Source organism: Shewanella sp. SM21 (assembly GCF_025654335.1).
Taxonomy (GTDB): Bacteria; Pseudomonadota; Gammaproteobacteria; order Enterobacterales; family Shewanellaceae; genus Shewanella; species Shewanella oncorhynchi.
Genome location: NZ_JAKKRL010000010.1, coordinates 1 through 57,671, shown reverse-complemented (window position 1 = coordinate 57,671; position 57,671 = coordinate 1). Strand labels below are relative to the sequence as shown.

The window sequence follows — 57,671 nt, the reverse complement described above, 5'->3', positions numbered from 1 at the left end:
ATTCGTGGCAAGACCGCTACCGCCCATGGCTTTTGGATAGGCTAAAGCGACATCCAGTAAACCATCATCAGTGCTGACTTGACCTTGACGACCCGCTTTTGCTGTGGCACGTGTTTCATAAAGTGTTTTCATAGTATTAGACCTTTTAAGATTAAGGATTAAGTAAATTGACTTAAATTGTGCGCAATTCAATTGCGATAAACTATAATTCGATCTTTGGCGTGAATGCAAGTATATTGTGCGCAATATATTTAATTTGTCGGATCTTCCTATGGCAACAACTCAACCCAACACCCGTGTTAATACTGTCGATATGGCCGAAAATACCAGCACAGAGAATACCTTATGTCTTGAGAATCAAGTGTGCTTCTCACTTTATAGTGCTGCAAATGCTATGGTGCGTGCCTATCGCCCTTTGTTGGACAAATTAGATCTAACCTACCCGCAGTACTTAGTCATGCTAGTGCTATGGGAAGAGCAGGGGATTAGTGTCAAAACCTTAGGTGATAAACTTTTCCTCGATTCAGGCACGTTAACGCCATTGCTGAAGCGGCTAGAATCTAAAGGATTAGTGACTCGCGGGCGTAGCGAACAGGATGAACGCGTGAGAGTGCTGGCCTTAACGCCAGCGGGGCTTGCCCTCAAAACACAGGCAAGTGAAATTCCCCATTTGATGCGTTGCAAAGTCGGCGGCGAGGCGAGCGAACTAAAAGCCTTAAAGACTATGTGCGATCAAGCACTTAAGCAATTACATGCCAGTCTTGATTAAACTCTTATCGTCGAGATTTGATCTAAGATTAACTTATTGACATATTAACGCTTATTAGCGGTTCGACTGAGTGTAATGGGTTGTATGCTTGAGGCTCAGCGGGTCAGTCGTCTATTGAAGGTGCGAGAGTAAGTTATGGCCTGTTTCGATGTAGCCATTATTGGCGGTGGGATCAGCGGTGTCGGCATTGCCCAATATGCAGCAGCAGCGGGCTATTCCACCTTGCTGATTGAAAAGGGCGAAATTGGCGGCCAAACCTCAGCGAATTCCAGCAAGCTTATCCACGGTGGTTTACGCTATTTAGAAACCGGACAAATTAATTTAGTCCGCAAATCATTGCTTGAAAGGCGACATTTACTCAATCTTGCGCCATCACTTGTTAAAGCTGTGCCCTTTTATATTCCCGTGTACGACAACAGTCAGCGCAGTCCTTGGACCATTCGCGCTGGACTGAGTATGTATGCACTGCTGAGTGAATTTGATCCTTTAGGCCAATTTGTGTCAGTACCTGCTGTGCATTGGCATCGTTTCAAGGGATTAAAACTCTCTGGATTAAAAGCCGTATTTCAGTACTGGGATGCACAGACCGACGATAAATTGCTCACTCAAGCGGTGGCGCGTAGCGCACAGACACTGGGTGCTGAAGTCTATACCGAGGCTGAATTTCTTGAGCTGGAACACAAGCGCGAGACCTGTGAGCTGAGTTTTAGCCACAGGGGCGAAATCCATAAAGCCGAAGCGAAGCTTGTGATTAATGCTGCAGGTCCTTGGGTAAATGCTGTTTTAAGCAAAGTCTTGCCCCCACTTGCGGGTGTTGAACTCGATTGGGTGCAAGGCGCCCATGTGTTACTGGATATTCCTGCGCCCGATGGCATCTTGTATTTAGAGTCTTGCTTCGATAAACGGGTAATATTTGTGATGCCTTGGTATGGTCAAACCTTAATCGGCACCACAGAAACTGAATTAACTTCTTTAGATAGGCCGCCTGAGGCGACCGAATCTGAAATTAATTATCTGCTGGGGATCTACAAACATTATTTCCCACTAACGCCGGATATTGATGAGCTCAAGGCGCTAATAACCAAAACTTTCTGTGGTATTCGGGTCTTGCCTAAGCAAAATAGCCAAGCCTTTGAGCGACCGCGAGATACCTTAATGCAAACATCGATTTCCCATCCGCGAATACTCAGTTTATATGGCGGTAAGTTAACGACGTTTCGCAGTACCTCGGCCGAAGTGCTTGAATGGATTGAAAAGGCCATAGGTAAGCGGCAGTCTATTGCTGATGTTGATAAACTCACCCTATCTTGAGTGCGCCGTGAATTATGCACTTGATGCTGATTTGAATATGCTTCAAGGTGATTTTTACCTGTAAAACCGCTACAGTGTGGCGCTTTTTTACTGATATCTAGGATCTGCCGTGAATGCTGCTATTGTAAATACCGCCAAGCAATGTGGTTATTTTAACCAAGGTCAGTGCCTTTCTTGCCGGCATATACAACAGCCTATGGTGCAGCAAGTGGCGGTTAAAACTCAAATTTTACAGCAACTACTCGCGCCTTTTATCCCAGCTAATTTACCCGATATTTTTCAGCCGCCGGTAATTGGCGAGGACAGCGGCTTTCGTAATAAAGCTAAAATGGTGGCCTTAGGCGCCGCCCATGCGCCTGTGTTGGGGATTGTGGGCCCAAGTGGCGAGGCGGTAGATCTTTGCGACTGCTTGTTATATCCATCTGATATGCAAGATTTATTACATCGCTTAACACGCTTTGTGCAGCAGGCTGGACTTCCTCCTTATCGGGTAGATAGATCCAAGGGTGAACTTAAATTTATTCTGCTGACCCGCAGCCAAGTGCGTGGTGAATATCTACTGCGGTTTGTACTGCGGTCCACCAATAGTATCGAACGTATCGAACGTGAATTACCTGCATTATTAGCTGAATATCCGCAAATAAAAGTGGTGTCGGTCAATATCCAACCTGTTCATATGGCAATACTTGAGGGTGATGAAGAGATTTTTTTAACTGAGAATACTAGGCTTGAAGAACGTTTTAATCATGTGCCTTTGTTCATTCGGCCTAAGAGCTTTTTCCAAACCAATCCACACGTTGCGGCGCAGTTATATCAAACTGCCCGTGAATGGGTTGCCGAGTTTTCACCTCATTCGTTATGGGATCTCTTCTGTGGTGTAGGCGGTTTCGGACTGCACTGTGCATCCAAAGACATTACCCTCACAGGGATTGAAATTGAAGCTGAAGCGATTGCCTGCGCGCAAATGTCAGCGCAAATGATGGGGCTCGAAAACGTGCAATTTATGGCGCTCGATTCCACCGACTTTGCTAAGGGTAAAAACGCTGCCGATAAGCCTGATTTGATCATAGTTAATCCGCCGAGGCGCGGTATTGGCGAGGCGCTATGCCAGTCATTAAGCGAGTTTGCCCCTAAGGCCATTCTCTATTCAAGCTGTAATCCGCAAACCTTAGCGAAAGATCTCGAACATATTCAAGGCTATCACTTAACCAAAGTGCAGCTATTTGATTTATTCCCCCACACGGATCATTTTGAAGTCTTAGCTATGTTGGTGAAGGATTAATCTTTTAGCTCCTCAATGTCCCACTAAGCATTTGTACTTATTCGTTTTACGATTCTTCAAATCCGCTCAAACAATCTTAAGGGCTCTGCTGTGTGGAGTCCTTTGATAAGCTTTATCTGCGCTGCTCGCGTGAAACTTCATCAAAGTGTCTTTTTAGTGGCATAATCTTCAGCACTTTATGCATTGATGGACGGCGATTTATGCTACAGATTTTCCTACGCTTTTTTACCTTGGGCTTGATGAGTTTTGGCGGACCTGCGGCGCACATTGGTTATTTTCGCCAGACCTTCGTAAATGAACTCGGTTGGCTCGATGATAAGCGTTACGCCAGTCTGGTTGCCTTAAGCCAATTTATGCCGGGGCCAGGGTCGAGCCAAGTGGGCTTCGCCATTGGTTATCAAAGAGGCGGGCTTGTTGGCGCGCTTGCTGCTTTTGCCGGTTTTACACTACCTTCCTTTATTTTGATGTACTTACTGGCGGTAACAACGTCGGCATGGCTCGCCAATCATTATGTTCAAGGGATGATTTATGGGCTTAAATTAATGGCCGTCGTTGTGGTTGCCGATGCCGTTCTCGCCATGTTTAAACAGTTCTGCCAACGCAAATCCGCACGCCTATTAATGTTAGTCAGTGCCGCGGCAATTTTGATTGCGCCATCTATGTGGATGCAAATCCTGCTGTTACTCGGCGCTGCGACTATCGGTATATATAAATTGAGTGCGACGCAAGATGACACTGCACCGCTTGCACCTATCAAATTGAATTATATATATTTACTGCTATTTTTTGTGTTACTCATCGGCAGTTTTTTTATCGTGGATTTAGGATCTGAAGCTTGGATCTTCGGTGAGTTTTATCGCGTAGGGAGCTTAGTATTTGGTGGTGGTCATGTTGTACTACCTCTGCTAGAAACAGCGGTGGGGGATACTATAGGTGGCGATCGTTTTCTGACAGGTTATGCCTTTGCCCAAGCAGTGCCAGGACCTATGTTTACCTTTGCGACCTTTTTAGGCGCTGAAGTGATGTTAGATAAGCCCTTCATGGGAGCTTGCATCGCAACCGCAGCCATTTTCTTACCCGGTTTTTTACTCATGCTGGTGGGGTTGAAAAGTTGGCATGCGATTGCCGCAAGACCAAAAATTGCTGGCGCGATAGCGGGAGTGAATGCCTGTGTTGTTGGCTTACTTGCCGCAGCACTTTATCAACCCGTGTTTTCTCAGGCGGTATTCTCAGGTAAAGATATGGCCTTGGTATTGCTCGGTTTTGGTGCATTAAAGTTATTTAAACCACCTATGCTACAACTGGTATTAGGCTTTAGTGTATGTGGTGTGCTGCTTAATATGCTTTGAACTGAGTCGTTATTAATCGAATGTTTATTGAGCAAGATTAAGATTTTGTTACTTTAAGCGCATAGAAATACAACAATCTTAGCTATACTCCGAAGATACAAGTTGTAATCCTTTGGAGCATTCAAGTATGTCTAAGTTGAGTTTGCGCAATAAATTATTATTGCTGTCGCTGTTTCCTTTGATCCTCGCATTATTGGTGTTGATGTCGGTTTCTTATTATGTTGAGCAAGATGCGCTTGCCGATGAGGTGGTTACCTTTAGATCTAAGCTCGTCGGTGAACGTAAACAACAAATTAAAGAAGCTACCGAAATTGCCGCTGGTATAGTGAATTACCAATTATCGTTAAAAGAACAAGGGAATGTGAATCAAGCGCTAAGAGACATACGTTTTGGCAGTGCGGGTTATTTCTTCATGTATGACTCTCAAGGGAAAAATATTTTTCATGCCCTCATACCGAGTTTAGAAGGGCAAAATAAAATGGATATGACAGATCCTCGCGGCACTAAAATTATCGTCGGTCTGCTCGATGCCGCTAAACGTGGCGATGGTAGTTTCTCCTATTACTATCAAAAACCTAATACTAATGAACAGATTGAAAAAATCAGTTACGCCATGATGATCCCTGGTACTGATTGGATGTTAGGTACTGGGGCATATATAGATGATATTGAAGCTGTTGTTGAAGATTATCGTGAGACAGTGACTGAGCAAATGGCAGAAAAATCCTTCGCGATTTTGCTGATAGCGCTTTTCCTTACGGGTATTACTGGCTTTATCATTATGATTGCCGCCCACCGTATGGTTGTGCCAATCAAGAATATGGCCGATAACTTAAATGATATTGCTAAGGGCGAAGGGGATTTAACCAAGCGACTTACCGTAAAAGGTGAAGACGAAATTGCCCAACTTGGGCGATCCTTTAACCTCTTTGTCGATAAACTTCAGCATATTATCGGCGATGTTGCGACAGCGACGGCAAAAGTAAAAACGGCAGCCAATGCGATTCATGATCAAACTAAAGTCATGTCGAGCCAGTTGGTGAGTCATAACAATGAAACCGATCAGGTGGTGACTGCAATCACTGAGATGTCCTCCACTGCGAACGAAGTGGCTAAGAATACCACTCAAGTAGCCGAAGCGACTCACGCTGCTACTGGTGATGTGGCGAATGCCCAGCGCTGTGTTGATGCTTCGCTTGAGGAGATTGCGTCTTTAATGTCGCAAATCAACAATGCGGCAGGCAGTATAAAATCACTCAGCGAGCAATCACAGAAGATCAACAGCGTGCTTTCTGTCATTGGCGGTATTGCCGAGCAAACTAACCTATTGGCATTGAACGCCGCCATCGAAGCGGCCCGTGCTGGTGAACAGGGTCGTGGATTTGCTGTGGTTGCCGACGAGGTGCGTAATTTAGCCAGTCGAACTCAAGCCAGCACGTTGGAAATTAACGAGATGTTATCGGCACTGCATAAGCTAGTGACCCAAGCCGTGAAAGCCATGGAAGAGAGTCAGCAAAGCTGTGTACGTTCGGTGGATTCTTCTCGCACGATTTCCGATAGTTTAGGTTCAGTCACTTCAGCGGTAACGGCGATTAATGATATGAGTACCCAAATTGCGGCCGCGGCGACAGAGCAAAGCTCAGTAACCGAAGAAATTAACCGTAACGTGTATGCCATCCAAGAGATTGTAAACGAGTTGCTTCATTCCAGCGAAGATGCCGCTAGGATCAGTATGACAGTCTCGGAAGAAGGCATTAACTTGGGCAAGTTAGTGGGCCAGTTTAAGATTTAGTGGGACAGTTTAAGATTTAATTGCAGCAATCTTGATTAAAACGGGAGACTTAAGGTCTCCCGTTTTATTTGGCTTATTTATCTTTTTGAAGAGCACTTAATCCATCTACTTTAGTCAATCCAGCCTAGTTAGTTCATTCTAATCAATTTTCTCGGCAACCCGCTCAACCCTTACTGAGCAGACCTTATATTCAGGGATAAAAGCGACTGGATCGAGCGCATTGATGGTGAGTTTATTCGCCGCCGCTTCAACAAAATGGAAGGGCAAGAATAGTACGCCAGCTTGGGCTCTTTTCGTCACAAAGGCGTCGATTTCAATTTCGCCGCGACGGGTAGTAAGTTTGATTTTATCGCCATTGCCTATGTCGAGTTGCTCGGCGTCATAGACTGAAATCATTACCTTAGGCGAGCCGAGTAAGTCGAGTCCGGCCGTTTTACGGGTTAAGGTGCCAGTGTGGAACTGTTCCAGTAAACGTCCGGTCGAGAGGGTGAGCGGGTACTCACTGCAGGGCATTTCTGCGGGTAAGCGATAACTCACTGGCGTGAACTTACCTAAGCCGCGGGTGAATTGCCCTTGGTGCATAATGGGAGTACCAGGATGAGCTTCATCTGGGCAAGGCCATTGAATACCTTGGGGAATTTTACCGTCAACTCCAGTGCTTAATCGCTGCCAAGTAATGCCGCGATATTGTGGTGTCAGCTGATTGATTTCCTGCCAAATCGCTTCTTCATTAGGGTAATCCCAAGCGGCACCCATCGCATTGGCAATGGCTTGGACAATTTGCCAATCGGGCAGGGCTTCACCTAGCGGTAGCAGGGCCTGTTCGAGTCGCTGCACTCGTCGTTCAGTATTAGTGAAATGACCTCGTTTTTCGACAAAGGCTGCGGCGGGCAGAACCACGTTGGCAAGCTCGGCGGTTTCGGTGAGGAAGATGTCCTGCACCACTAAAAAGTCGATTGCATTAAGCGCCCTAAGCACATGGGCTTGATCTGGGTCGCTTAATACGGGGTTTTCGCCCATCACATACAACGCCTTGATTTTCCCTTTGGAAATATCATGCATCATATGGGTGGCGGTTACGCCAATTTCTCCCGATAACGGCGTTTGCCAATGTGCCTCGAAACGCATTCTGGCGTGAATGTCGGTGACTTTTTGATAACCACTGAAGAAGTTAGGCAGTGCGCCCATGTCACAGGCACCTTGCACATTACTTTGTCCCCGCAGTGGATTAATCCCCGCTCCTTCAACCCCAATATTGCCGCACAGAAGTTGTAGATTAGATATGGCGGTAACATTGTCGTGTCCCGTCGTGTGCTGGGTAATGCCCATGGCATAGTAGACTGCGGTTTTGTCGGCCGTTCCTATGGTTTGGGCGATGCGGGCGATATCTTCGGCTTTAACGCCTGTTATCAAGGCTGCGTTTTCTAGGCTGTAATCTGTTTTTGCCAGTTCAGCATAGAGAGCATCCACGCCTTCGGTGCGTGCGGCAATGTAGCTTTTATCCTGCCAGTCGTTGCGGATAATTTCCGCCATAATCGCATTGAGTAGCATGACGTCAGTGCCGGGTCTGTGGGCGACATAAAGCTGTGCACTGTCGGCAATGGCGACACGTTTAGGGTCGGCCACCATTAGTCTCGCGCCATGCAAAGCCACGGCTTGCTTAATTTTTGAGGCGATGATCGGGTGAGCACTGCTGGTGTCTGAGCCTATGATAAAAATCACATCCGATGCTTGAATGCTCGGAATGTCATTGGTCATGGCACCACTGCCGATACTTTGCTGTAGCCCAGTGACTGTGGATGAATGGCACAGACGGGCGCAATGGTCGATGTTATTGGTGCCGATTATGCTTCTGACAAATTTTTGCAGGAGGAAGTTTTCTTCATTGGTGGCTTTTGCCGAGGCCAAGCTTGCCAGTGAATTGCTACCATGTTGCTGTTTTATTTGCTGTAAATGTTCGGCCACATAGGAGATGGCTTCAGGCCAACTACTTGGCGTGAGCTGGCCATTTTTACGAATGAGTGGCGTGGTGAGGCGTTTTTCACTGTGAATAAAATCGAAACCAAACCGGCCTTTCACACATAACATGCCTTGGTTTACTAGCGAGTCTGGATTGCCCTCGATATGACGGATCTGATTCGTGCTGGTATCGATTTTAAGGTCAAGCCGACAGCCTACGCCGCAATAGGTACAAATCGTTGAGGCGGTTTTGAGTGGCTTTTCATCGCCTTGGCGTTTATCCCGCGCATCGACGAGTGCGCCTGTTGGGCAAACCTGCACACAGTTGCCGCATTGCACACATTTGCTGTCGGCCATGCTGGCGCTAAAGCCGACTCTCGGTGCGCGGCGCGTGGCGGTTTCACTTATGTCTTGCGGCAGCGCTTGATAGGAATCATGGGCAAATTGAATCGCACAATGGCCACTCTGCAACTGGCACACATCGACGCACTTACCACAGCTAATACAACGATTAGCATCAAATTGAATGAACGGACTCGATTTATCGACCGAAAACTTACGCGCGCTTTGAGTGCTGAGTGACTTAGGTTCAACATGATAGTCGGTCGCATAGTCCCTTAATTTACAATCCGTATTGGCTTGGCAGGCGCATTCGAGGCAGCGCGCAGCTTCTTGCATGGCGGCATCGGGAGCAAAGCCTAGCTCGACTTCGCCGTAATTGAGTAAACGTTGCACCGCGTTCAATTCGGGCATGGTTAAACGGGCTTTACGTGCGACAGAGGGGTAGAGCTCGGTAGTTGGCAAGCCTTGTTTTATTGTGTTACCGATTGCTTTTGATGAATTAAATGCATTGGCATGCAGCTCACAGCTTAGGCCTTGTTTGAGCAATTTATCTATGGCGATTGCGGCTTTATGGCCATCGCCTATGGCGGCGACTGCGGTGGCAGGACCACGGCGTGCATCCCCCACCACAAAGAGTTTTTCAACCCCTGATGACATAGTGTGCTCGCAGCCAATAAAGGTATTCCAGCGGCTGAGAGCGAGTTCACCATTGCTTAAGTGGCTCGCGGGATCTTGCATAAAACTCATATCGGGAGTTTGTGATACCGCGGCTATCACAGTATCAAAATCTTGGGTAAAGGTTTCACCGGTGTCAACGGGAGCGCGTCTGCCAGAGGCATCGGCTTCGCCGAGTGCCATCTTAGCGAAGGTGACTGAATGGACTCTACCTTGCGCATCGCTATGGTTTTCAAGCGGATTGGTTAAAAAATGAAACTTCACCCCTTCGACTTCGGCCTCATGTACCTCGTAAGCTTCGGCGGGCATTTCTGCGCGGGTGCGACGGTAAATTAGGGTGACATCGCAACCTTCACGCACTGCTGTGCGGGCGCAATCAATAGCGGTATTGCCACCACCAATGACGGCGACTTTCTTACCTAAAACAAGAGTCTTTTCGAGACAATGATCTTTTAAGTAATCGACACCTAAGTAGCAACCCGCGAGTGTGCTGCCGGGATAATCCATAGGCACAGCTTTTTGGGCGCCAATGGCGAGACAGACGGCATCAAAATCTTCAACTAATTGATTTAAATGTATCTCGTGACCGAGACGTGTTTCTGTGTGGATGATTAACCCGTTATGGCACAAGAGTTCGATTTCTTTATCGAGTATCGCCTTAGGTAAGCGATATTCAGGAATGCCATAGCGCAGCCAGCCACCCGCCTGTGGCATAGATTCGAATATCTCAACGCTATGGCCTTGGTTTGATAAGTAATATCCGGCACTTAACCCTGCTGGACCCGCACCGATAATCGCGACTTTTTTACCCGTGTCGGCTTGGCGTGGTGGCAGATAACTCATGCCCCCATTTTCGCCATCAGCTAAGTCGAGATCGGCGGCGTGGCGTTTTAATTGACGTATGGCAATGGGCTCATCGACGAGTCCGCGGCGACATTGTGCTTCACAAAAAGCAGGGCAGACACGGCCAATGGAGAGTGGCAGCGGCAAAGTTTGTTTAATGACTTTAACGGCTTCAGTATGGTTGCCTTGGGCGATGTGATACAGGTAGCTCTGCACATCGACGCCCGCAGGGCATGCTTGTTGGCAGGGGGCTTCGCAATCGGCAAAATGATCGCTCAAGATTTCAGTCAGCGCTTGTTTGCGTTTTTGACTTAAGAATTCAGACTGAGTTATGACTCGCATGCCGACTGTGGCGGACGTTTCACAGGCGCGTACGCAGCGCAAACTGGCGTCGGAATTCTCAATTTGGACGACACACAAATTGCAGGCTTGCTTGTCTGCATGTTCGTGATTACCTAATTGCTGCGAGGCTGCGCTGGGATCACATAAGCTGGGTATTGCTATGCCAGCAGCATGCGCCACTTGCAGTAGGTTATCGGTCGGATTAACCGACAACACTTGGTCATCAATTCGAAGTTCTATCATCCCATGGCCTTTTTATATGTAGGGTGCTTAGCTGCTATAGCGCGGGGCTGCAGGCTTAGGTTGTTTCGAGTATACCTAGACAGCTTTAGAAGACGCTTATGGGCGAGTGAAGTTTGCTGCAAAATTGCAGCTTGAATCACAAACCCGCTCAGACTGTGCGCTGGTGAATGTTTGCTCTAATTTGATCGTGATGGGGTTGACGTTATCTGGCCTTTTTAGTTGCGTTTCCTTTGATATTATGGGGATTTTTTAGGCAGGAGATCGCTTGTGTGTCAGCCATTGGCCTCGCGCATAGCACTATCTTGGCTAAATTTAAGTAAGATCACAGTCTTAACTCATTGCTTTTTGTTAGTCTCGGCTTTAGTGCTGTGGTCTTTTAGCTTGGAAAATAATCCTTGTTATCCCATTTAATGAACAGTGCACCTCTAGGTTTACCAGTCTGGTTAGGTTAAAATGCGCGGTTGCAAATACTGTTAATCATCGCCCCTTTTAGTGGAAGATCAATTAAAGCGGCCAAATAAAGAAAGTTGAAAACTCATGTTTGAAGTTAATCCAGTAAAATTCAAAATTAAGGAGCTTGCCGAGCGCACGGAGCTTCTTAGGGGGTATCTTTGACTACGATGCCAAAAATGAGCGTCTAGAAGAAGTTACCCGTGAGCTTGAAAGTTCAGAAGTGTGGAACGACCCAGAGCGCGCCCAAGCCTTAGGCAAAGAGCGCGCCAGCCTAGAAGCTGTGGTCAAAACCATAGACGATATGGACTCAGGTCTTGAAGATGTTGAAGGCTTACTCGAGCTGGCTATTGAAGAGGAAGACGAAGATACCTTCAATGAAACCAGTAAAGAGCTGGATTATCTCGAAAGCCGTCTTGCCGATCTTGAATTCCGTCGTATGTTCTCCGGCCCGCAAGATGCGTCAAACTGTTATTTAGACATTCAGTCTGGCAGTGGTGGTACCGAAGCCCAAGATTGGGCCAACATGGTGCTGCGTATGTACCTACGTTGGGGCGAAGCCCATGGCTTTAGCCCTGAGTTGATGGAAGTAACCGATGGTGACGTGGCCGGTATTAAAGGCGCGACCATTAAGTTTACTGGCGAATATGCGTTTGGTTGGTTACGCACTGAGACTGGCGTGCACCGTTTAGTACGTAAGTCGCCATTCGATTCATCGGGTCGTCGTCATACGTCATTCTGCTCTGTGTTCGTTTATCCAGAAATCGATGACGATATCACGATTGATATCAACCCATCGGATCTGCGTATTGACACTTATCGTGCATCGGGCGCGGGTGGTCAGCACGTTAACAAAACGGAATCGGCGATTCGTATTACCCACTTACCGACGAATACCGTCGTGCAGTGCCAGAACGACCGTTCACAGCATAAAAATAAAGATGCTGCGATGAAGCAGCTGAAAGCAAAACTGTTTGAGTTAGAAATGCTCAAGCAAAATGCCGACAAACAGGCCGCAGAAGACGCTAAGTCTGATATCGGCTGGGGCAGTCAAATTCGTTCTTATGTATTAGACGATGCCCGCATTAAAGACTTACGCACAGGCGTTGAAACCCGCAATACTCAAGCGGTACTCGATGGCGATCTGGATAAGTTTATCGAAGCCAGTTTGAAATCTGGGCTGTAATTAATTCAAGGTATAGACGAGAAATAAGATGACTGAACAAGTAATTGATGAGAACAAACTGATCGCCGAGCGCCGTGCCAAGCTAGAAAGCATCCGCCCAAACTGTAGTGCTAATGCCCATCCAAATACCTTCCGTCGCACCCATAAAGCGGCTGAACTGCAAGCACAGTATGGTCAAAACACTAAAGAAGAACTCGAAGCCTTAGGTTTTAAGACCAGCATTGCTGGCCGCATCATGGCAAAGCGTGGCCCTTTCTTAGTGATCCAAGACGTGTCTGGCCGTATTCAAGCCTATGCTGAAAAAAGCGTACAAGCTGATTTGAAAGAGCGTTTTCAAGGTCTGGATATCGGTGACATCATAGGTGTAACCGGTCAGCTGCATTTGTCTGGCAAAGGCGACTTATATGTCAACATGGAACAGTACGAGCTACTGACCAAGGCGCTGCGTCCATTGCCTGCGGATTATTATGGTCTAGCCGATCAAGAAATGCGTTACCGTCAACGTTACGTGGATCTCATCGTTAACGAAGATTCACGCAATGCCTTTATCATGCGTTCTAAAGTGGTTTCTGCAATCCGTAACTTCATGATCAAAAAAGAGTTCATGGAAGTTGAAACCCCTATGATGCATGTGATCCCAGGTGGTGCTTCGGCCCGTCCTTTTATCACTCATCACAACGCCTTAGACATGCCAATGTACCTGCGTATCGCGCCAGAATTATACTTGAAGCGTTTAGTGGTGGGTGGTTTTGAGCGTGTGTTCGAAATTAACCGTAACTTCCGTAACGAAGGTCTGTCGCCACGTCATAACCCAGAATTCACTATGATGGAATTCTATATGGCTTATGCAGACTACAAAGATCTGATGGACTTAACCGAAGAAATGCTCAGCTCGATTGCTATCGAACTGCTTGGCAGTGCGCAAATGCCATACGGCGAGCACACAGTTGATTTCGGCGGCCCATACGCACGTTTAAGCATGTTAGAAGCGATTCAGAAGTACAATCCTGATAACGCGACTATCCAAGCTATGACCTATGAGCAAGTGAAAGATGTTGAATTCATGCGCGATTTGGCGAAAAGCTTAGGTATGAAGATTGAGAAGTTCTGGACTTGTGGTCAGCTGCTTGAAGAAATCTTCGGTGAAACTGCTGAATGGCAATTGATGCAACCGACGTTCATCACTGGCTACCCAGCGGATATTTCACCATTGGCACGTCGTAATGATGACAACCATTTCATCACTGACCGTTTCGAATTCTTCATCGGTGGCCGCGAAGTGGCTAACGGCTTTAGCGAGCTGAACGATGCTGAAGATCAAGACAACCGCTTTAAAGCACAGGTTGACGCGAAAGATGCAGGTGACGATGAAGCTATGTTCTACGATGCAGACTATATCACTGCACTGGAACACGGTTTGCCACCCACGGCAGGTCAAGGTATCGGTATCGACCGTTTAGTGATGTTGTTCACTAACACTCATACTATCCGTGACGTGATCCTGTTCCCTGCCATGCGCCCACAGGCGTAATGCAGTCGAACAAGGTATTTCGTTGTACATTTTGTTGTATTAGTTTAGCCACTCGACTTTTAGTAAGTCGCAATAGGTTAAGTTTACAGTGATTGATTTAGGTATGATCTGAGCATCGCTACGATGAAATACCCCCTAAAAAACCAGCCATTTGGCTGGTTTTTTGTTTTCTAAAATAGTTAAAAATAATGAGTGATAAAGTCGCACCATTAGTAACCTAAAAATGGGCTAGATGAGCATCATCAAGTGGCACGTTAGCTTTAGGTTGTGGCTATCGATCGTAGTGTAGATTGCGGGTTTAGCCTGTGAGTGTAGATAGTGTCTTTAACTTGGGGTTGTATATTGGGATGTCACGAAACACTCGTCTATGCTGCTAGCATCTCGCCGCCAGTCACATGCGATATTGTCTGTGTTCATTTCATTTTCGATAGCGATGGTTTGCAGGAATACCTAGGGCAAAGAGTTCAAGAAGAGGCAATTGGGATACATCAAAATAGTTGGTTGTATTACTGAGTGCATAAATACTTCATATGGATTATTTTTAAACGCGTTTGTTCATCTATACCCACTCGTACGGCTGTTTCAGATAATCAACCCGACATTAGTCTAATAGTGTGTTGCTTGACCTCAGTCGCTAACTCAATGAAACTCTCCATTAAATCACCTCCTACTAAAGTATGGATAATTAAATAATGTTAATTTTCTTTATTTGTATCGCACTCTTAGTGCTTGCATATAAGTTCTATAGCCCCTTTGTTGAGCGGCAAGCGGGTATAGATCCTAAAGCGATTACACCACAGGCGAGATTCGAAGATGGCGTCGATTACGTTCCGGTTCATCCGGCTAAAGCGTTTCTGATCCAGTTCCTCAATGTCGCTGGTGTGGGGCCGATATTTGGCCCGATCCTCGGTGCACTTTACGGCCCAATAGCCTTAGTGTGGATTGTACTGGGGAATATTATTGGCGGCGCAGTACATGATTATTTTTCTGGCGTGCTCAGCATAAAAGAAGACGGTAAGAGTCTGCCAGAGATTGCGGGCCACTACTTTAATATTTACTTTAAAGGCGTGATGTTGCTGTTTACGGCTATGCTGCTGTTTTTTGTGGGCGTGGTCTTCATCATGAGCCCCGCAGGTTTGCTGAGTAATCTCGATTATTTTAAAGACACCATCTTTGGCAATAATACCTTCTGGGTGTTAGTGATTTTAGTTTATTACTTTTTAGCGACTATGCTGCCGATTGATAAAATCATCACTAAATTATATCCCGCATTTGGTTTGTTGATGATAGTCATGACAGTTTCTATCGCCGTTGCTCTAATGATCAATGCGCCGCAGTTACCTGAAATGGGTGATGTGTTTGCCTATTTCGACCACAGCCATTACAACAATGAGTTACTCGAACCAAATCCAGATGGACTACCTGTTTGGCCACTATTATTTGTGACTATTACCTGTGGTGCGATTAGCGGTTTCCATTCAACTCAAGCGCCCATCATGGCTCGTTGCTTGACGAATGAGAAGTATGTTCGCCCTGTGTATTATGGCGCTATGGTTGCTGAAGGTATCGTTGCTTGTGTATGGGCAACGGCGGGTATTGCAGCTTTCCCTGGCGGTTATGTTGAGCTTAAGAGTTTGCTCGACCAAGGGGGCCCAGGTTTAGTGGTTAATCAAGTGGCAACTACGTATTTAGGTGTTGCGGGCGGTATTATGGCGATTGTGGCCGTGGCTATCTTCCCTATCACCTCTGGCGATACCGCATTTCGTTCGCTGCGTTTGACAATTATCGATGCCTTCCATATTCCGCAAAGTATGCGTAATCGTTTATTGGTTGCAGTGCCTATTCTGACCATTGCGTACTTTATGACGAAGATCGATTTCTCTTTGATTTGGCGTTACTTTGCCTTCTCAAATATGCTGCTATCAACCAGTGTGTTGTGGTTAGCGACTAAGTATTTGTTCGATCGCGGGACCTTCCATTGGATTGTTAGCTTACCAGCGATTGGCGGCACCAGCGTTACTGTGTCTTATATTATGACAGCGGGTATTGGACTAGGCTTACCGCAACCTTTGAGCCAGCCAGTGGGTATTGCAGTCGGGGTTATCTGTTTAGTTGCCCTGATCATTGCACACAATAGACGCAAACCTGTGGCAGAAGTTAAATAGTCCGTTATTCCATAGTTTTACCCAATAACAAACAAGGGCTGCATTTTGCAGCCCTTGTTTTTTTATGATTGGTATCATTCTACTATCCTTTAATAGCTTATTTTAGAAAGGGTAATTTTTGCTGAATATTTTTTAATGAGCGGATTCATCGCGTTTCATCTAGAGGTAAGGTAAGGTCGTTAGACTGGTTTTTATTTCTCTATTGAAACGATTAGTCTGTGGTAGAGAGCGTTAAGCAGTACAAACTTGCGGCAAAAGTCATTTAGATTTTATTTACTTGAATATTTTTTGCGAACAGAAGGAGAGCACGTTATGTCTGAGAACAAATGTCCTATGCACCATTCTGCTGGTGGCACCTCGAATCGAGATTGGTGGCCTAAACAGCTCCGGCTCGATATTCTGCACCAACACTCTTCTTTATCTAATCCTTTGGGTGATGACTTCAATTATGCTGAAGCCTTTAAATCCCTCAATTTAGCTGCTGTAAAGCAAGATCTCCTTGCATTAATGACGGATTCACAGGACTGGTGGCCTGCAGATTTTGGCCACTATGGGCCGCTATTTATTCGTATGGCATGGCACAGTGCCGGCACCTATCGTACCGGTGATGGACGTGGCGGAGCGGGGAGCGGTAATCAACGTTTTGCACCGTTAAACAGCTGGCCAGATAACGTAAACCTCGATAAAGCACGCCGGCTCCTTTGGCCGATTAAACAAAAATATGGCAATAAAATCTCTTGGGCCGATTTGATGATCCTCACGGGTAATGTCGCGCTGGAATCTATGGGATTCAAAACCTTAGGTTTTGCTGGTGGGCGAGTCGATATTTGGGAACCCGAAGCTGATATTTACTGGGGTGCGGAAAATAAATGGTTAGACGATAAGCGTTACTCGGGAGAGCGAGATCTTGAAGATCCCCTCGCCGCAGTCCAAATGGGGTTGATTTATGTTAACCCTGAGGGACCCAATGGCGACCCAGATCCTTTCGCTGCCGCCGTTGATATCCGCGAAACCTTTGCCCGCATGGCGATGAATGATGAAGAAACCGTAGCCTTGATTGCCGGAGGTCATACTTTTGGTAAAACCCATGGTGCAGGTGACGCAGCATTAGTCGGACCTGAGCCAGAAGCCGCAGGTATTGAACAGCAAGGGCTAGGTTGGCAGAGTCGCTATAAAAGCGGTAAAGGTGGCGATACTATTTCCAGTGGCCTCGAAGTGACTTGGACCTCAACACCAACCCAATGGAGTAACAATTTTTTTGAAAATCTATTTGGATATGAATGGGAACTGACTAAGAGCCCTGCGGGTGCCCATCAGTGGATACCTAAAAATGGCGCGGGTAAAGGGGTGATCCCCGATGCGCACGATGCTTCAAAACGTCATGTGCCAACCATGTTGACCACCGACCTTGCACTGATCTTCGATCCTGATTACGAGAAAATATCACGTCGATTCTTTGAAAATCCCGATGAGTTTGCCGATGTATTTGCAAAAGCTTGGTACAAGCTGACACACAGAGATATGGGGCCATGCACACGCTATTTGGGTCCTGAAGTGCCTGCAGAAACGTTTCTTTGGCAAGACCCCATTCCTGCGGTTGATCATCCCCTGGTTAATGAGCAGGATGTTACTGATCTCAAACTGAAGATTATTGGTTCTGGATTAACGATTTCAGAAGTCGTTGCCACTGCTTGGGCCTCGGCTTCTACCTATCGCGGTTCTGATATGCGCGGTGGTGCGAACGGTGCTCGAATTCGACTCGCACCGCAAAAAGATTGGCCAGTGAATCAGCCTGAACAGCTCGCTAAGGTGCTCAAAGTGCTTGAGAGTATTCAGTCTGAGTTCAATCAAGGAGGTAAGAAAATCTCCCTTGCTGACTTGATTGTGCTAGCAGGTTGTGTCGGTATTGATCAAGCGGCTAGAAATGCGGGGGTTGAAGTGACGATTCCATTTACGCCGGGTCGTATGGATGCCACGCAAGCACAAACTGATGTGGAGTCTTTTGCGGTACTTGAACCTGTCGCAGATGGCTTTAGAAATTATCATCCCACTCCGTTTTCTGTTTCGGCGGAGGAGTTATTGGTCGATAGGGCGCAATTACTGACCTTAACTGCGCCGGAAATGACAGTGCTTATTGGCGGTCTGCGGGTGTTAGATACTAACTCTGATCAGTCAAAAACGGGTGTCTTGACTGCGCGTCCTGAGTTTTTGACCAATGACTTTTTTGTTAACTTGCTCGATATGGGGACGACGTGGAAACCCACTTCCAAAGCGGAGGATATGTTTGTGGGTATTGATCGCGTCAGCGGCCAGCAAAAGTGGACTGCAAGTCGTGTTGATTTGATCTTTGGCTCTAATTCGCAGCTGCGTGCACTCGCAGAAGTGTACGCGAGCAGTGATGCACAGCTGCGATTTATCGATGATTTTATCGACGCTTGGACTAAGGTGATGAACTTAGATAGATTCGATCTTCGCTGAGCTTATATTTATTAGTCTTTTTAGTGGTATATGGATCCAATTTAGGCGCCGCTGGGGTTAATGCGGACCAAGCGTTTAAGTGGATTTTCAGTTAAATGATCGCCTAATCCAAAGTGGTTAAGCGGTCATTTTTATTCATGTGCTTTGACGCTCATCAATTTAGGTGGAATATGAATATTCAGCAAATGTCGGGTTTAGCCATTTTACAGGCAATGGCAAGGGGGGAATTACCCGCACCTTCTATCTCTCTCACTATGCCAATGTCGCTGGTTCAAGCCGACGAAGGAACGGTGACATTCCATGCGACTGCCGATGATAAGCACCTCAACCCATTGGGCGGTGTTCATGGTGGTTTTGCCGCGACTGTATTGGATTCGGTTACCGGTTGCGCCGTGCATACATTGCTTGAAGCGGGTGTCGGTTACGGCACTATCGATTTGAATATTAAAATGATTCGACCTGTGCCTAAACATCAAGTGTTAGTGGCTGAGGGCAGGGTGATCAATTTATCTAAGTCTTTAGGTATTTCGGAAGGTACGCTAAAAACGCAGGATGGAAAACTGCTCGCCACTGCTACGGCGACTTGTATGATTTTAAGGCCATAAACCGATTTTGCAGGCTGGCGATATTATCTCTTCGAGTTAACACGCTGAGCAGATAATTAACCTATGCCGAAGGTGCACTTTATCTTCAGGTATTAAGCCGACGGCCTTCTTGCTGGCAGTGAGGTTTTTATGGGCGTAAATTCAGTTAATAACGGAATTTTTTAATCATATTTTCATAAATAAGCCTCAAGATTGAAAATAGCTAGCATGCCATATTCCATTCGACAGAAAGTATGCTAGATTCTGGCGAATTGTTGCTGATCGCTGTATTGTTACCTCTGTCATCAACAGTTCTCCACAGGGCCATCGCTGCAATTGAGTCAGATTTGCAGGGAAGTGTCAGGAAGTTACACCAATTCAGAGTCTGCTTATGCAACCCAATTTATTTCCCGAACAAAGAAACGTTTATCAAGAATCGAGGGTGACACTACCCTCGATTGAAGCCCAATCCTCCTCTCGTCGCGGCCGTTTGCAGCGTATGGTTGGCGGCGTATTGTTAACCTGTAGCGTATTGCTGAGTCTTTCAGCATGTGCGGCAGGTAAGCAGGCGTCACCACAAGAAGGTGAAGAGTTTAGTTACGCTTGGCTAAAGGGTTATGCCCGTACTATGGCGGCACAACCCTATGAGAGTCATAAAGGCGAATTACCTAAAAGCCTTCAGGGCATGAGTTGGGATGATTACCAACAATTCCACTTCAAGAAGAAAGCCGCACTATGGCGTGATCAAGATTCGGAGTTTCGTGCCGAACTGTTCCATCTTGGGCTGTTTTTTGATACCCCTATTCATATTTATGAGCTAAATGAGGGTAAGGCTAAGTTAATCGAGTATTCACCTTCAATGTTCGATTACGGCAAGTCAAAGGTCAAAGGTAGTCAGTTGCCTAAGGATCTTGGTTTTGCGGGTTTCCGTATGCAATTTAATACCGATTGGCAGCGTGACATTGTTGCCTTCCTTGGCGCTAGTTATTTCCGCGCAGTGGGTCAAGAAATGCAGTACGGTTTGTCGGCTCGCGGCTTAGCGGTTGATACTGCACTGCCAAAACCCGAAGAGTTTCCAATGTTCACCAATTTCTGGTTAGAAAAACCTAAACCAGGATCGAATATCACCACTGTGTATGCCTTGCTAGACTCTCCGAGTGTCACAGGGGCTTATCGTTTTGATATCGAACCGGGTGAACGTTTAAAAATGAAGGTGGATGTGGCAGTTTATCCACGTAAAGCGATTGAACGTTTAGGCGTTGCGCCACTGACCAGTATGTTTATGGTGGGTGAGAACGATCGCCGTACCGGTTATGACTGGCGTCCAGAAATCCATGATACCGATGGTTTAGCCATGCACACGGGGAATGGTGAATGGATTTGGCGTCCGCTAGGTAACCCTGAAAACCTGCGATTCAACGCCTATAGCGATGAAAATCCAAAAGGTTTTGGCTTACTGCAACGTGATCGTAACTTTGATCATTATCAGGACGACGGCGTGTTTTATGATAAACGCCCAAGCCTATGGATTGAGCCAACCAGCAGTTGGGGCAAAGGTTCAGTGCAGTTGGTTGAAATTCCAACACTGGATGAAACCTTTGATAACATAGTTGCTTTCTGGAATCCTGCTGAGCCGATTGTACCTGGTCAAGAGCTGCTGTACAGCTACAACATGTACTGGGGTGGCATTCCACCGGTTCAATCACCCCGTGCTCGGGTTGTCGATACCTTCACCGGGATTGGCGGCGTAGTTGGCCAGAAACGCAAATACTACAGTAAGCGTTTTGTGGTGGATTTCGCGGGCGGAACTTTACCTATGATAGGTAAAGATACCCAAGTTAAAGCCGTGATCACAGCATCTGAAGGCAAAGTGGAAATTGAATCTGCCCGTCCTTTAGCCTCGATTAATGGTTACCGCGCTATGTTTGACGTAGTGCCACCCGGAGACGGGACTGAGCCGATTAACCTTAGAGTCTATTTGGAAGTCGATGGTCAGCCATTGTCTGAGACTTGGATGTATCAGTGGAATCCGCCTGCTAAGGATGATCGTGAATTGCACAATGCAGGTCATCTGCAATAAGCGATTCGTGATTCATTAATCTAAAACGCCAGCTAACTTAGCTGGCGTTTTTGTTTTGGCTTAGCCCGCTGAATCCTGCAGCTTCAGGTTGTTTGGGTATATACGGCTTGATAGGTTAGGACTAGATTATCTAAAAAATGCCCCAGTAACTGATTCATTCGAGTCGTTGATTGCCCCAGTATGAACTCAGGGCTTTGAATATATGGCATTTTCTGTGTGCTAGAAAAAGCATTTTCTTGGGCAATTAATGGCGCTAATTGGCTACTGATAAATTCAAGATGGCATTGAAATCCAAAAACTAAATGTGTGTAACGTACAATTTGCCGCGGGCAAGCTTCACTTGTGGCGAGCACTTCGCAATCGGGAGTGAGGCCAGGCATATCGTTATGCCAGTGGCCGACCACTTCAGTGGTCGAAAATGTCGTAAGGTTAACATCACTTTTTCCTGCCGCAGTCAGTTCAATGGGGAAGTAACCAATCTCGGTATGCGGGCTCTTTTGATAACGGGCACCTAATGCCTCTCCTATTAACTGTGCCCCAAGACAAACCCCCACAACGGCTTTATTTTTTTGGATAGCTTGTCTGATAAACCTTTGTTCTGCTTGGCTATCAAAATATGGACAATCGTTTTGGCATGTCGCGGGAGACTGAGGGCCACCGAGGATAATTAAAAGATCAAAACCATTACTATTGTCGGGTAAAGCTTCATCTAGATAGATTCTGCTAAAGCTCATACTGTAGTTTTTGCTTGCAGCCCAATCGCTAAAATAGCCTGGACCTTCATAGCTTTCATGGATAATGCAATGAATGCGCATCGAGTTTTCCTGTGTCTTTTATGGGATAACGCTATGCTACAATCCTTTTTATTTGGCTGAATAACGTTATATGGACAAGTAATGATGCTAAGTCGCCAACTCGATTCGATTAACGCCATTATTGAGCAAGCGCCTAATATGCCTTCTTTTGTCAAAACGATTGAGATGCAGAAGGGTTATGTGGATGTTTTACACCAGCACTGTTGGCATCAGCTTATTTTTCCGCTTCAAGGCCTGTTACAGACAGAGGCAAATGAGGCACTTTTTTTGGTCCCCCATACCACTGCGCTTTTTGTGCCTGCAGGTGTCATGCATGAGTCTGTTGCGATTACAGATACTTGCTTTATTGGTGTCTATTTGAATCCTATGTATGGTCGAGATTATAGTGCCATGGTTAAGCCCGTCGCTATGAGTGCTTTTATAAGGGAGTTAGTGTTAACGCTCAGAAAACAATGTGCTTTTAATACCCCAACGAATGTTGAACCAATGGTTCAGGCGCCAATACTGCGTTTGCTTGAGGTGTTATATGATCAAATTAATAGTGCCGGGGGGCAGACTTTTAAGTTACTGATACCGCAAGATAGGCGCCTAAAATTGATTTTTGAGCATTTAACCCAAACGCCAGCTTTAGATTTCTCTTTAGTGAAATGGGGTGAGATGGTTGGGGCATCGGAACGAACATTGTCGAGGCTATTTGTGAGGGAGTTTGGTTCTTCATTCGTATTATGGCGTCAACATTTACGGCTGATCTATTCGCTGTCGTTATTGGCCACTGACCTATCAATACAGAATGTGGCCCACCAAATTGGTTATCAAAATGATTCATCCTATATCAAAGCCTTCAAGGAGCGTTTTGGGATGACGCCACAGCGATTTCGGTTAGGCGATCATGGGATATAACCCTGTTACGACGTATGGTCATGAACAACTATTTCTAGTTGGCTTATTTAATATTGAATCAATATATTGCACCTTTTTGCGGCACAAATATTCATTTGGCCGAATAAAATCAAGCCAGTTGTAATTGCAAGCATGCTACTGAGTTATTGGGGGCTAATTCACTTTTTGACAATCTAAACAATTTTTCACTGTAAAAGACCCCAAACTTGGGCGTAACCTGTGGGCGTTCTCGCCATGGGTAAGTATTTTATGTTTGAAATGTTCACAACGTTAGGCTTTGCGTGGTCGGTGGGTTTAGTCCTTGCCGTACTTTTTGTACTGGCATACGAATTTATTAATGGCTTCCACGACACGGCAAATGCGGTGGCGACGGTGATCTATACCAAGGCAATGCCGGCAAATCTGGCGGTCGTTACCTCCGCACTATTTAATTTTGCGGGTGTGCTGTTAGGGGGGTTAGGGGTGGCCTATGCGATAGTGCATTTATTACCTGTAGACTCCTTGCTCGGTATGGACTCAATCCAAGGCTTGTTGATGGTGTTTTCCCTGCTATTTTCGGCAATTATCTGGAACTTAGGTACTTGGTATTTTGGTATTCCGGCATCGAGCTCCCATACCTTGATTGGTTCGATAATGGGCGTGGGTGGCGCTTTCGCTTGGATAAATCATCAGCCTATCCTACAGGGCATTAATGTCTCTAAAGCAACGCAGATCATGCTGTCCTTGATTATTTCGCCGACCTTAGGGTTTGTGATGGCAGGGATTTTTTTGCTCATCATGAAATACGTTTGGCAGAAACATAAAATTCACCGTACCCCCGATGAGCAGATGCAGATTAATGGTAAAAAACACCCTCCATTTTGGGCAAGGGCGAGTTTAATTATCTCCGCTATGGGGGTGAGTTTCGCCCATGGTTCTAACGATGGACAGAAGGGGATAGGTTTAGTGATGCTAGTGCTGATTTGTATGGCACCGGCTTATTTTGCCTTGGACATGGGCAGTCAACCCTATGATTTAGAAAGAACTCAAGATGCTAATCGTCGCATTATGGCGATTTATGACCGTAACCAAGCCGTTATCGCGGATGTTATCGACTTTAAAGCCTTAGTCAACGTTCCCGAATATATGCTGGCCCATTGCTCATCTGCCAATGTATTACCGGCGATGTCGTTGCTTGACCGTCGCTTAGCAAAAGTCTCAACTTACAAAGATATGGATGTAGAAGAGCGACGCGAGGTGCGACGTTTATTGTTGTGCATCGATGATACTGCTCGCCAAGTGGCTAAATTGGATCTTCCTGCTAAGGATTTGAGTTCATTGGCTAAATGGCGAAAAGATCTCACTAGAACTACTGAGTATGCGCCCATTTGGGTGATTATTGCCATTGCTACTGCGCTGGGTTGCGGCACGTTGGTGGGTTGGCGGCGGATTGTATATACAGTGGGGGAAAAAATTGGTTCATCGAGTATGACTTACAGCCAAGGCATTGCCGCGCAGGTCACCGCTGCCGTCTCTATTGGGATTGCCAGTATGACGGGGATGCCGGTATCGACAACTCATATTTTGTCTTCCGCTGTAGCGGGTACTATGGTGGCTAATCGTTCAGGGCTTCAGATCCAAACCATTAAGCAAATCATGCTCGCTTGGCTGCTGACACTACCTATTACTATGTTGCTCTCCGCGAGTGTGTTTATCCTCGCCAATGCACTTTGGGGTTAGCCAAGAATACTCAAGTTGAATGCTCACATAGCCAAGCCTTGAGGGCTTGGCTTTTCGGTTCAGTGCCGTTTCCCGCGATAATTACCTAAGCCATCTTGTTAGAGTTGAGCCTTCAACACCAACAAGGACATAAGATGGCTGAGCAATCTAGAATATTTTTCAAAGCACTACATCAACAATCAGAGCCGCTGATATTAACTAACGCTTGGGATGCCGCCAGTGCGGCCATCATCCAAGCATCGGGCGCCCGTGCGATTGCGACCAGTAGCGCGGCATTGGCTTGGTCGCTCGGTTATCCCGATGGCCAAGCGTTACCTAAAGTGGCTTTATTGGACGTAGTGAACAATATCCTACGGCTGAGCCGAGTGCCCGTGACGATAGATATTGAATCTGGTTATAGCCAAGATCCCTATGAGGTTGCTGCTTTTGTTGCGCAGCTCGCTGAGCTTGGCGTAGCAGGAATTAATATTGAGGATGGCAGTGCAAGTGTTGCTGAGATGGTGGCAAAAATTAAAGCTATTCGCGCCCATCCTCGTTGCCAAGGATTATTTATTAATGCGCGAACTGATGTGTATTTACTGGGTTTAGCCAGTGGTGAGGCCGCTGTTGTTATGACTATCGATAGGTTAACTCAATATCAGGCTGCGGGTGCGGATGGCGGTTTTATCCCTGGCGCGAATCAGGTCGAGACCGCTAAGCGCTTATCTGCCGCTGTGGATATGCCACTGAATTTTATGCTATTGAATGAGCAGATGGATATCGGCGAGTTATTTGCCGCAGGTGTGCAGCGTTTTTCTACTGGCCCAGCTTCATTTTTACAGGCCTATAGCACTTTGCTTAATCCAATTTTGTTAAATTCAATTAAGGCAAAACCGTTTCAGCGAGAGTCAAATGATGCGGTTATTGCCGTTGATAAGGATTCAATACCTAAAGCCATTTCCCTTGGTTTTGAGCAAATGAATAACTTATTTATCCCGAGTTAAAGCTGTTTTTCATCTATACCCAAGCTACCTGAAGATACGAGTTTCAGAGCGCCCAGGGTGCTTCAATTCAAGGCGCATTAATGACAGAATGTCGGCCACCTTTTGAATTGATGCAACACGGAAGTGGAGTGCCCTGGGCGCTCCGTCACGGCGGGTTTTAACGCACTTTATGCTGCGTTGGTTATTTTTAACTTAGCCCGCTAGGCCTGCAAATAACCGCAATCGCCATGGATGGCGTGAATGCCATTTATGCAGGAGCAATAAATGGCCTTGCCTAAAGTGCGTTAAATTCCCGCTGAATCCTGCATCTTCAGGTTGTTTGGGTATATACTCACGGCGAGTTTGCCGTGGGTTTCTTCTTACGTCCATTTTACTTAGCGTCCGTTTTACCAAGAAAGTCCCAGCTGCGTGCTTGTCTCCTCAGGTTTCTTATCAAGCAGGCATAGCTCGGCGAGTTGAATGTGCGCTGCAATTTGGCTGCGCAATTTTTGATAGAGACGGATGGCTAGTTCAGGCGCGGCTTCATTGTCGGGAGTATGAATAAATAGATAGGGCTCTCGACCTTCTGCGAGCCATTGCGGGAGTTGGGTCAGCCAATTAACAAAAAAGGCATCGTTATCCTTAGGTAAAGCAGTAACGCCTTGCTGTGCGAGTTGTGTTACGGCATCGTCTGGTTGGCCGATAAAACGCACCACTGGATTATTGGCGGTGGCAATCGCATGCACTGGCACTCGAGGTTTTTTCTTGTGAGCGTCGATAATTGCGACATTGCTTGGCGGCAGTGCAAACAAGGGCCTGCTGTCCATGATGATGCGATTCACTTTTTTATCGATGAGTAATCGATTAAGCGCACGCTCGGCATCTCCCTTAGCAAAAAACGCAGCATGCCTGACTTCGACGCCATAGGTTAACCCTTGGGGGATTTGATCTAGAAATTGCGCTAACGCAGGCAAGTTTTCTGGGCCGAAATGGGCGGGCAGTTGAATTTTCCAGATCCCTGTTTTATCGATTAATGGTGTCATTATCTGGAAAAAATCTTTCAATTCTTGGCCGCAGTGTTGCAATAATCTTTGGTGAGTGATGGTTTGCGGTAGTTTGAAGGTAAAACGAAAGCTCTCGGGCGTGGCACTGTGCCAATTCATTACCGTTTGCTGTGCAGGCGTTGCGTAGAAGCTGGTGTTCCCTTCGACAGTATTGAATATTGTCGCGTAACGGGCGAGTCGCTCCGCTTGTTTAGTTCCGTGACCATACACACTTTCTTGCCAATTCGAGTGCGACCACATGGCAAGCCCAAGGCGAAAATGGTTGGGTTGATGTAACGGAGAGCACAATCGGTCCAAAAATAAATTCCTTTAATGCGATTTGCGCGTACCAAAGCTGCGCCCTGATGTTGACCAACATTTTAGGGTATTGTGCCGATATCTGTCGTCCAGAGTCAAATAGTGCCACCGATGACCTTAAGTATTGTGTTTGATTTTGTTTGAATTTAACTCTGTAAAAGTCGGACTTAACTTAGCCAACTCTGGAATGACATTGAAAATTAACCTACTCTAATAGTGCGTTATTATTATTTTTATGCTTATGATCAAACTTAGGACTTAGCCAAAGACGGACGTTTATTGGAGAATTACGTGAATAATGATGGCTACACTTCCTTAAGCAATTTTATCGACCTTCTCTTGGATGCTATTTGTGTCGTCGATAAAGCGGGGAGGTTTGAATTTGTCAGTGCAGGGGCAGAACGTATTTTTGGCTATACCCCAGAAGAAATGATGGGTATGCAGATGCTAGATCTTGTCATTCCAGAGGATAGGGAACGTACTCTCGCAACGGCCAATGAAATTATGGCAGGTCGCTTTAAAGTCGATTTTGAAAACCGTTATGTGCGTAAAGATGGTGTTATCGTCGATATTCTTTGGTCTGCACGTTGGTCCGATGCTTATCAACAACGTGTCGCAGTCGCTAGAGATATTTCTAAGAGCAAAAATACCGAACGTAGACAAGCAGCCTTATATGAGATTTCAGAGGCTGTGCATGTCGCTGAGGACTTACTCGCCCTGTATCGTCGAATTCATGAAATTATTGCTAAATTACTACCTGCAGCAAACTTTGCTATAGCATTGTACGATCAAGATTTAAATGAATTAAGTTTTCCTTATAAAGCCGCTACTGGCAAGGATTCACTTATCGATATTGCAAGTTTCAGTGTGTTCACTGACCAAGTGATCCGCAGTGCTGAGTCTTTACTCCTGTGTCCCGTGACCTTAACTGATTATCCCCAAGCGATTCGTGAAGATTTGGGTAATGGCTGTTTAAGTTGGCTGGGTGTGCCGCTGAAGCTACAGAAAGGTGTTATCGGCGCTTTGATTATGCATAGCTTGCCCACTTCGGCTTCATATACACACCAAGACCGTGAGTTATTGGAGTTTGTTTCTACGCAAATAGCTTTTGCGATTGAGCGTCGACAAATGCTCGCGCGATTAGAGCATATTGCACTTTATGATCAGTTAACCTTGTTACCCAATCGTGAGCTTTTTTACGATAGATTTCAAAAGGCGCTATCTCGAGCCCATAGGGAATCAAGTTATTTCTCTTTGCTTTATTTAGACTTAGATAAATTTAAGTGGGTTAACGATACTTTTGGTCATAGCGTGGGCGATTTATTACTGCAAGTGACGGCACAGCGAATAGTCAGTTGTGTGAGGGGCTCAGATACCGTTGCGCGTTTTGGGGGGGATGAGTTTGTCATCTTACTTGAACGAGTCGATTCAGCACATAATACCCTGCTGGCCGCGCAAAAAATATTGCAAGTATTCGAGCAACCCTTCGAGCTTGCCGAACAGCAGATCCATATTCTGCCGAGTATCGGTATTGCTCTGTATCCAGAGCACGGTGAAGATGAAAAACAACTTATTTCCTGTGCCGATACTGCTATGTATAAAGCTAAAAAGAATGGCGGAAATCGAATTGAAATGGGTTACCAAGGATTAAGAAACTTACATGCTGAGCTTCGGCCTGAGGCCAATATTCCTGAAAATAAAGCGATGAAGATTATTTAAGCTTGCTTTAGGTAAGCCATTGTAAGTCTTTGAAGAAATAATATGTAAAGAAATGCCCGCAAATGTCACTGACACTTGCGGGCATTATTGTATGGAACTGTTGATGTAATCTTTATATAAAATAAGGCTTTTGATTACAGTTTGAAGCGATTAACTTCCTGCTGCAATGATGCGGCTAAATGGGCGAGCTCTTGAGCTTGGACCATAGACGTTTGTGCCTCAATCGAGAGATTCTCTGACACTTCACGAATCGACTCTGTATTACGGTTGATTTCGCTGGTGACTGAGGTTTGCTCCTCGGCTGCTGTGGCAATTTGGCTCGCCATATCTGAAATATCATTAATGGCTTTGCTGATTTGCAACAGACTTTCGCTGGCTGAATTAGCATCGGCCACACTGGTTTCTGCCATTTCATGACTTTGAGTCATAGACTTAACGGCTTTGCCTGCGGTTTGTTGTAGGGTTTCGATCATCGCTTGAATTTCTTGTGTCGATGAATGCGTACGTTGTGACAGTACACGCACCTCATCAGCAACTACAGCGAAGCCACGACCTTGTTCTCCTGCACGTGCCGCCTCAATGGCTGCATTGAGTGCAAGTAAGTTGGTTTGCTCTGCGATGCCACTAATGGTCAACAAAATGCTGTTGATCTTTTGTGAGTGCTCGTTCAGTTCACCGATAATTCGCCCTGCAGTTTCGACTTCACTGGCTAAATTACGGATAGATTGCTGGCTTTGCATTACCTGTTTATGGCCATGGTTTGAAAGTCCGACCGCATTTTGAGCTGTCTGAGCTGTATGCTCAGCATTACTGGCAATTTCCTCGGTGGCGCTGGCCATTTCGGTCACCGCAGTGGCAACCATAGTCACTTCATCTTGCTGTACTTCAATGCGCTGGCTGTTATCCGTTGCCGACGCACTACTTCCTTTGGCTTGATATTCCAATTGACCCGCAATCTTGTGCATGCGGGAAATCATACCGTGTAGACGTTCTACAAAGCGGTTAAACCCCGAAGCTAACATACCAATTTCATCGTGACTGTTGGCAGTATGAATGCGCACAGTGAGATCGCCATCGCCCTCGGCAATATCATTGAGTGCTTGGGCAACGCGTTCGAGATCTTTGAATTGAATTTTAAAGATGGCGATTAAAATCAAACCAAACAGCACCAATAGTGCAACACCTACGGCAGACATCCACCAAGCAAGATCGGTTGCCTGTGACATGATTTCTTGCTTATCCATCACGAAAATCAGTGCCCAGTCAGTTGATGGAATTGCCGAAACGTAAACTAATTTAGTGGCACCATCGAGGTTTCGCTCTTCCATCGTATTGGCATTAGTGCGCTGTGATAACCAGTTATTGCTAAAATTACTATCGATTTTAGTGAGTTGTTGAGTATTTAGTTGGCTATTGGGATGACTAATAATGAGCCCTGCATTATCGACCATCAGAGTGTAACCTTTGCCAGGTACTTGGAGGCGCTGCACTGCATCTGTTAACTGATCTATGGTTAAGTTTGCAGCCGCTACGCCTATGAGCTGGCCTGAGCTCATCACAGGTTCTGCTATAGTTACGACTTGTTTTTTCAATGTGGCGCTGACGTAGGGCGCCGTCATGATCATTTTACCCGCCGTTTTAGCATCCATATACCAAGGGCGAACGCGGGGATCATAATTTGCGGTATTCAGCGACGGATCTTGGCGATACATGTTGCCTTGCTCGTCACCATAGTAGGTGAGGGCAAAGTCAACCGCAGTATGCGCTTGCAACAAATGAGGGGTAACGTTGGTACTAGGATCGGCTTCAATTGTTTGCTTTAGGCTCGTAATGGCCATTTTTCTGTCTTGCATCCACTGACCTATGCCGGATGAAAAGGTATTCGCCAGTTGGTCAATTTCATGTTGGGTGTTTTCTAACGCATTATTTCTAATGAAATAACTAGAGATACTTACGAGTACAGCAATAGTGATCAGTACAGCGGAAAGACTGCTAAACAGCAGCCGCGTTTTGAGTGTCGATCGCATAATCTATATCCTTTATATTCCGTTAGCTCTCTAACGTTGTTTTAGTATAGCGGCAGTACGGGGCAAAACATTAAATCATTGAAGAATTATAGTAATAAATTTAGAAGTGACGCCCATAATTTATGAATTTAATAATTACATGATTTTTATATCAATAACGATTGCGTCAGCAGTTGTTTATTTGATGTGCTGATGGAACTTAGTAGACTAAACTGAAGAGATGAATAATATTTTACAGGTGATAAATAACATTAGTTATCGTCAGTAAGCCGTTAAAATACATAAGCTCAAGCTAACAATTTAATTAAATATGTCACTGGTTGTGAGTGTGATTAATTCATTATTCAGAATGCTGGCTTGTTTATATCAAAGGTTAGTGAGCTTAATTTCGCGCTGGTAACATCTTGTGTGCTGGTTCAAGTTTAAGACTCATCTGTAACAGAACATAAAAAAGGGACTCCTAGGAGCCCCTTGTTCATTTTTAAATGACCTAAATATTAGTGAGTCATTTTATTTTTGATCAGCACACAACGCTGCTCTATTTGACGAGTTTCCAGTAGATTACGGCGGGTAAGGTTAGATAGCCCAGTTTGGCGATCAAGTACTTTGTCCAATGCCGCTATGCTAGTGTAATTACAATCGGTTGGGATGAGGAAATGGCTATAATTACGCATAAATACTGGCCCTTTTTTGTCCATATCCATTAAGCTCGCCAGACGCTCTTCCGCTGTAGCTGCGCTTAATAGTTTTTGCTCAGCAGGATAAAGATTTTGCATAATAATCCGCTGTTTGGAGAAAGGCAGGCTGTCTAGATGGACTTTACTTAACCAACGACGTTTTGCGGCCGCTTCAGGGCGGATCACTTGTGCCGCAAGTGCCGCTTTTTCGCCAGAGTCTGAATTATCCTTGGCAGCTTCTTTGGTTAAGCGCTGCAGCGCGTTAGGAAAATCATAGCGATTAAGCTGGGTGATGATTGCCCATCGTAAATCTTGATCTAAGGTTAATCCCTTAATTTTTGTTTCACCGTCAATGAGTTGTGCTAAATGACGTAGTGAATCTCTGTCGCTTGCTAAACTGACATAGGCATTGAACCAGATCCGTTGGAAGTCATTATCGCCTTTATTTTCCATTGCTTTTCTCAGACTCATTTGGCTTAAGCCTTTAATTGCATTTTCAGCGTAGTTTTGCTGAATAGGGGCGATCTGCGCGAGATATTCCTTCGAGCGCAACATGCTATCGATGATCTGACCAACAATTGTGTAGTCCGTCTCAGCAGGCGCGTTAACAAACACTGTGCTTAGGTATTGATCTAAGCTCAATTTACCTTCGCGGACGCTGTCCCACAGACTTTGCCACAGCATAGATCGCAGTAGTGGATCGGAAATATTACTCAGTTGTTGTTTTGCGGTATTAAATGACTTGTCATCAAGCTCGACTTTCACAAAGCCCCAATCATCAAAGTTTGGATAGACTAGGTCTGGGCAGCGCTCACCAATCAGTTGTTTAACTTCAGTACGCTCGCCTTTGTAAGTCACTGGCACTGTAATGTCATTTCGCAGATCAAAGCGACCTTGGGTAAATAAAGCCACTTGGACTTTTTGTTCACGTAATGTGGGTAGCTCTGCGCTTGCAGGGAGCTGCCGTAGGCTAAATTCGCTGATTCGGTTGCCCTCACAACGATATTCCGCCTTGATGGTGTTAACGCCAGCGCTGTAGAGCCATTCTTGAGTCCATGCACTTAAATCGCGGCCAGCGGCTTTCCCTAGGCTATTGATAAAATCGTCTAACTCAGCATTTTGATAACTATATTGTTTTAAATAGTTACTGACGCCACGACGAAACACCATGTCGCCGAGTAAATGGCGTAATTGTTTCAGCGTTGATGCGCCTTTTTGGTAAGTGATAGCATCGATATTGTCGAAGGCGTTCTGAGTCGTTGCTACGGGTACTTCAATGGGGTGCGTGGTGACTAAGCTGTCTTGCTCATAGGCTTTTTGCTTACCTTTAGCGTAGAAGGTACGCCAAGCATTAGTGAACTCTGTGGCTTCTTGAGTCGCAAGTGTGCCCATAAATGAAGCAAAACTTTCATTTAACCACAAGCCGTTCCACCATTTCATGGTGACGAGATCGCCAAACCACTGGTGCGCCATTTCGTGCATGATCACGCCCGCAAGATTTTGCTTCTGATCCGCTGTCATAGCCGCTTTATGAAGGAAGATATCTTCGGAAAAGGTCACTGCGCCCGCGTTTTCCATTGCGCCATAAAGGAAGTCTGGCACTAGAATTTGATCGTATTTCTTAAAGGGGTAAGGAATACCAAAGTAATTATCGAAAAAAGTTAACCCTTGTTTTGTATAGGTAAACCAATCTTGCTCCGTGACTTGATTAGCAACGGATTGACGGGCGAACAGGCGCATAGGATAGCGGCCTGAGTTGTCTTGCCACATGTGATAAGGGCCCGCGTGCATCGAAAAGTTATATGGGCTTAGCTTAGGAGTTTGTGGGAAAGTCCAACGATTGTAAGCACCCGCTGGGGTGATTTGGCTTTCACGCATCGAGCTAATGACTTGCCAGTCTTTGGGCGCTGTTACCGTAATTTGATAGTTAGCCTTGAGATCCGGTTGGTCGAACACTGCGAACATCTGCTGAGCTGCAGCGGGTTCAAAATGAGAGTAGAGGTAGACCTTGCCATCGATTGGATCTTTAAAACGGTGTAAACCTTCACCATTGGTGCTGTGGGCACGGCTAAATTGCACTTCAATGGTATTTTCACCTGAGGTGAGCAAACGCGTATTTAAGCTGATGTAAGCGCCATTGTAATTGGGGTATACGGCGGTACCGTTGATGATAAAGCGTTTTATCTGCGCCTTGTTTAAATCTAAGCTCAGTTGTTTTGGCACTTCACTTAATTGAAATGTCACTTTGGAGGTGGCGGAAAACTCGGCGTCCCCTGTGAGCTGAAAATCCAGGTCATAGTGAATATCGGAGATGACCTGCGAGCGAAGCGTAGCCTGATATTGGCTAATATAAGCGCTAGCATCACGTGGACCCGTATTGAGTGTACTTTGGGTTGCACACGACATTAATGTGCCGCAGGTAAGGGCAACGAGACTGGCTTTAAACAAGTTCACAACTTAAATCCTTCAGCGATTTGTTTTGTTTTCTGCTTGGATGTTTGCATTCAATATCGTGTGTGTAGGTTTGCCTTTGTGGCAAATTATCCCTCGCGCCAGCGCCAATTTTGAGCATCATCATCGCAGTGTATTTTGGCCGAGTACACTACCTTATTTACCTTGGATTACCAATGTTAAAAATGTAAAAAAAAGCCAGCGTTAACGCTGGCTTCTTGATATTACGGTTTGGCAGAATTAAGTGCCAATAGGACAATTACATGCCTAAGAAAGACTTAGACTTCATCTTACGGATTTCTTTTTCATCAGACCATTCGATAAGGCCTGTTTCTAAATCCATTAAACGCATTGTCATCTTATAGTAGACGTCTTTAGTGCTACCGTCTTGCTTCACTATGCTAGATAAATTGCCATATAACATGTATTGAGCGCCAATTTGACGACCAAACTTGATGGCGGTTGATGGGTCAACCATGCCAGTGTTGTTTTGGTAATCCAGTTGTTTACGGACTGAATCTACTTTAGTCATGTCGATAAAACGGAACTTGCCTGAGCGCAATAATTTGTTACTGATAGAGTCAGTGACAGACTCAGTGTCGATATGTTCTGAGGTTTTGTTTTTGATGCTGTCAACAAATAAAATCGGGCGGTCATTGGCAGTTATTGCCACAATAGGAGGGAAAGTCATCATGCTATCCACCATCTTGGCGGCAATAGCTTGTAGATCCGTCGAGCCAAAGTTCTCATTGACGGTTTCAACTTCTGTGGCATCGCCATATTCGACTTTAGATTGACATGCAGCTAGACCCATAACGGCAGCCAGTACAAAAATCAGTTTAAATTGTTTCATAGTCAGTTCCATTTTGTGATTGTATAAACTTAATGACACACGTCTTATTCAAATACCACAACCGCTAGGCTAAATGATTATTGAATAAATTCGGGTGTAATTACCAGTATCAATTGCCCAGACTAAGGTGGTTTTGCCTGCTGCAACATCAATTTTAGCCGGTGGCGCTTTGTCTAACTGCAAAGTGTATTCACCTGCACTCAAATAACGCCGCCCGATCTGTGCTTGTTTAGGGAGCGTCAGCCAACTGCGACGATCCGCTTGTTCTGTTACTACGTTAAAAATCTGCATCGCTATACTGCCAATATCGGCCGCATTGTTCCCTGGTTTGCCACTCTTCTCAATCTGATAGGCCATCTCAGATTTAGCATAGACCCTAGCGACTTGACGAACTAGCGTCGCGGGCAGATCTTCCTTGAGTGCTGTGATGGCTAAGGCATCGATATTGGCAATAGGTTCAGTTTTCAGCACTGTACCTAAACCTTGCACTTGCGTCTCTGGCACAAAAGTATTGTTTGGCATGTAGGTAGCGAGTGACACTGTCTGCCAGTTACCATGGATAGTAAAAGGTACAGTGAGAGCTTGTTTTGCTGGCACAAAGCCGCGCTCGACCATCAAAATCACTTGACCATCTTTGGGATTGGGCAATTTAGCATCGCCCCAACGGCGCTTAAACTCATCATACTGTGGCATGCCGAGTTGCTTGGCGAGGCGGACCAGATCTTGCTGTAAATAGGTGTTATCTGGAGTGATTTGTGCTGCTTTACGATAATCGATATAGGCATCGTTCGGCTCACCCAGCACTTCGTGCAGTACGCCAGTGGTGTAATAACTGTAAGCGTTTAAGAAAGAACTGGTGACTGTGCCCGCGGCTTGTCCTAGTTTGTTAACCTCGGCATCTATGGTGCCGTTTGCCATGGCTTGAACTGACTTTTGTGATTTTTGATAGCGTTCTTGCTCGCTGCTCTGTAGTTCGTTACTGCGACGAACTTCGACTAGAGCCCCCTGATAGTCGCCACTAAACAAATAGTTAAGAGCTTGGTATTGGTGCAGCATAATGCGTTCATACCCAGGGCCTCGGTACGGAATCGCATTGTCGTTTAACACTAAGCTGCTGGCTGTTGCGCCAATGTCACTAACGCTGACTTTGGCTTTATCATCAAAGGCGGTATAAGCATCTACTGCTTGCTGATAATATTTTTTACTGGCAGCAAAATCGCCGGCGACTTGAGCAATACGTCCCGCTTCTTGGGCATAGAGTAAGCCGTCATTGCCATTGATATTACTGGCAAGTTTGTCGATATCGGCCATGGGTGTCGCACTATTAAGCTCTTGTTTGAGTGGTTCAATCTGCGCAGGATAATTAATGAAAATACTGTTATAAGCGCAGCCCGATAAGTTTAAAACCAATCCCATTGCCAAGGTTGACGTAATAAATGCGCGAGAAAAAGGTGTAACGAAGGACAGTTTCATTATTGCGCTTCACCTTTTTTGATGGATTGGGCTGAAATCGCCTGAGTCTGTTCTGGCATAAGTGAACGCTCGAGTAATGTGATCCCTTGAAGGTGATCAAATTCATGTTGAAAAATCCGTGCAATAAAGCCCGTTAATTCGGTTTGTTGCCACTCGCCTTGTAAATTTTGATAGCGTACTTCAATGGCTTGATGTCTTTGTATCGTAAATCTTTGCCCCGGTACAGATAAGCAGCCTTCTTCTCCGCTGACCAACTCGCTTGATGCATTAATGATTTGCGGATTAACCACGACCACAGGCGCCATATTAGGCGCGTCGGGATAACGCTCATTAGGGCGAGAAGCCATAATAAATAAGGCTAAAGGGCTGTGAACTTGGGGGGCTGCGATACCAACGCCATTGGCAGCGTCCATGCTGGCAGACATTTGCTCGGCAAGATGCGCGAGCTCAGCATCGAAATGGTGCACTGTGATTGCAGTCTGCCTTAGAATGGGTTCACCCACTAACGCTATGGGTAATAGAGTTGGGGTTTCTTTTGGCATTAAATGTTTAAACATCGCATTCCCTGGATATTTTGCAGTAACTGTTTTTTTAATCAAAGTTAACATCTAAAGCGTCAGTGTTAATAATGTGGTGGTGGCGTTTCTTCAGCCTGGGTCGCCATATTACTCGGTTCCATGTCCTGCAACTTACCAATTAACATGTGAATTTGGTGTTGCTGGTGAGCCACCAGTCGATTCAATTTGATGACCTCTTGGTTTAATTCTTCGACTGTGAGCTCTTGAAAAGCCAATTTGGTTTCTAGATCTTCAATCTGTGCTTGTACGCCTTGCATGGCTAACCTCTATTTCTGCCAAGTTTCAACTAAGCCTTGGCTACTGATACTAACGACTTTATTGGTATCTCGAATTGCCACAGAGTATACAACGGCTCCTCGATTTTGGCTGTTTTTAGTGAGTGCAACCTGCCATTTTTCAATTTGTTTACCCGAGTCACGTTGCCAGAGTATAACTTCCCGCGCTGGCGTACCTGTTAATATCTGGCTGTCTTGTTTGATAAACCTCACCGCTGAAAAGTTCATTTGACGACGGGTAATATCCAGCTTGTTTAATAGCTTACCGCTTGTGTTATCCCAGATCTTTGCTTCATCTGTGCTGCCATTGGTAAAACTTAAACTACCACTGTCGTTGAGTGCCACTTTGGTTATACGGCTGCCGAGTGTCCACGTATGAAGCGGTTGGCCAGTTTGTGCCTGCCAGAGAATCGCCTGCATATCATTTGACCCCGTTAATGCTAATCGGCCATCAGCAGAGAGGGCAACACTATTGACGCGCTCTTTGTGTCCAAGAAATTTGATTAAGGCAGATTTTTCGGCATTAAGCGACATGACTGAACCATCATTTAAACCAATAAGTAGTGCGCCATTATCGGCTACCGCGACACTTTCACCGGATGAAGGTAAGGACCACCAGCCCAAAGGCTTACCGTCGGCTATTTTCCACATAGCAACTGAATCTCTGCTTAACGATGCTGCAAATATCCCGTTGGGAGAAATCGCCGTACCTGTGACGCCAGTATTAATATCGCCATGTATCCATTGGTATTTGAGGGTATGGGTGCTGAGATCCCAGCATTGAACTCCACTACTTTGAGTGGCAACTAAGGCGAATTGCCCATTACTTGATAGGCTCGCGCTATAGCTGGGTTCTGTCGTGAGAACACTGATATCTTCTGCTTTGGGGTGGCAAGCGATTAGAAAAACTGTGCAAATTACCAGCAGTAGATTTTTCTTCATGAACTTGCTCCCTAAGTTGTTGTCTTTAGACTTGATCAAGTGACATTAATCACTGTTAACCCATAAAGAATCTAGTTGGTATAACCGAGATAACTAGTATAAAGTTGTCACGCTTAGGTTATTGTAACCGCTTGAGGATGCTGAGGAAGCTTTAATGAAATCGATTTATAAATTATCGTTAGTTGCATTGGCTATTATTGGCCTATCTGCTTGTAATCAAGAAGAAAAAGCAGCTACGAGTACAAATGTTGAATTAACGACTGAAGCTCAAAAAGAAGCTTACAGTGTAGGCGCTTCAATCGGTCGTTATATGTCTGGCCATATCAAAGAGCAAGAAGAATTAGGCCTGCCAGTTGATCGCACTCTGATCGTCACTGGTTTCACTAATGGTCTGAATGACCAATTAAGTTTAACCGAAGAAGAAATGCAAACCATTCTTCAAGGTCTAGATAAAAAGTTAAACGATAAACGTCAGGAACAAGCAACAGCGATTTCTGCGAAAAATATCGAAGATGGTAAAAAATTCCTTGAAGAAAACAAGGTTAAGCCTGGTGTAGTGACAACTGAGTCTGGCTTACAATATGAAGTATTAACTCCAGGCACGGGTGAAAAGCCTGCCGCAGAAGACACTGTAGAAGTGGATTATGTCGGTACTTTACTTGATGGTACTGAGTTTGATAGTTCTTATAAACGCGGCGAAGCGGCTAAGTTCCCTTTGAATCGCGTTATTCCAGGTTGGACTGAAGGCGTGCAATTAATGCCTGTTGGCGCTAAGTTCAAGTTTGTGATCCCATCGGAATTAGCCTATGGCGTACGTGATACTGGTACTATTCCACCAAACTCTACGTTGATTTTCGAAGTTGAGTTGAAATCAATCGAGAAAGCTTCTGCGGCGCCAGTAGCTGAACCTGCTAAAAAGTAATTGATTAGCTGCGACGTGTAATACGCCGCAATTGAAAATACCGCTCCTAAATGAGCGGTATTTTTTTGTCTGTAAAATTCACATTATTGTTTTAATATTGAGCTCACTATCTTACAGCCGTTGGTTCTCAGACTGGCTCTATGTTTCATTTTTATACCCATTATCAACATTAATCTGCTGCAATAACCAAGGGTACCCATCATCAACTTTAGAAGTTTGATTGTTATGTTTATTTCAAAATAATGAATGCTAAATTAAGTTTTAATTATATCCATTACCTTTTAAGGACCCGTGTTCCTTATATTTTATTAGGTATTGCATACCGAATAATATCATCAAAATATCACATTAAAATATTGATTATTATTTGAGCAGGACACTAAATACTTTGAGCTTATGTGTATTGATCTTACTATTTGTTTTTACATGGCTAATACTTTTGATTTACCATCCTGTTCTGTCAGGTGAACAGTGAAGTGTCTATAATTAGTTACTCATCAATGTGTTACATTGGCAATGTGCGATCTTGCCCTCTTTTTTTACGCATTCAACTCTGAAATAATCGGCTCGCACGTTAATAGAAGTTAGCGGCAATATTATAATAATGGGGTTGATGATATGGATAATGTTAATAAATTAACGGCTATTTCTTTAGCTGTAGCAGCGGCTTTGCCTATGATGGCAAGCGCAGATGTGATGATCACCGAATATGTTGAAGGTAGCTCAAATAATAAAGCGATTGAACTGTATAACAGCGGCGATACGGCAATTGATCTCGCGGGTTATAAACTGGTTCGTTATAAAGATGGTGCTACTGTTGCGTCGGATATGGTGGCTTTAGGTGGTCAAACTATTGCGGCAAAATCGACAAAAGTTATTTTAAATACTAGCGGTACTATTACTGTTGCTCAAGGGGTTGATAGTTACTCTGGTAGTTTAAGTTTTAATGGCGGTGATGCAGTTGCCTTAATGAAAGATGATGCCGTCATCGATATTATTGGTGATGTGCCGACGCCAACGGGTTGGGGATTAGACGTTACCTTAAAACGTAAATTAGATGCGTTAGTGGCGAATACAGTATTTAATGCCGCCCAGTGGGAACAATTACCTAAAGACACCTTCTCAGGTTTAGGTTCTCTAGAAACGCCTGCTGAGCCAGAAGTGCCGCTCTTTAGCTGTACTGGCGCTACAATTGTGCCTATTTATCAAGTACAAGGTGCGGGCGAGTCGAGCCCATTTGTACCAGCAGGGGCATTCGAATCTGAAGCCGAAGTGACAGTGCGTGGCGTAGTGACTGCCCGTGGTGAAAGCTTGTTTAAAGGTTTTTACTTACAAGAAGTTAAGGGTGATAACTCACCGTATACCTCTGATGGTGTATTTGTATTCTTAGGTGAAGCGGCACCTGAAGCGATTCAACCTGGGGTTGAAGTTTGTGTGCAGGGTAAAGTGAAAGAATACTTTGGCTTAACTCAAATCGATATTAAAGCCGATAAGAAATTTGATGTTGGCGCTAAGGGTGAAGTCCCTGTTGCCGCGCCTTTCTATGTGGCCGATGGTGAAACCTTAGCGCAAGCATTAGAGCGCTATGAAGGCATGAATGTGGCCTTAGATGCGGGCAGTGATCTTAAAATCAGCCGTACCTTCAGCTTTGACTATGCGGGTAGTCGCAATAACATGCTAGTGTCATATCAAGCGCCTTTAATGAAGCCTACACAGCTGTATCCAGCGCTTTCTGCTGAAGCAACGGCATTAGTTAAATCTAACCGCGAAAACCAACTCTTTATCGAATCCGATTACAAGCCTGCCAATGGTGTTATTCCATACTTCCCTGATTTCAATGTGGAAACGGGTTACATCCGTGTTGGCGATCAACTGACTAACCTGCAAGGTGTGATTGGTTACAGCTACGGCGCTTATCGTTTAGTAGCGACTAATACTATTACAGCGGGTGATTTTATCCGTGGTGACGATAGAACCGAAGCCCCAAGTGTTGCAACTAAGGGAGATCTGCGCGTGGCTAGCTTTAACGTGCTGAACTTCTTTAACGATGTTGATGGTGGCGATACCAATCCATCAGGCAGTAACCGTGGCGCCCTAACGCTGGAAGAAATGGTGCTACAACGTACTAAAATCGTTAGCGCTATTACCGCCATGAACGCCGATATCGTCGGTTTGATGGAAATTGCTAACAACGGTTTTGGTGAGAAGAGTGCGATTAAGGATTTAGTCGATGCACTAAATGACAAGCAGACGCCTGAAAACGCCTATAGCTTTGTTGAAATCACCGATGCTGATAAGTATGACGGCAAGTACTTTGGCACAGATGCGATTACTGTCGGCATGTTATACCGTGGTGGTAAAGTGGCTTTAGCAGGGGCTGCACAAGTTATCGGTACTCCAGAACAGCACGCCAGTGCTGGCAGCGTGACTCGCACAAAAGATGGCAAAACTGAGACTAACCCTGGCAATGATGCTTATCAACGTCACAGCTTAGCGCAAACCTTTAAAATCCATGATGAGTCTCTGACCGTAGTCGTTAACCATTTGAAATCTAAAGGCTCAGGCTGTTTAGAAGATTGGGCTAACTTCGAAGAGTCAGTTGATCCTGCCGATCAACAGGGCAAGTGTAATGCTTTCCGCGTATCTGCAGCCAAAGTCTTGGGTGAAACGCTAAAAGACGTGAAAGGCGACTTACTGATCATCGGTGATATGAATGCCTATGGTATGGAGGATCCTATCCGTGTACTAACCGACTTCGATGCGAGCAAGTCAGAGCGTGACATCCTGACCGCTTCGTGGACGACGCTCGACGGCAAAGTGTTTGAGCGCCAAGGCAGCAAGATTGAAAAAGGTTATGGCTTTATCAACTTGAACACGAAAGCCCACGGTGCAAGCACTTTCTCTTATAGCTATAACGGCGAGTTAGGTAACTTAGATCATGCTTTAGCCAATGCTAGCCTAGCCAAACGTTTAGTGGATATTGAAGATTGGCATATCAACTCAGTGGAATCTAGCCTGTTTGAATACGGTAAGAAGTTCTCTGGTGATCTGGCTAAATCTGAAAATGCTTTTTCTGCATCGGATCATGATCCTGTGATTGTTGCTTTAAGTTATCCTGCGCCAGTAGTGCCGCCAAAACCTGAGCCAAAGCCTAAAGATGATGGCGGTGCTTTAGGTTATTTAGGTTTAGCACTGATGTCCTTGTTTGGTTTGCAGCGTCGTCGCCGTTAACCTGTATATGGGGTTAACTCACAAGTGCAATTTGTGAGCTAGACTGAAACAAAGGGATGGTTAACCATCCCTTTTTTATCTCTTTTTTTCAGTTTTTATTAGGAGTGAGTATGGATACCACCTCAAATCCGCTGAAAACCATGAATATCAAGGCGCCACTGTGGTTTTACTTTGTCGCAACGCTCAGTTTGTTGTGGAATATCATGGGGCTGATGGCTTTTGTGATGCAAATGACTATGACGCCAGATGCACTCGCACAGATGAGCCCAGATCAAATTAAACTCTATGAAACGACGCCAATTTGGGTTGATGCTGTGTTTGGCTTTGCCGTGGTTTCAGGGGTTCTAGGATGCCTATTATTGTTATTCAGAAAATTAATTGCTTATAAAGTGTTGGTCGCCTCGCTTATCGCTATTTTGTTGCAAATGACCTATGTATTTTGCATTCAGCAAGCGGCTGTGGTGCTAGGAGCTGACGCGTTAATTATGCCAAGTGTAGTCGTGGTGTGGGGATTATTTCTTGTCTGGTTTAGTCAGCTAAGTACCGTTAAATCTTGGTTAGTTTGAGCCTTATTTTTGCTGATATTGATGTGACCAGCTGAGAGTAAACTAGTTGAACTTCATCCACTTCACAGTAAACTGCTGATTGGTTTTATTGACTAGGAAGTTGCAATGAGTATTTGGTTTAGAGCTGTAACGTTAGAGGATTGCGCGCGTTTAGACGCCGGTATGGGTGGCAAAGGCACCTTGATGCAGACTTTAGGAATTGAGATCAGTGAGATTGGCGACGATTACATGAAGGCCACTATGCCAGCCAGTCCGGCGGTGCATAACCCTTTGGGCATAGTGCATGGTGGCGCGAATGTCGCGCTTGCTGAAACCGTTGCCAGCTATGCGGCAAATTTCGCGGTGGATTTTGAGCAGTACTATTGTGTCGGTCAAGAAATTAACGCTAACCACTTACGGGCTTCCCGTAATGGGGTATTAACCGCCACGGCTAAGCCTATCCACTTAGGGAAGCGCAGCTCTGTATGGGAGATTTTAATCCACAACAGTGCGGGTGAACTGACTTGTATTTCACGGATGACGGCGGCTGTCGTTAAACGCTAAATGCTAAATGCTAAATGCAATGAGCCAGCTTATTACCTGTGGTGTGAATGGCGTATCAATCGTTTGATTTAAATAATATATAGATAAGGATTGGATATGGATAACGCTACAATTTGGGAATGGGTTGGTTATTTAGCTTCAGTGGTCGTTGCAATATCACTGATGATGTCAAACATTAAGAAACTGCGCTGGTGGAATCTCATTGGTGCGGCTTTATTTGTGGCCTACGGTGTGGCAATTGGGGCTTATCCTGTTGCCTTAGTTAACTTTTTTATCGTGCTGATTGACACTTATTATTTGGTTAAGCTTTATCGTGAAGCCGACTTATCCAGCAGTTAATGGCAGTGTATCAGCTTAACTCCGCTTTCTCGCACCGCACTTCGCTCCATTGTCCTGAGCAGCTATTTGGTTTTTCAACAGCATCTTAAGTGATGTGAGCGGACCATTGGCTGTGAGTCCGTGTAATTCATTAACTGTCTTGCTAAACTCATTTTTAATCTTTTTTTTAGATTGTATAAATCTAGTTTAATCGTTTTATTCTCAAGTGGTAATTCTCTATTCTTGCTCTATCGACAACACGTCGCCAGCCAAGGAGATAAACCATGGCCACCATTTACGATTTAATTGAAACCTGGTTAACCAGCAATCAAGACTAAGGAGCAGGGCATGAGTCAACAACATCAAACAAGTCAGTACTTAACGAGCCAAAACGGCGCCCCAGTGGCCGACGATCAAAACTCACTGTCGGCGGGTGAACGTGGTCCTCTGCTATTACAAGATTGGCATTTAATTGAAAAGTTAGCCCATTTCAACCGTGAGCGTATTCCTGAGCGTATCGTGCATGCTAAAGGTACTGGGGTTTACGGCACATTTACGCTGACTAAAGATTTAAGCGATTACACCATTGCTGACCATTTCAATGGTGTTGGTAAGCAAACCGAAACCTTTATTCGTTTCTCAACCGTAGGTGGAGAAATGGGTTCTGCCGACGCAGAGCGCGATCCACGTGGCTTTGGTTTACGTTTTTATACTGCCCGTGGTAATCACGATATCGTGGGTAATAATACGCCGACCTTTTTCTTACGAGATGGGATTAAGTTTCCAGACTTTATCCATACGCAAAAGCGTAATCCTAAGACAAACTTAAAAGATCCGCAGGCTATGTGGGACTTTTGGTCATTGAACCCAGAAGCCATGCATCAAGTGACCATTTTGATGTCGGATCGTGGTATTCCGGCGAACTACCGTCAAATGCACGGTTATGGTTCACACACTTTCTCGCTGTGGAATGCCAAGGGCGAGCGTTTCTGGGTGAAGTTCCACTTTAAATCGCAGCAAGGTGTGGTCAACTTAACCAATGAACAGGCTGATAAATTAAAAGGGATTGATCCCGATTCATCGCAGCGCGATATGGTGGTTGCTATTACTGATGGTAACTTCCCGCGTTGGACAGTTAATGTGCAGATTATGCCTGAGGCGGATGCCAATACTTACCATATCAATCCATTTGATTTAACTAAGGTTTGGCCGCATAGCGACTATCCATTACTTGAGATTGGTGTATTAGAGCTGAATCGTCTGCCACAAAACTACTTTGCTGAAGTTGAGCAAGTGGCATTGGCACCGAGCAATTTGGTCCCAGGCGTCGGGGCTTCACCAGACAAGATGTTACAAGCGCGTTTATTTGCCTACGCCGATGCGCAGCGTTACCGCATTGGTGCTAACTACAACCAATTGCCAGTGAACTGCCCGCATGCCGCTAAGGCAAATCACCATCAACGTGCAGGTGCGATGGCGGGTACACAATGTCCTTACCATGGCAGCCAAACTGGTGCTGATGCTTCGGCAAACTATGGCCCGAACAGCACTGCTGATGCCTTGGTTGAGCCAGTAAACTTTAGCGAACCACCATTGCGTTTAGAAGGTGAAGCGGCGCGTTACAGTCGTTATAACCAAGACGATTATACCCAAGCGGGTAATTTGTATCGCATCTTCTCTGAAGCTGAGAAAGCGCGCCTAGTGGCAACAATTTCGGGTTCATTAAGTCAAGCGAGTTTAGATGTGCAGCAACGTATGGTGGCGCATTTTACTCAAGCCGATGCGGATTACGGACAACGTATTAAAGCGGCATTAGGTCTTTAAACTGTTGCTGTTGCGAATGTTTGAATAATAGTGGAAACGATAAAACTGAGTAGAAAGCCTCTACTCAGTTTTTATTATCAGCGACAACAATATTAACATTCTCGTTAATGTGCTCTTAGGCCGCGATGAGCGCTGCATTAGGGCTATTTAGCTGCTTTAACAATCCAAATGCTTGCTGCATTTTATCCTCGGTTACGATAAATCCTATAAATGTTTCATCCACGTCGAATGCTTTAATACAGCTTCCTTGAGCATCAATATCGACTTGCCAGCGATAGACGCCATTCACTGTTATACCGCTGAGCTGCATAGGTAACAGTGGCGTTTTCACTTTAATGAGCATGGCGGGAAAATTCACTGCTGTCGGTTGGTTCAGTAATGTGTTCGCCAGCGCATTGGCGCTCAGTAACGCAGGTTGCAAATAGGCCCTATTTTGGCCGTTGATTTGGGCGCAATCACCTAGCGCATAAATATGGGCATCGTTGGTTTGTAAGCATTCGTTAACGACGATACCTTTATTGACCTCTAGCCCCGCATGCTGGGCAAGTTGACTGTTAGGGATCAGTCCGGCTGCACAGATAACCGCATCACAAATAAACCGTTGGTCATTATCTAGGCACACAGAGATACTGCCATCTTGGTGTTGCAGTTGGCTGACTCGGGTTTGCAATTGCACTGTGACGTTATGCTGCTTTAGTACAGCGGTCAGTTTGTGGTTTAACATTTCGGGTAGCATATTCGGCATTAAGCTCGCTTGTGGATCGACCAAAAACACTTGCTTACCTGCAGTTGCTAAGTCCATTGCCAGTTCAACTCCGACCAAACCAGCACCGATAACCAGTACTCTCCTCGCGCCATGGATGTCTGCTTCGCAGGCCTGATATTCTATTAAGCTGTTAACTGTGTGGATGATATCGACGCCATCTCCCTCTATAGGTGGAATAAAGGGCCGTGCACCCGTGGCAAGCACTAATTTTTTGTACGCAATTTCGCGTCCTTGATGGCAACAGACTACCTGACGAACTTTATCTATTTTTATGACTTCACAGTGATTTATTACATCAATTTGTTGCTCATGTGCAAATTCAGTCGCGGTCAATTTTATGAGGTCTGACGCCATTTTTTTAAGGCTAAACACATGGCTTAAATCTGGTTTATGGTATTCGTCACCAGAGTCGGCTGTGATAACTGTAATCGGTTGTTCGCGGTTTAAACGTCGCAGTGTTTTGACTAGCTGATATGCCGCGAATCCACTGCCGATAATGACGATTGGCTTAGGCATTAGTCACCTCATTTTTTATGACAGCGAAAACGCTTTTACCTAGGCCACATTCGGGACAGAGGAAGTCTTCGGCCACTTGAGTCCAAGGTGTGCCAGCAATGACATCTTGATTAGGTTCTCCTTTTTCAGGGTCGTAAACCCATTGGCAAACGGTGCAAATCATTGATTGTGTATCATTTAATTCGCACGCGTTTGTTGCAATCGGTGCCGTCACAGGGACGTTATTAGTAGCAGTGTTTTCAGCTGTTTGACTGGCCGTGGTGGCTTGGCTAGGTTTTGACATGACTTGATTAATGATAGAGCGACTATTCGCGCTATCAAGGGGCCGCAATGCCCATTCTCGCGCGATTCGCTGGCCGTGCTGACGGCATTCTTGCATCGCATCTCGATCGGGACGCCATTTGACTTTTAATCCCACCGAGGTTTCAAAACCAGCATCCATCAAACGAGTGTGAATTCTATCGACTGCGCCGCCATTCCAGCCATAACTACCAAAAGCTGCCGCCTTTTTATTGCGAAAACGCAGGCCCGTGATTTCTTCAAGCATGGCGGCAATTTTAGGCATCATCACATTATTCATGGTGGATGAGCCGACTAAAATACCTTTTGACCTAAATGCCTGTGCAAGGATTTCGTTTTTATCATGACGTGCGACGTTATACACTTTTACTGCTACATTGGGGTCAACATCATGAATACCTTGAGCAATACCGTCGGCCATCATGCGAGTATTATTGGACATAGAGTCGTAGAAAATCGTGATGCGGTCTTCTTGATAAGCGTCGGCCCAAGCTAAATATTGGTGAATAATTTGGGCAGGATTATCACGCCACACAATGCCGTGTGAAGTTGCGATCATATCTACAGGTAAATTAAAGCTTAATACTTCGTGAATTTTAGCCGTCACTAGGCTGCTAAAGGGCGTTAAAATGTTTGAGTAGTACCGTAGGCATTGTTCCATTAATTCATTTTGATCAACCTCATCATTGAATAAATGTTCGTCGCAATAGTGTTGGCCAAAGGCATCGTTACTGAATAAAACCGCATCTTCGGTGAGGTATGTCATCATGCTATCTGGCCAATGCAACATAGGTGCTTCGATAAATATCAGTTGCTTACCATTGCCTATCGCTAAACTATCCCCTGTCTTTACGGTAATGAAATTCCATTCTGGGTGGTGGTGATGTCCTACAATGGAGTCGACCGCATTTTCACTGCAGTAAATTGGAGTGTTAGGAATTTTGGCCATTAATGCAGTCAGGGCGCCTGAGTGGTCTTCCTCTGCATGGTTCATCACAATATAGTCTATGTCGGTTAAATTAATTTCAGCTTCAAGATTTTGTAAGAATTGCTGGCTAAAACGATGATCAACTGTATCAATTAACACGGTTTTTTCTTCACGGATAAGGTAGCTATTGTAGCTTGTGCCTTTAGTTATTTTGTACTCAGTACCATGAAAATCTTGCACTTCCCAATCGCGTTGACCCACCCAGTGGATATTGTTTTTTACATGAATAGTCATAAATACACCTGTGATAATTAATAATGAATGCGCTACGTAAATCTTGCTTATTTAGTTAAATCTCTTATTGCACTCACTATGCCAACATTGTAAGGCGTTGATTTTTATTGGTATTAACGTATTTCAACATTTGAAATCACTTGTTGGTGTCATAATGACAATTTGATATTGGTCAAATTGACATTACACTGTTGTCAATATGACTTTATTTGACTGTGGATGTGCTATGAGTGCCCATGCTGATTTAACTCAGTTAGCCTTAGATTTAACTGTCGGCGTGTCGACGCAAGACAGATTTGAGCGTTTGTTGGCAGTGGTCAGGCGGCGTGTCAATTGTGATGCTGCGGCATTATTGGCATTTCGGGAGCAGCAATTTGTCCCCTTGGCGATAGATGGGCTCTTTGCCGAAGTGTTAGGGCGGCGCTTTCAAATTAGTGAGCATCCGAGATTAGAGGCTATCGCCCGTGCTGGCGATGTGGTTCGTTTCCCTGCCGACAGTGAACTTCCCGATCCGTATGATGGTTTAATTCCACATCATAGTGCGAACTTACATGTACATGCTTGCATTGGTTTACCACTAATCGCGAACGATCGCTTAATTGGGGCGCTCACCATTGATGGTTTCAACCCTCATCAGTTTGATGGTTTTAGTGATAGCGAGTTGCGTGTGATCAGCGCACTGGCCGCAGCCAGTCTTAATACTGCGTTATTGATGCAACAGCTAGAATCCCAAGTTGTTGAAGTTTCCAATGGCACTGAGGTGCTCAATCGTCCTGCTAGTCAGCAGGAGATCATAGGGCAATCCACACAGATCCAATCGCTAAAGCAGCAGATAAGTGCTGTGGCAGGCACTGATTTATCGGTATTAATTACCGGCGAAACAGGGGTGGGTAAGGAGTTAGTGGCTGCGGCGATACATAATCAATCGACCAGAGCCGATAAATCACTTATCTATTTGAACTGCGCTGCACTGCCTGAGTCCGTCGCCGAAAGCGAGTTATTTGGGCATGTAAAAGGGGCATTTACGGGGGCAATCAGTCATAGGCAAGGCAAGTTTGAACTCGCTGACAAGGGGACCTTGTTTTTAGATGAAATCGGGGAGCTTCCCTTGGGGCTGCAAGCTAAGTTATTGAGGGTTTTACAATACGGTGAATTACAGCGAGTGGGCAGTGATAAGAGCCTAAAAGTGAATACTCGGATTATTGCTGCCACTAATCGAATTTTGCACCAAGAGGCAACGGAAGGGCGCTTTCGTTTCGATCTTTACCATAGGTTGAGCGTATTTCCTATCCACGTAGCACCATTAAGAGAGCGTGGGCAAGATATTGTTATGCTGACAGGTTTTTTTCTTGAACGTTGTAAAGCGAAGTTAGGACTCACCCATATCAATATCACACCCGCAGCGCAGCAGTTATTAGAGCAATACACATGGCCGGGTAATGTGCGTGAGCTAGAGCATGCGATACACAGGGCTGCGGTGTTGGCGAAAGCCGAGCTAAAAACGGCTTACATCAGCTTAAGTGATAAACATTTTCAGCTCGATTCTTTGATGAATCAAGCACACAGAACAGTCGACGAAGATAGACCATCAGATGCCGCAACGCCAGCCAGTGAATTAGTATTTAGGTCTGAGTCGGCCTGTCGTGAGCGACAATCGCAAGATAATTCCAGTGTTATGCTGGGGCTTAAGGCTGCGACTGAGAGATATCAGCGTCAACTTATTCGCCAAGTTTTAGCCGCGAATCAACAAAATTGGGCTGCGTGTGCAAGAATATTGCAAATCGATACAGGTAATTTGCACCGACTTGCAAAAAGGTTAGGTTTAAAAGAATAAAATATTGCGTGAAGAAATTTTATTCTGCAGCAAAACCCCTGCCTCGATTCTTAGAAGAACAGGGTCGCGACACCCAGTAGTGCGAACAATATGGCGCAGCCACGGTGTATCCACAACATAGGCAATTTTTCGGCGCTGAAGTGGCCTGCGATCACTACGGGTACGTTAGCAAGCAGCATGCCTAAGGTTGTGCCAGCAACCACCATAGTTAATGAATCGTATTTTGCGGCTAATACCACAGTTGCGATTTGCGTTTTATCCCCCATTTCGGCGATAAAAAACAGGATAAAGGTGGCGAGAAAGGGGCCCATTTTATAGAAACGGCTCTCTTCTGCATCGACTTTATCGGGGATTAACACCCAAAGAGCGATCGCGAAGAATGACGCAGCCACTAAATAACGTGCAAGATCTGGGCTTACCCAGTTAATGGCCCATTGGCCAATCCAAGCTGCGGCAAAATGGTTAAATAATGTCGACAGCAAAATACCTAAAATAATGGCGGTTTTATTTTTAAATCTTGCGGCGAGGATTAGTGCAAGTAATTGAGTTTTATCACCAATTTCAGCGATAGCAACCGTAAAGGTTGAGGCAAGTAGGGCTTCCAAGTGTGATCCTTTAGGGGTGGTTATGACATAAGCACAATAAACCGTCCACCCCTAGGTGCGGTCATTGTGCTCAGGTCTTGCTGGGCAAATCTATGATTTGCTGTGAACACCATGGCATGTTGCCAAGTATGTTGATGTTCACCCTAGATGACGATGGCTCGAAATCCAGTTAGCTACTCCCCCGAAGCGAGGTGGGCATTATACCTAGGTAAGATTTAGTTTCAAGCACGAGTTTATAACAGTAGGTGCTGATAAATGTTTGACAGGTGTCAGAAAAATACCGATCCACATTCTGTAACTTAATGAATATAAATGAATTATTTTTTGACAACGTTGTCTTTTGTTGCTAATTTAGCCAAGTCATTTCTACTTGGTTACATACTGTTAACTCGTAGTGACTCAATGATAACGACTGTATTTGGCAAACTAATTGAAAAGTTAGGACGCAAAGCTTCCGGTCTAAGGTTGTAAATGGATTTTTTAGTGAACTAAGATAGCGGAGTTGCCGCAGAATTCGATTTCTGTGAAAGATAAACGACTGCTGTTTAATGCTGTTGTTTGCCCAAATACCACTTTTATATCTAAGCCTATCATTATGTTTAGGATGATAGGCAATCAATGGAGTGCATTAAAGTGGCAAATCCTACTGTTTTTTCCCCTATTTCTAAATTGAGTTTATTGGCCGCGGCAGTAATGGCGACGAATGCGTTTGTGAGTATCTCTGCGCAGGCGCACGGTTATGTTGTGGCACCTGAATCGCGTTCATATGCCTGTAAAACAGGTAAAAATGCCAATTGTGGCGCGGTGCAATGGGAGCCGCAAAGTGTTGAGGGGCCATCGGGTTTTCCTGAATCAGGTCCTGCTGATGGCAAACTGGCGAGTGCTGGCAATGGTGCTTTTTCACCTTTGGATGAACAAAGTCCGAGCCGTTGGGCAAAGACGGATATTAAAGCGGGCTGGAATAAGTTCAGTTGGCAGTTCACAGCAAACCATGTCACCCGTAATTGGCGTTACTATTTAACTCGCCAAGATTGGAACCCAAACCAAGCTTTGAGCCGAGCGAGCTTTGACTTAGCACCCTTTTGCGTAGTTGATGGTGGTATGGAACAGCCGCCTAAGTTAGTGACCCATGACTGCTACGTGCCAGAAGGTCGCAGTGGTTATCAAGTGATCTTGGCCGTGTGGGAAGTTGGAGATACGACGAATAGTTTCTACAATGCTATCGATGTGAACTTGGGCTCGGGTCCTGTTGTGCCGAGTGAATGGCAAGATGTGGGGGATATCAATCCGTCACTCGATCTAAAAGCAGGCGATAAAGTGATGACCCGGGTGTTTGACGCCAATGGTGAGCAAGCGGCTAAGCAAACAGTCATTACCATTAGTGATGCGACTCAAGGTGATAAACAAAATTGGCCTTTCCTATTAGCGAGCGCGATTAATGCCCAGCAGTCCCAGTTAAAAGCGGGACAACAAAATGCATCGGGTGTGATTGAGCCTGTGTATGGCAAAAACGACATTTTTACAGCGAAAAACTCAGGTATTGAGCGTGTCGAAGTAGGATTTGATTTAGCTCCTGCTCCGGGCAACAGCTTAGAAGTCACTTCACTTGCCGACGATTATCAAATTATCGATGGTGCGGCGAAGGTCAGCTTTGATGTGACCAGTAACGCCGAGATGCTAGTGTCAGCGTATTTGTTTAGCCATGATGGCACAGCGGCAGGTTTTGTGAGCCAAACTGTTAACAATACCAGTGCTAGCTTAGTGTTAGACGTCGTTGAGCCTAAAGCTGGGCATTATCATTTGCAGGTAAAAGCTGAGCCTAAGCAAGGTGATGTTATTCAGCAGAACTTTGATCTCTTCTTAAAGGATCAAGCTCCTGCACCAGAAGCTGATTTTGTATTCCCAGCAGGCGTGAAAGGTTACGTTGCAGGTACTACAGTGTTACAGCCTAAAAATGGCAAAGTGTATCAATGTAAGCCATTCCCTTATAGCGGCTATTGCGTGCAGTGGTCGGCTTCTGCCACAGGATTTGAACCAGGTGTTGGCGCTTCTTGGGCTATGGCGTGGACTGAGCTGTAAATTAACTTTTTGAGCTAACCTAGCTTCAAAAAGGTGTCATTGGGCTTAAACATATCCGTGTGTTTAAGCCCTTTTTGTCTGCATCGGATGGAAAAAGACCGGCTTTATTTTGATTCGAGCCTAATACAAGATTACAGGTATTCTCAACAAAGGTAGCGATTTTGTTGGCTTGTATATTTTCGTTTATCACAGCGCTATTAAGTTGTTACCGTACCGTTTGCTACCCTTCTTTGTTCACAACTGGCTTGCCCACTGGGTTTGGCTCTGTTAATGTCCCAAACTATCTATTTAATCGATGCTTATATCGGTACATTAATTTGGGCTATCACAATTGAAAGTCATGCCATTTTTCAATAATCGATTTAGTTAGCCTCAATGGCTACTGGGTTGAAACATTCAAAAGCTATTGGGGCCAATTGATCTGCTAGGTCGAGATCTGATTGGATGCTTTAAGTGATGTGTCGCTTATTTCGATTTAAGACGCAAGGCTTTATCGGTTCAAATCTTACTCAAATAAAATAATAATTAATTATTGAACAGGACTATTGTGTGAATTCAAAAATGTTAGGCTCGATCGCCATCGTTGCCGGGACGGCCATTGGCGCAGGTATGTTAGCGTTACCTTTAGCCACAGCGGCTTTAGGTATTATCCCTGCTTTAGTGTTACTCGTTGTTATTTGGGGCGTGTCCGCCTATACCTCATTACTTATGCTCGAAATTAACTTACGCACTGGCGTGGGGGATAACGTGCATGCTATTACGGGTAAGTTACTGGGTAAAAAAGGTCAAATAATTCAAGGTGCTTCTTTCCTGAGTTTATTATTTGCCTTGACCGCGGCTTATCTCACCGGCGGCTCTTCGTTATTAGTGCTTAAAGCGAAGAACATGTTCGATATCGTGCTCGATAATCAAGTCGCAGTGTTGTTATTTACACTCGTGCTCGGTGGCTTTGCGGCGCTAGGTGTTGCTTGGGTCGATAAAGTTTCACGTTTCCTATTTTCGTTAATGATTCTATTGCTCGTGGTGGTGGTATTATTTTTATTGCCCGAAGTCAGTATTGCTAGCATGGCAACTGGCGCGATTGCCGAGTCTATGACCAGCAATTGGATGGCGGCAATTCCCGTAGTGTTTACTTCGTTTGGTTTCCACGTCTGTATCGCCACTTTAGTGCGTTATCTCGATGGCGATGCGGTATCACTGCGTAAGGTGTTGTTAATCGGCTCGACTATCCCACTTGCTTGTTATGTTCTGTGGTTATTGGTGACTTTAGGCACAGTAGGCGGATATGAGGTGAATAGTTTTGAAGGTTCACTACCTTCACTCGTCACGGCATTACAGGATATTGCTCATACACCTTGGATCAGCAAATGTATTTCATTATTCGCTGATTTAGCCTTAGTGACCTCATTCCTCGGTGTGACCTTAAGTTTATATGACTTTATCGCTGAATTAACTCGCGCCAAAGAAACGTTTGCCGGCCGTATTCAAACTTGGTTACTGACCTTTATTCCGCCTGTTTTGTGTGCCTTGTATTTGCCTGAAGGCTTTGTGGCGGTACTGGGATTTGCGGCCGTACCATTGGTCGTGATGATCATCTTTTTGCCAATTGTTATGGCACTGCGTCAACGTCAGTCGCAGCTTGGGGGTTATCAAGTGTCTGGCGGATCTGTTGCGTTAGTCATTACAGGTTTGTTAGGTGCCGTGATTGTGGGTGCCCAACTATTTGTTGGGATCTAATTCATTGCGATAGGTGTGGCTTTTTAGCCAACGCGGCTGAGTAACTTTGATTAAATGTATTTGCTTTGTAAGCGAGTTTTTCAAAGTCTGTTATAGAGAGTGTCGCATGTGATAAAGTCAGGCCCCGGCCTGACTTTTTGCTTTTTAGGTTTTAAAGCGAGTGATGCTGGGTTTTAGCACAGTTATTTAAAATTAAAACAACGCTATTAAAACGATAAAATGGCCCAGCTTGCGCGTGGCTTCATTCACATAAAACGGACTTAACACAATGAAAAAATGGTTACTCACAGTTGCCGTGGCCGCTAGTTTTGGCGCACAGGCTGACGAAGGTATGTGGCAGCCCCATCAACTGCCTGCTATGGCTGATGAGCTGAAAGCAAAAGGCCTTGAAATTGATGCAAAATCGATTTCTAAACTCACCGAATTCCCGATGAATGCCGTGATAAGCCTTGGCGGTTGCACTGCATCATTTGTATCGCCAAAGGGCCTAGTCGTGACTAACCATCACTGTGCATATGGGGCAATTCAATACAATTCCACTCCTGAGAAAAATCTGCTGCAGGATGGTTTTTTAGCTAAGACCTTCGCCGATGAATTACCTGCGACCCCTGGCTCACGTGTCTATGTGACTGAAGATGTCACTAATGTCACTGAGCGAGTTAAAAACGGGCTTGAAGGTAAAGTGGGTAGCGCCTTCTATCAAGGCGTTGAAAGCCAAGAGAAAGCCTTAGTTGCTGAATGTGAAAAAGAAGATGGTTACCGTTGCCAAGTGTATAGCTTTCACGGTGGTCTCGAATATTATCTGGTTAAACAACTGGAAATCCGTGATGTGCGTTTAGTCTATAACCCAGCCGCGAGCGTGGGTAAATACGGCGGCGATGTAGACAACTGGATGTGGCCACGTCACACCGGCGATTTTTCTTTCTACCGTGCTTATGTCTCTAAAGCGGGTAAACCCGCAGAATTTAGTGCTGACAACGTGCCATACGAGCCAAAAAGTTTCTTAAAAGTCTCGGCTAAAGGTGTGAGTGAGGGTGATTTTGTGATGGTTGCAGGCTACCCAGGTCGCACCAACAGATATCGCACAGCTACTGAAGTTCAAAATGAGTTTGAGTGGGCTTATCCCGAAGGCAAAATGCTGCGTGAACGCTTTATTGAGATCATTAAAGAAACCGCGCCAGAGGGCAGTGACGAGCGTATTAAGTACGAGAGTCAAATTGCTGGCCTTGCAAATTACGCGAAAAACTTCACTTCTATGATCGAGTTTTACGGCAAATCAACCATGTTGGCTGACCGTAAAGCCCTCGAAGCTAAGCTTGCGGCGTGGATAGCCAAAGACAGCAGTCGTGAAGCGAAATACGGTAAAACCTTAGCGGAATTAGATGCCTTGATTGCCAAAGGCAAAACGCATCAAGAGCGTGACATGATCTTAAGCTACATAGGCAGTACGACTATGTTGCCGACGGCGCGCAGCTTATATCGCCTCGCGAACGAGAAACAACTGCCAGATATGCAGCGTGAACCGGGCTTCCAAGATCGTGATATGACACGTCTAAAAGCCAGCATGGAGCGTATCGACCGTCGTTATGCGCCAAGCGTTGATAAAGCGGTATTGCTCGACATGCTAAAACGCTACGCCGCACTGCCAGAAGATCAGCGCCTACCCGCATTGGATAAAGCCTTTGGTATCGATAAAAAGTTTAGTGAAGCTAAGCTTTCGAAAACCTTAGATAAAATGTACGCCAAAACTGAGTTAGGTAAGAAAGACGTTCGTCTGGCGTGGATGGATAAATCCGTTGCCGATTTTAAAGCCTCTAAAGATCCTTTCATTCAATTCGCTGTCGCTATGTATGACACAGATATGGCCGAAGAAAAGAAAGAAAAAGAATTAGCGGGTGAACTAATGAAGGTGCGTCCGCAATATATGGATGCCATTATTGCTTACAACCTAGAGCAAGGTAAGCCAGTGTATGCTGATGCTAACTCAAGCTTACGTGTCACAGTTGGCCATGTGAAAGGCTATTCGCCAAAAGACGGTTTAGTGGCCGTGCCATTCACTCGCCTTGAAGGCATAGTGCAAAAGGACACGGGTGTTGACCCATTCGATGCACCGAAGAAAGAGTTAGAGCTGATTAAGCAGAAGCAATATGGTGATTTCTATATGAAATCAATAGATTCTGTACCAGTAAACTTTTTATCAACTTTAGATACTACTGGCGGAAATTCTGGCTCACCGACCTTAAACGGCCGTGCTGAACTCGTCGGCCTATTGTTCGACGGTGTGTATGAAAGCATTATCGGCGGTTGGGCATTTGATAATGAAATTAACCGTTCTATTCATGTCGACAGCCGTTATATGCTGTGGGTAATGAAGTATTTAGATCATGCCGACAATTTATTAGCCGAGATGGAAATCGTTAAGTAATCCATTGCCGCATCAGCAATGGTGCGGCCTATAGTGGCATAGTGAATTTGGATTATCAGCATTCAAGTGCGATTTAGTGCTTTAAGAATACTGAAATAACAAGACAACAAAATAGCGATAAACTCACTGGGTTTATCGCTATTTTTGTAGCTGTAATGGCCTGCTGACGGCTGTTAAGATAGCTGCCGTGATAGGCGCGCCAGGGCATTAGCTCACCTTTTTAGCATTCGCGTAACCAGTGGATTGAAAATATATACGCAACATATTTTTAGACTGAAATGTGTTGGAAAGTAGTGCCGGAGGACCTGCATCTTTAGTTAGAGTTTTTAGTGGGTTAACATTGGCAGGTATCCACACATATAGGCTTGCCATGGCATTGACTCGTCGACACGCAGCAAGTCCATATATGGACACCTCGAATAGATCAACCACTTTTTGAGTAACAGAAAGTAATACTGCGTACGTATATCCGACCTGTTTGTGAGAATCTTTGTTCTCTGGCCTTAATGAGAACCGCGCCTTTGCTGCTTATCGTCCTTTCGGAGTCATATGCTCCTTGTACTCTCTCAGCATCTGCAAAGGCCGGTATTACCTGTTACTTCATTATCTGTAGTCGTGTTTTTGGGGTGAGTTTAATACTCGATTTTTAC

General features: G+C 45.2%; 39 protein-coding genes and 1 riboswitch (1 of these 40 running past the window's edge). Of the genes, 25 read left to right on the top strand and 14 right to left on the bottom strand.

The annotated features are described in order from the left end of the window. Positions 1-132, bottom strand: partial view of an organic hydroperoxide resistance protein gene (locus tag L5L94_RS14650; RefSeq protein WP_131524696.1) — the 5' portion only. Its footprint begins 294 nt before the window's first position; 132 of the gene's 426 nt are visible here — the first part of the coding sequence; the start codon lies at positions 130-132; its stop codon lies beyond the left edge, outside the window. 139 nt (positions 133-271) lie between these two features. Here L5L94_RS14650 and ohrR point away from each other — a divergent pair, with 139 nt between their 5' ends. From ohrR to L5L94_RS14625, 5 genes are all read left to right on the top strand, one after another. Beyond that, positions 272-769, top strand: a complete 498-nt coding sequence (gene ohrR, locus L5L94_RS14645; RefSeq protein ID WP_263163773.1) for a hydroperoxide resistance transcriptional regulator OhrR — start codon at positions 272-274, stop codon at positions 767-769. Positions 770-904: 135 nt separating this feature from the next. Continuing rightward, the gene (locus tag L5L94_RS14640) at positions 905-2,080 is read left to right on the top strand and encodes a glycerol-3-phosphate dehydrogenase/oxidase (RefSeq protein WP_263163771.1); all 1,176 of its coding nucleotides are present in this window, start codon (positions 905-907) and stop codon (positions 2,078-2,080) included. 109 nt (positions 2,081-2,189) lie between these two features. Further along, positions 2,190-3,362: a 23S rRNA (uracil(747)-C(5))-methyltransferase RlmC gene (gene rlmC, locus L5L94_RS14635; protein WP_263163770.1), complete on the top strand. Its 1,173-nt coding sequence runs from the start codon at positions 2,190-2,192 to the stop codon at positions 3,360-3,362. A 200-nt stretch (positions 3,363-3,562) separates the two neighbouring features. Next, positions 3,563-4,711 carry a chromate efflux transporter gene (gene chrA, locus L5L94_RS14630; protein ID WP_263163769.1) on the top strand — a complete coding sequence of 383 codons (1,149 nt, stop codon included), beginning with the start codon at positions 3,563-3,565 and terminating at the stop codon, positions 4,709-4,711. A gap of 127 nt (positions 4,712-4,838) precedes the next feature. Further along, the gene (locus tag L5L94_RS14625) at positions 4,839-6,503 is read left to right on the top strand and encodes a methyl-accepting chemotaxis protein (RefSeq protein WP_105250062.1); all 1,665 of its coding nucleotides are present in this window, start codon (positions 4,839-4,841) and stop codon (positions 6,501-6,503) included. Between the two features lie 138 nt (positions 6,504-6,641). Here the strand turns inward: L5L94_RS14625 and fdhF are convergent, their stop codons facing one another. Then, positions 6,642-10,907, bottom strand: a complete 4,266-nt coding sequence (gene fdhF, locus L5L94_RS14620; RefSeq protein WP_263163767.1) for a formate dehydrogenase subunit alpha — start codon at positions 10,905-10,907, stop codon at positions 6,642-6,644. A gap of 537 nt (positions 10,908-11,444) precedes the next feature. Between fdhF and prfB the strand changes: the two genes are divergently transcribed. The 6 genes from prfB to L5L94_RS14590 all read left to right on the top strand — a co-directional run bounded on the left by prfB (position 11,445) and on the right by L5L94_RS14590 (position 21,381). Next, positions 11,445-12,543, top strand: a protein-coding gene (prfB, locus tag L5L94_RS14615; RefSeq protein ID WP_168824900.1) for a peptide chain release factor 2 whose coding sequence is annotated in 2 segments (ribosomal slippage) — positions 11,445-11,519 and positions 11,521-12,543 — 1,098 coding nt in all. Because the reading frame shifts where the segments join, the coding sequence is not laid out codon by codon here. Between the two features lie 28 nt (positions 12,544-12,571). Continuing rightward, positions 12,572-14,074 carry a lysine--tRNA ligase gene (lysS, locus tag L5L94_RS14610; RefSeq protein WP_006080389.1) on the top strand — a complete coding sequence of 501 codons (1,503 nt, stop codon included), beginning with the start codon at positions 12,572-12,574 and terminating at the stop codon, positions 14,072-14,074. 692 nt (positions 14,075-14,766) lie between these two features. Continuing rightward, the gene (locus tag L5L94_RS14605) at positions 14,767-16,239 is read left to right on the top strand and encodes a carbon starvation protein A (protein ID WP_105250058.1); all 1,473 of its coding nucleotides are present in this window, start codon (positions 14,767-14,769) and stop codon (positions 16,237-16,239) included. Positions 16,240-16,551: 312 nt separating this feature from the next. Further along, entirely contained in the window at positions 16,552-18,717 is a 2,166-nt protein-coding gene (katG, locus tag L5L94_RS14600) for a catalase/peroxidase HPI (protein WP_168824902.1), read from the top strand. Positions 18,718-18,887: 170 nt separating this feature from the next. After that, positions 18,888-19,322 carry a PaaI family thioesterase gene (locus tag L5L94_RS14595; protein ID WP_173246528.1) on the top strand — a complete coding sequence of 145 codons (435 nt, stop codon included), beginning with the start codon at positions 18,888-18,890 and terminating at the stop codon, positions 19,320-19,322. A gap of 370 nt (positions 19,323-19,692) precedes the next feature. Further along, a complete protein-coding gene (locus tag L5L94_RS14590; protein ID WP_131524680.1) occupies positions 19,693-21,381 on the top strand; it encodes a glucan biosynthesis protein in 1,689 nt (562 codons plus the stop codon). Between the two features lie 83 nt (positions 21,382-21,464). Here the strand turns inward: L5L94_RS14590 and L5L94_RS14585 are convergent, their stop codons facing one another. After that, positions 21,465-22,196: a type 1 glutamine amidotransferase gene (locus L5L94_RS14585; protein WP_263163766.1), complete on the bottom strand. Its 732-nt coding sequence runs from the start codon at positions 22,194-22,196 to the stop codon at positions 21,465-21,467. 84 nt (positions 22,197-22,280) lie between these two features. On the opposite strand from L5L94_RS14585, the gene L5L94_RS14580 reads away from it, so the two are divergent. The 3 genes from L5L94_RS14580 to L5L94_RS14570 all read left to right on the top strand — a co-directional run bounded on the left by L5L94_RS14580 (position 22,281) and on the right by L5L94_RS14570 (position 25,798). Next, on the top strand, positions 22,281-23,096 hold the full coding sequence (locus L5L94_RS14580) for a helix-turn-helix transcriptional regulator (RefSeq protein WP_317629648.1): 816 nt from the start codon (positions 22,281-22,283) through the stop codon (positions 23,094-23,096). 249 nt (positions 23,097-23,345) lie between these two features. Then, positions 23,346-24,815 (top strand): inorganic phosphate transporter, encoded by a 1,470-nt coding sequence (locus L5L94_RS14575; RefSeq protein WP_105252986.1) that lies wholly within the window; start codon positions 23,346-23,348, stop codon positions 24,813-24,815. Between the two features lie 134 nt (positions 24,816-24,949). Beyond that, positions 24,950-25,798, top strand: a complete 849-nt coding sequence (locus L5L94_RS14570; protein WP_263163762.1) for an isocitrate lyase/phosphoenolpyruvate mutase family protein — start codon at positions 24,950-24,952, stop codon at positions 25,796-25,798. 386 nt (positions 25,799-26,184) lie between these two features. Here the strand turns inward: L5L94_RS14570 and L5L94_RS14565 are convergent, their stop codons facing one another. Beyond that, complete coding sequence (locus L5L94_RS14565; protein WP_263163760.1) at positions 26,185-27,138, bottom strand: DUF72 domain-containing protein; 954 nt, start codon at positions 27,136-27,138, stop codon at positions 26,185-26,187. Positions 27,139-27,429: 291 nt separating this feature from the next. Between L5L94_RS14565 and L5L94_RS14560 the strand changes: the two genes are divergently transcribed. Next, positions 27,430-28,857: a GGDEF domain-containing protein gene (locus tag L5L94_RS14560; RefSeq protein WP_263163758.1), complete on the top strand. Its 1,428-nt coding sequence runs from the start codon at positions 27,430-27,432 to the stop codon at positions 28,855-28,857. A gap of 134 nt (positions 28,858-28,991) precedes the next feature. On the opposite strand, the gene L5L94_RS14555 is transcribed toward L5L94_RS14560, so the two are convergent. The 7 genes from L5L94_RS14555 to L5L94_RS14525 all read right to left on the bottom strand — a co-directional run bounded on the left by L5L94_RS14555 (position 28,992) and on the right by L5L94_RS14525 (position 38,133). Beyond that, positions 28,992-30,884, bottom strand: a complete 1,893-nt coding sequence (locus L5L94_RS14555; protein ID WP_212601311.1) for a methyl-accepting chemotaxis protein — start codon at positions 30,882-30,884, stop codon at positions 28,992-28,994. A gap of 497 nt (positions 30,885-31,381) precedes the next feature. Further along, complete coding sequence (gene pepN / locus L5L94_RS14550) at positions 31,382-34,015, bottom strand: aminopeptidase N (protein ID WP_263163756.1); 2,634 nt, start codon at positions 34,013-34,015, stop codon at positions 31,382-31,384. Between the two features lie 256 nt (positions 34,016-34,271). Beyond that, positions 34,272-34,865 carry a penicillin-binding protein activator LpoB gene (lpoB, locus tag L5L94_RS14545; RefSeq protein ID WP_173246506.1) on the bottom strand — a complete coding sequence of 198 codons (594 nt, stop codon included), beginning with the start codon at positions 34,863-34,865 and terminating at the stop codon, positions 34,272-34,274. Positions 34,866-34,934: 69 nt separating this feature from the next. Then, the gene (locus L5L94_RS14540; RefSeq protein ID WP_263163754.1) at positions 34,935-36,338 is read right to left on the bottom strand and encodes a COG3014 family protein; all 1,404 of its coding nucleotides are present in this window, start codon (positions 36,336-36,338) and stop codon (positions 34,935-34,937) included. After that, the gene (gene def, locus L5L94_RS14535; RefSeq protein WP_263163753.1) at positions 36,338-36,895 is read right to left on the bottom strand and encodes a peptide deformylase; all 558 of its coding nucleotides are present in this window, start codon (positions 36,893-36,895) and stop codon (positions 36,338-36,340) included. Before def ends, L5L94_RS14540 begins: the two co-directional genes overlap by 1 nt. 65 nt (positions 36,896-36,960) lie before the next feature. Next, on the bottom strand, positions 36,961-37,173 hold the full coding sequence (locus tag L5L94_RS14530; protein WP_006080410.1) for a SlyX family protein: 213 nt from the start codon (positions 37,171-37,173) through the stop codon (positions 36,961-36,963). 9 nt (positions 37,174-37,182) lie between these two features. Continuing rightward, a complete protein-coding gene (locus tag L5L94_RS14525; protein WP_028761597.1) occupies positions 37,183-38,133 on the bottom strand; it encodes a WD40 repeat domain-containing protein in 951 nt (316 codons plus the stop codon). 154 nt (positions 38,134-38,287) lie between these two features. On the opposite strand from L5L94_RS14525, the gene fkpA reads away from it, so the two are divergent. The 6 genes from fkpA (at position 38,288) to katB (ending at position 45,537) form a co-directional block, all read left to right on the top strand. Continuing rightward, complete coding sequence (gene fkpA, locus L5L94_RS14520) at positions 38,288-39,055, top strand: FKBP-type peptidyl-prolyl cis-trans isomerase (RefSeq protein ID WP_131524662.1); 768 nt, start codon at positions 38,288-38,290, stop codon at positions 39,053-39,055. Between the two features lie 618 nt (positions 39,056-39,673). Continuing rightward, positions 39,674-42,286, top strand: a complete 2,613-nt coding sequence (gene exeM, locus L5L94_RS14515) for an extracellular exonuclease ExeM (RefSeq protein ID WP_263163752.1) — start codon at positions 39,674-39,676, stop codon at positions 42,284-42,286. A 110-nt stretch (positions 42,287-42,396) separates the two neighbouring features. Further along, a complete protein-coding gene (locus L5L94_RS14510) occupies positions 42,397-42,852 on the top strand; it encodes a hypothetical protein (protein ID WP_263163751.1) in 456 nt (151 codons plus the stop codon). Between the two features lie 105 nt (positions 42,853-42,957). Then, positions 42,958-43,395: a PaaI family thioesterase gene (locus tag L5L94_RS14505; protein WP_028761594.1), complete on the top strand. Its 438-nt coding sequence runs from the start codon at positions 42,958-42,960 to the stop codon at positions 43,393-43,395. A gap of 96 nt (positions 43,396-43,491) precedes the next feature. Then, positions 43,492-43,734, top strand: coding sequence for a YgjV family protein (locus L5L94_RS14500; protein ID WP_028761593.1), 243 nt, complete (start codon positions 43,492-43,494; stop codon positions 43,732-43,734). 327 nt (positions 43,735-44,061) lie between these two features. Then, positions 44,062-45,537: a catalase KatB gene (gene katB, locus L5L94_RS14495; RefSeq protein ID WP_263163750.1), complete on the top strand. Its 1,476-nt coding sequence runs from the start codon at positions 44,062-44,064 to the stop codon at positions 45,535-45,537. Between the two features lie 115 nt (positions 45,538-45,652). On the opposite strand, the gene norW is transcribed toward katB, so the two are convergent. Together norW and norV are read right to left on the bottom strand one after the other, a co-directional pair. Beyond that, the gene (gene norW, locus L5L94_RS14490) at positions 45,653-46,819 is read right to left on the bottom strand and encodes an NADH:flavorubredoxin reductase NorW (protein ID WP_168824924.1); all 1,167 of its coding nucleotides are present in this window, start codon (positions 46,817-46,819) and stop codon (positions 45,653-45,655) included. Next, the gene (gene norV, locus L5L94_RS14485; RefSeq protein ID WP_263141745.1) at positions 46,812-48,341 is read right to left on the bottom strand and encodes an anaerobic nitric oxide reductase flavorubredoxin; all 1,530 of its coding nucleotides are present in this window, start codon (positions 48,339-48,341) and stop codon (positions 46,812-46,814) included. The genes norW and norV overlap by 8 nt, the downstream gene beginning before the upstream one ends. Positions 48,342-48,567: 226 nt before the next feature. Between norV and norR the strand changes: the two genes are divergently transcribed. After that, positions 48,568-50,175: a nitric oxide reductase transcriptional regulator NorR gene (gene norR, locus L5L94_RS14480; protein WP_263163749.1), complete on the top strand. Its 1,608-nt coding sequence runs from the start codon at positions 48,568-48,570 to the stop codon at positions 50,173-50,175. A gap of 50 nt (positions 50,176-50,225) precedes the next feature. Here the strand turns inward: norR and L5L94_RS14475 are convergent, their stop codons facing one another. After that, entirely contained in the window at positions 50,226-50,780 is a 555-nt protein-coding gene (locus L5L94_RS14475) for a TMEM165/GDT1 family protein (protein ID WP_028761588.1), read from the bottom strand. Between the two features lie 410 nt (positions 50,781-51,190). Beyond that, positions 51,191-51,290: riboswitch (cyclic di-GMP riboswitch) on the top strand. Positions 51,291-51,413: 123 nt separating this feature from the next. Here L5L94_RS14475 and gbpA point away from each other — a divergent pair. The 3 genes from gbpA to L5L94_RS14460 all read left to right on the top strand — a co-directional run bounded on the left by gbpA (position 51,414) and on the right by L5L94_RS14460 (position 57,021). Further along, the gene (gene gbpA, locus L5L94_RS14470) at positions 51,414-52,859 is read left to right on the top strand and encodes an N-acetylglucosamine-binding protein GbpA (RefSeq protein ID WP_263163748.1); all 1,446 of its coding nucleotides are present in this window, start codon (positions 51,414-51,416) and stop codon (positions 52,857-52,859) included. 561 nt (positions 52,860-53,420) lie between these two features. Next, a complete protein-coding gene (locus L5L94_RS14465) occupies positions 53,421-54,596 on the top strand; it encodes an aromatic amino acid transport family protein (RefSeq protein ID WP_263163872.1) in 1,176 nt (391 codons plus the stop codon). Positions 54,597-54,864: 268 nt separating this feature from the next. Further along, positions 54,865-57,021, top strand: coding sequence for a S46 family peptidase (locus L5L94_RS14460; protein WP_198572959.1), 2,157 nt, complete (start codon positions 54,865-54,867; stop codon positions 57,019-57,021). The last annotated feature ends 650 nt before the right edge of the window (positions 57,022-57,671 follow it).

Bases quoted from the DNA above. Each gene is read 5' to 3' on its own strand.
- ohrR (WP_263163773.1), top strand. From the start codon at position 272: ATGGCAACAACTCAACCCAACACCCGTGTTAATACTGTCGATATGGCC.
- L5L94_RS14640 (WP_263163771.1), top strand. From the start codon at position 905: ATGGCCTGTTTCGATGTAGCCATTATTGGCGGTGGGATCAGCGGTGTC.
- chrA (WP_263163769.1), top strand. From the start codon at position 3,563: ATGCTACAGATTTTCCTACGCTTTTTTACCTTGGGCTTGATGAGTTTT.
- L5L94_RS14625 (WP_105250062.1), top strand. From the start codon at position 4,839: ATGTCTAAGTTGAGTTTGCGCAATAAATTATTATTGCTGTCGCTGTTT.
- fdhF (WP_263163767.1), bottom strand. From the start codon at position 10,907: ATGATAGAACTTCGAATTGATGACCAAGTGTTGTCGGTTAATCCGACC.
- lysS (WP_006080389.1), top strand. From the start codon at position 12,572: ATGACTGAACAAGTAATTGATGAGAACAAACTGATCGCCGAGCGCCGT.
- L5L94_RS14605 (WP_105250058.1), top strand. From the start codon at position 14,767: ATGTTAATTTTCTTTATTTGTATCGCACTCTTAGTGCTTGCATATAAG.
- katG (WP_168824902.1), top strand. From the start codon at position 16,552: ATGTCTGAGAACAAATGTCCTATGCACCATTCTGCTGGTGGCACCTCG.
- L5L94_RS14595 (WP_173246528.1), top strand. From the start codon at position 18,888: ATGAATATTCAGCAAATGTCGGGTTTAGCCATTTTACAGGCAATGGCA.
- L5L94_RS14590 (WP_131524680.1), top strand. From the start codon at position 19,693: ATGCAACCCAATTTATTTCCCGAACAAAGAAACGTTTATCAAGAATCG.
- L5L94_RS14585 (WP_263163766.1), bottom strand. From the start codon at position 22,196: ATGCGCATTCATTGCATTATCCATGAAAGCTATGAAGGTCCAGGCTAT.
- L5L94_RS14580 (WP_317629648.1), top strand. From the start codon at position 22,281: ATGCTAAGTCGCCAACTCGATTCGATTAACGCCATTATTGAGCAAGCG.
- L5L94_RS14575 (WP_105252986.1), top strand. From the start codon at position 23,346: ATGTTTGAAATGTTCACAACGTTAGGCTTTGCGTGGTCGGTGGGTTTA.
- L5L94_RS14570 (WP_263163762.1), top strand. From the start codon at position 24,950: ATGGCTGAGCAATCTAGAATATTTTTCAAAGCACTACATCAACAATCA.
- L5L94_RS14555 (WP_212601311.1), bottom strand. From the start codon at position 30,884: ATGCGATCGACACTCAAAACGCGGCTGCTGTTTAGCAGTCTTTCCGCT.
- lpoB (WP_173246506.1), bottom strand. From the start codon at position 34,865: ATGAAACAATTTAAACTGATTTTTGTACTGGCTGCCGTTATGGGTCTA.
- L5L94_RS14540 (WP_263163754.1), bottom strand. From the start codon at position 36,338: ATGAAACTGTCCTTCGTTACACCTTTTTCTCGCGCATTTATTACGTCA.
- def (WP_263163753.1), bottom strand. From the start codon at position 36,895: ATGTTTAAACATTTAATGCCAAAAGAAACCCCAACTCTATTACCCATA.
- L5L94_RS14530 (WP_006080410.1), bottom strand. From the start codon at position 37,173: ATGCAAGGCGTACAAGCACAGATTGAAGATCTAGAAACCAAATTGGCT.
- L5L94_RS14525 (WP_028761597.1), bottom strand. From the start codon at position 38,133: ATGAAGAAAAATCTACTGCTGGTAATTTGCACAGTTTTTCTAATCGCT.
- fkpA (WP_131524662.1), top strand. From the start codon at position 38,288: ATGAAATCGATTTATAAATTATCGTTAGTTGCATTGGCTATTATTGGC.
- exeM (WP_263163752.1), top strand. From the start codon at position 39,674: ATGGATAATGTTAATAAATTAACGGCTATTTCTTTAGCTGTAGCAGCG.
- L5L94_RS14510 (WP_263163751.1), top strand. From the start codon at position 42,397: ATGGATACCACCTCAAATCCGCTGAAAACCATGAATATCAAGGCGCCA.
- L5L94_RS14505 (WP_028761594.1), top strand. From the start codon at position 42,958: ATGAGTATTTGGTTTAGAGCTGTAACGTTAGAGGATTGCGCGCGTTTA.
- L5L94_RS14500 (WP_028761593.1), top strand. From the start codon at position 43,492: ATGGATAACGCTACAATTTGGGAATGGGTTGGTTATTTAGCTTCAGTG.
- katB (WP_263163750.1), top strand. From the start codon at position 44,062: ATGAGTCAACAACATCAAACAAGTCAGTACTTAACGAGCCAAAACGGC.
- norW (WP_168824924.1), bottom strand. From the start codon at position 46,819: ATGCCTAAGCCAATCGTCATTATCGGCAGTGGATTCGCGGCATATCAG.
- norV (WP_263141745.1), bottom strand. From the start codon at position 48,341: ATGACTATTCATGTAAAAAACAATATCCACTGGGTGGGTCAACGCGAT.
- norR (WP_263163749.1), top strand. From the start codon at position 48,568: ATGAGTGCCCATGCTGATTTAACTCAGTTAGCCTTAGATTTAACTGTC.
- L5L94_RS14465 (WP_263163872.1), top strand. From the start codon at position 53,421: ATGTTAGGCTCGATCGCCATCGTTGCCGGGACGGCCATTGGCGCAGGT.
- L5L94_RS14460 (WP_198572959.1), top strand. From the start codon at position 54,865: ATGAAAAAATGGTTACTCACAGTTGCCGTGGCCGCTAGTTTTGGCGCA.